The sequence below is a fragment of the Streptomyces sp. NPDC056296 genome (genome assembly GCF_042268605.1).
Classification (GTDB): Bacteria; Actinomycetota; Actinomycetes; order Streptomycetales; family Streptomycetaceae; genus Streptomyces.
Window position 1 is genome coordinate 1 of sequence record NZ_JBHJRX010000028.1, and the last position, 57,671, is coordinate 57,671.

Here is a 57,671-nt window from a genome sequence, read left to right on the forward strand (position 1 = left end):
CCCCGCGGCCGCCGAGACGCCCGCGCCCGCCGAGGCCGAAGACGCCACTCCGCGCCATGGCCGGCGTCGTGCAACGCGGCGCGTGGCCGCTCCGACCGGCGCGCCCGCCGACGCCGGCGCCGAGGTGAGCGAGCCCGCCACGGCTCCCGAGACGCCGGACAAGAACGAGCAGGCCGAAAAGACCGCCGCGCCCGCCGAGCCCGTCGAGGACGCCGCTCCGCGTCGTGCGCGCCGCCGGTCCACCCGTAAGGCCGCCACCGGTTTCGCCGCGCCGGCGCAGACCGCCGCCTCCGACGAGGGGGACGCTCCCAAGCGCCCGTCGCGTCCCGCCGTCGCGGTGTTCCAGGCGCCCGTGTTCGCCGAGCCCCAGTTCCAGACGCCCGAGCGGGCCGCCGCAGAGGCCGCCGCCGAGGCGGCCGGGACCCAGCCGGAGAAGGCGCCGCAGGAGACCGAGGAGCTCCCGGAGGAGCAGTCCGCCGGGTCGCGTCGCCGCCGCAAGCGCCGGGGCGCCGCCGCCGAGGAGGCCGCCGAGGAGCGGGCCACCGCCACCGTGAAGCAGGACGAGCCGGAGGCCGAGGCCCAGGCCGAGACGGACGCCGACTCCGACGCCGACGAGTCCGGTGAGGACCACGACGACGCCGAGGGCTCCGAGGACTCCGGTTCGCGCCGTCGCCGTCGCCGGGGCGGTCGCCGCCGTCGCCGGGGCGATGCCGCCGAGGGTGACTCCGCGGACGGCGACGAGTACGCCGCCGAGCAGGCCGCCCGGACCGATCAGGACGCTGCGGACACGGCCGAGCAGGCCGAGGAGGACGCCGAGGAGGGCGAGGACGCCTCGGGCGAGGGCGGCGGCTCCAGCAGCAGCCGTCGCCGCCGGCGCCGTCGTCGCCGTGCCGGGGACGGCTCCGGCGACGCCGAGTCGTCGTCCGCCGACGACCCCGAGCGCACCGTCGTCAAGGTCCGCGAGCCCCGTCCCCCGCGGGAGAAGGGCGAGCCGTCCGACGAGGTGCAGTCCATCAAGGGCTCGACCCGTCTGGAGGCCAAGAAGCAGCGCCGCCGGGAAGGCCGTGAGCAGGGACGCCGACGCGTCCCGATCATCACCGAGGCCGAGTTCCTGGCCCGCCGCGAGGCCGTCGAGCGCGTCATGGTCGTCCGCCAGCACGGCGAGCGCACCCAGATCGGCGTCCTGGAGGACGGCGTGCTCGTCGAGCACTACGTCAACAAGGAGCAGGCCACCTCGTACGTCGGCAACGTCTACCTCGGCAAGGTGCAGAACGTGCTGCCGTCGATGGAGGCCGCCTTCATCGACATCGGCAAGGGCCGCAACGCCGTCCTGTACGCCGGTGAGGTCAACTTCGAGGCCCTCGGCATGTCCGGCGGGCCGCGCCGCATCGAGTCCGCCCTCAAGTCCGGCCAGTCGGTCCTCGTGCAGGTCACCAAGGACCCGATCGGTCACAAGGGCGCCCGCCTGACCAGCCAGATCTCGCTGCCCGGCCGCTACCTGGTCTACGTGCCCGAGGGCTCGATGACCGGTATCAGCCGCAAGCTGCCCGACACCGAGCGGTCCCGGCTGAAGACCATCCTCAAGAAGATCGTCCCCGAGGACGCGGGCGTCATCGTGCGCACCGCCGCCGAGGGCGCGAGCGAGGACGAACTGCGCCGCGACGTCGAGCGGCTCCAGGGGCAGTGGGAGGAGATCCAGAAGAAGGCGAAGAGCGGCGGCAGCTCGAACGCGCCCACGCTGCTCTACGGCGAGCCGGACATGACCGTCCGGGTCGTGCGCGACATCTTCAACGAGGACTTCACCAAGGTCGTCGTCAGCGGTGACGACGCCTGGCAGACCATCCACGGCTATGTGTCCCACGTGGCGCCGGACCTCGCCGACCGGCTGTCCAGGTGGACCAGCGAGGTCGACGTCTTCGCCACGTACCGGATCGACGAGCAGCTCGCCAAGGCGCTGGACCGCAAGGTCTGGCTGCCCAGCGGCGGTTCGCTGGTGATCGACCGGACCGAGGCGATGGTCGTCGTCGACGTCAACACCGGCAAGTTCACCGGTCAGGGCGGCAACCTCGAGGAGACGGTCACCAGGAACAACCTGGAGGCGGCCGAGGAGATCGTGCGCCAGCTGCGGCTGCGCGACCTCGGCGGCATCATCGTCATCGACTTCATCGACATGGTGCTGGAGTCCAACCGGGACCTGGTGCTGCGGCGCCTGCTGGAGTGCCTGGGCCGCGACCGTACGAAGCACCAGGTCGCCGAGGTGACCTCGCTGGGGCTCGTACAGATGACGCGGAAGCGGGTCGGGCAGGGCCTCCTTGAGTCGTTCTCCGAGACCTGCGTCCACTGCAACGGCCGTGGCGTCATCGTCCACCTGGACCAGCCGACCGCCGCCGCCGGTGGTGGCGGCGCCGGCAAGCGCCGCAAGCGGGCGCGGGCCGGCGGCGCGGAGCAGCCGCACGAGCACGAGGCCGTGGCCGGCGTCGAGACCGGTGTGACGGCGGAGCAGGAGGCGGACACCGAGTCCGAGTCCGAGGTCGCCGCCGAGGCGGCCGAGCCGGTCGCCCTCCCGGCGCCCGACTTCAGCGCGGACGAGGAGCTGTACAGCAGCGCCGCCGAGGCCGAGGCAGCCGCCACGCGCGGTCGCGGCCGGCGCCGCACGAGCCGGCGGGCGTCGGCCCCGGCGGGCGCCCCGAAGTCGGCCAAGGCCGTGAAGGGCGAGGCCGCGCGCGCCGAGGTCCCGACCGCGCAGGACGTCACGGTCCAGGAGGAGGTCGAGCGTCCGGTACGGCAGGAGCCCGCCGCCGAGGTGCTCGCCGAGCCCGCCGCCGTCGAGGACGCCGTCTCCGGCGCCCCGGCCCCGGTCACCGAGGAAGCCCCGGCCGTCGTCGAGGCGCCGGTTGCCGAGGAGGCCGCGCCCAAGGGCCGTACCCGCCGTCGGGCCACCCGGAAGGTGTCCGCACCGGCCGGTTCGCCCGCGGGTGCCGAGGCCGCCGTGCTGACGGTCCCGGAGACCGCGCAGGCCGAGCAGGCGACGGAGGCACCGGCGGCTGCCGAGGCCCCCGTGGAGTCGGCCGCCGCGGCCGCCGAGAGCGCCGCCCCGGCGCGTCCGAGGCGCCGGGCCGTGCGCAAGCCCACCACGTCCACCGCGTCCGAGGAGGCGGCCGTCATGGTCGTCCCGTCGGCCCCGGCGGAGGAAGCGGGCGAGACCGCGGCCGTGGCGGAACCCGAGGCGGACGCCGCCGAGGAGACCGCCCCGGCCAAGAAGGCGGCGGCGCGCAAGACGGCGAAGAAGGCGACGGCGAAGAAGGCCGCCACCAAGAAGACCGCGACCAAGAAGACGACGACCGCGAAGAAGACCACGGCCAAGAAGGCGGCCAAGACGACGACCGCCAAGAAGGCCACGGCCAAGAAGACGGCGTCGAAGAAGACCGCGGCGGCTGCCCAGCAGACGCCGTCCTCGGTCACGGCCGCCACCGACGAGGGCTGATCCGGCCGTCTGTCGCAGAACGTGTGGTCCTGTCCCGCTCGGCATCCGCTCGGATTCCGTTCGGACAGGACCTCACGTTTCGGACCACACGTTTCGGACCTCACGTTTCCCCGGACGTCCCCGGGCGCATCATCACCGCACAACCGGGCCACCGACCCGTCCCCGCCGACCCGTCCCCGCGAGGAGAGAAGATCACGTGCCGGTACTGACGAGGCTCATCCCCTCGCCGCTCGTAGTGGACATCCGTCCGGGCGCGCTCGACGACCTGGCGAGTGTCCTCGCGGACCAGCGGATCTCCCAGTCCGGAAAGCTCGCCGTGGCGATCAGCGACGGCTCGGGAGCCCGCCTGCGCCGGAGACTGGCGCCGTCCCTGCCCGGCGCCGACTGGTTCGAGGTCGGCGGCGGCACCATCGACGACGCCGTGCGGCTGGCCGACGGCATGAAGGCGAGCCGCTACGACGCGATCGTCGGGCTCGGCGGCGGCAAGGTCATCGACTGCGCCAAGTTCGCCGCGGCCCGCGTCGGCCTGCCCATGGTCGCCGTGGCCACCAACCTCTCCCACGACGGCATCTGTTCACCGGTGTCGATACTCGACAACGACGCGGGCCGCGGCTCGTACGGCGTGCCGACGCCCATCGGGCTCGTCGTCGACCTCGCGGTGATCCGCGAGGCGCCGATCCGCTTCGTGCGCTCCGGGATCGGTGACGCCGTCTCCAACATCTCCGCGGTCGCCGACTGGGAGCTGGCCCACCGGGTCACCGGCGAGAAGGTCGACGGCCTCGCCGCAGCTCTGGCCCGGCAGGCCGGCGAGGCGGTGCTGCGCCACCCCGGCGGCTGCGGCGACGACGGGTTCCTGACCGTGCTGACCGAGGGCCTGGTGCTGTCCGGCATCGCCATGTCGATCGCCGGACACACCCGGCCCTCCTCCGGCGCCTGCCACGAGATCAGCCACGCGCTCGACCTGCTGTATCCGAGGCGTGCCGCGAGCCACGGCGAGCAGGTGGGCATCGGCGCGGCCTTCGCGACGTATCTGCGCGGCGACCACGAGGGCTCCCTGCTGATGGCCGGGACGCTGCGCCGGCACGGGCTGCCCGTGGTGGCCCAGGAGATCGGGTTCGACGACGAGGAGTTCGTACGGGCCGTGGAGTTCGCGCCGCAGACCCGGCCCGGCCGGTACACGGTCCTGGAGCATCTCGACCTGTCGCCCGCGCGGGCCAAGGAGGCGTACGCCGAGTACGTCGCGGCGGTCGCCGGCTGAGGCCCGGGGGCCCGGTTTGACCCTTGTCGTGCGGCCCCGTAATCTTGACCGTCGGCGTGTCGACTGACGCGTCACATCCCCGTAAACCTTTCTTCCTTCCGGGTGCGGGCCCCGACGGGCCCCGGCCGGGAGAGGCCGTTCGCGTGTGTCACCGGACGGCTGGACTGCGGGGGTGCCGTTCCAGAGCGAGAGAGTGAGATCCGCGTGTACGCCATCGTGCGCAGCGGTGGTCGCCAGCACAAGGTTGCTGTCGGCGACATCGTTGAGGTTGACAAGATTTCCACCGCCCAGGTCGGCGACACGGTCGAGCTCTCGACCCTGCTCGTCGTTGACGGCGACGCTGTGACCAGCGACCCGTGGGTGCTGGCCGGCATCAAGGTCCAGGCCGAGATCGTGGACCACCACAAGGGCCAGAAGATCGACATTCTGCGCTACAAGAACAAGACCGGCTACCGCCGTCGTCAGGGCCACCGCCAGCAGTACACGGCGATCAAGGTCACTGAGATCCCCGCGGCTGCGAAGTAAGGGACTGAGAACAGATGGCACACAAGAAGGGCGCATCGTCCACTCGGAACGGTCGCGACTCCAATGCCCAGCGGCTCGGCGTGAAGCGCTTCGGCGGTCAGGCCGTCAACGCGGGTGAGATCCTGGTCCGCCAGCGCGGCACCCACTTCCACCCGGGCGCCGGCGTCGGCCGTGGCGGCGACGACACGCTGTTCGCGCTGCAGGCCGGTGCGGTGCAGTTCGGCACCCACCGTGGCCGCAAGGTCGTGAACATCGTTCCGGTCGCCTGATCGGAAACTTTCGCGAGGCGGACCTCACTTCCCCCAGGGGAAGCGGGTCCGCCTTTCGCGTGTTACCCAAGAGACATCCCCACAGCAGGCAGTAACTGGAGGCACATCCCATGACCACCTTCGTGGACCGCGTCGAGCTGCATGTCGCCGCGGGTAACGGAGGCCACGGCTGTGCCTCCGTCCACCGTGAGAAGTTCAAGCCGCTCGGCGGCCCGGACGGCGGCAACGGCGGCCATGGCGGCGACGTGATCCTCACCGTCGACCAGTCGGTGACCACGCTCCTCGACTACCACCACTCCCCGCATCGCAAGGCCACCAACGGCAAGCCCGGTGAGGGCGGCAACCGCTCCGGCAAGGACGGCCAGGACCTGGTCCTGACCGTGCCCGACGGCACCGTGGTACTCGACAGGGCGGGCAACGTCCTCGCCGACCTGGTCGGCCAGGGCACCTCCTACGTCGCCGCGCAGGGCGGCCGGGGCGGCCTCGGCAACGCGGCGCTGGCCTCCGCGCGGCGCAAGGCGCCCGGCTTCGCGCTGCTCGGCGTGGCCGGGGACGTCCAGGACATCCACCTGGAGCTGAAGACCGTCGCCGACGTGGCGCTGGTCGGCTACCCGAGCGCCGGCAAGTCCTCGCTGATCTCCGTACTGAGCGCGGCCAAGCCGAAGATCGCCGACTACCCCTTCACGACGCTCGTCCCGAACCTGGGCGTGGTGACGGCGGGCTCGACCGTCTACACCGTCGCGGACGTCCCCGGTCTGATCCCCGGTGCCAGCCAGGGCAAGGGCCTCGGTCTGGAGTTCCTGCGCCACGTGGAGCGGTGCAGCGTGCTGGTGCACGTACTGGACACGGCGACGCTGGAGTCCGAGCGCGACCCGGTCTCCGACCTGGACATCATCGAGGCGGAGCTCAGCGAGTACGGCGGGCTGGACAACCGGCCCCGGATCGTCGTCCTCAACAAGATCGACGTGCCCGACGGCAAGGACCTCGCCGAGATGGTCAGGCCGGACCTGGAGGCACGCGGCTACCGCGTCTTCGAGGTGTCCGCGGTGGCCCACATGGGCCTGAAGGAGCTGTCCTTCGCGCTGGCCGAGCTGGTGGGCGGCGCGCGCGCGGCCCGGCCCAAGGACGAGGCCACGCGGATCGTCATCCGGCCCAAGGCCGTGGACGACGCCGGCTTCACCGTCACCCGCGAGGAGGACGGCCTGTTCCGGGTGCGCGGCGAGAAGCCCGAACGCTGGGTGCGCCAGACCGACTTCAACAACGACGAGGCCGTCGGCTACCTCTCCGACCGGCTCAACCGCCTCGGTGTCGAGGACAAGTTGATGAAGGCGGGCGCCCGCAACGGCGACGGCGTGGCCATCGGCCCCGAGGACAACGCGGTCGTCTTCGACTGGGAGCCGTCCGTGACGGCCGGCGCCGAGATGCTCGGCCGCCGCGGCGAGGACCACCGCTTCGAGGCACCCCGCCCGGCCGCCCAGCGCCGCCGGGAACGCGACGCCGAACGCGACGAGGCGGACCGGGAGTTCGACGGTTTCGAGCCGTTCTGAGCGTCCCCCCAAGTCCTGACCGACTGGCCTCAGCAGCGACTGTGCCCACATGAGTGCACCGCGTCAGCATGGGACGCGGAGGTCGGCCACGACGGTACCGGACTGGTCCCGCCAGCTTTTCGGGCATGGCGGGGCCAGGATCAGCCGACAGTGCCTGGCATGAGGTGCTGTCGTAGTACTCGATCTCGGGCGAACGGTGGCGACATGACCGCGGCCCTCGTGGAGTGATCGTGCCCTCGCTGACCAAGTGACTGGCCGCCTTCGACGAACAACGCCGAGCCCTGGAGGTTCGGAACGAAACCCATCCTCTCGCCGAGGCCCTGACCGCCGCAGTCCTCCCGACCGCCGTCGGCGACGGCAGCTCGCGGTCCCTACCGCCGCCAGCCCTGCCTCATAAAGGCCTCGCCCCGGCGACCAGGCGGTTGGGTACCTGGATCCACGGCGAACACACCTCCAGAGCCGGGTACCGGCAGCTGAACGCGTGGTGTTCACCCAAGCCCTCCTCCGCCACCGCATCAGCGTAGTGATCGCGATGCTCCGCGACGGCCGCTTCTTCCGCACCGTCTCCAGATGGATGCGCAAGCTCTCGGCGACGCCCGTGAGGGCGCGGTCGTTCGAATACCACACTGTCCACTGCATCCGGTTCTTTGGGCACTCCAGATCCTGTCGTCCTGCCCGTCCTCGACAGATGAGGTGTGCGCGGCCGCCACCAGGAATCGCCCGTCAAATGCCAGTAGTCGCAGGCGTGTTAGCATCTCGTGGCCCGTTTGTGATCCAATCTGCCAGTAGTAAAGGTGATTTGATGGACCGTCGTTCTCTACTCAGGAGTGTTGTATCCATGGGGGGTGCTTCGCTGGTCTCGATGTCGGCATCCCCCAGTGCGCAGGCAGCTGACACCTTTCATGTGGCGGTCTGCGAGCAGAACAGGAATCAGATTCTCATCCATCCGGCAGGTGAAGGTTGGACCCCAGCGAATCAGGTTTGGTCCTGGACGCCGCCCAGTGCAATCGTCGATGGAGTCAACACTTGGAACGGGCTGTCAGACGTCAAGTTCCGCGACACTGATGCCTTCGGGTGGGTTGCTCTAGTCACGGCATCACAAGGCAAGGTCGGTATCGTGAACTTTGGCGACGATGACGCACTTCTGTGGTCTGCGAGGCCGTACGGGAATCCGCATGCGGTGGAACGCATACCGGGGATCGGAGCGATCGTGGTCGCTTCATCGCATGCGTCGGATCGGGTTGACTACCCTGGGTTCCTCACTGTCTACGCGCCGACCGACCCCAATGACCCGAGTACCCTGAGGAGGGTCCAGGAGATCAGATTCCAGGGCGCGCATGGAATCTGGTACGACGGAAGTCACCTTTGGGCCCTGGGAACTTGGACCCTTGCCAAATATCGAGTGAATGGCGACGCGCTGTCCACTCGCCTTGAGGCAGCTTGGGTGCACACTTTCTCCTCGCCCTTCAACGGGCACAGCCTTGACACCGACTACAGTGACTCCGGCTACCTGCTCATCACAGGTGGTGGGTCGGTGAAACGCGTACATAAGGCAACGGGGGTCATCAGTTCCATGACACCGTCCGATGCCGGAGTCAAGTCGTATTCCCGTGTGCGTTCCGGCGTATCGTTTTGGCAGCAGGCCATCGCTGTGACGTCTCCTCCAAGCAATGGCTGGTGGAATACCTACATCCAATTCTTCAACAGCTCCGGCGAGCGGACCTACAGGCGCAATTTGGAGGGCTACGGCTACGAAGGGCATTTCTACAAGGCCCGAGTCTCCAGCACCTCGTTTTCCTGAATGGCCCGCAGGTCGTAACTGCGGAATCACCCCGCAGTGAACGTACTTCACTGTGCCCTTCTCATCCCGATCGTCAGGCGAAGTCGATGGCGTGAACGGCGGCGACGGTCCGGCTGATCCGGGTCGGTCCGCAGTGGGCCTGGCGGGAGCTCCGCCATTGCTTCAGGCGGGCGAGGGCTCGCTCGCCGGGCACCGCAGATGGGAAAAGGGTCCCGGTAGGACCGGGCGTGCTTATCGGGTAGCTCTCGGCCGTAGTAGGGGCTCAGATCGTGCGCGCGAGCCGCGGTCAGGTCGTGCGTGCCGAACTGCCGCCACGCCCAACTTCCCTTTGATGTCAACCGTCCGACGGCGGAGACTCTGAACGACGCTGCGGCTCGTAACGAGGAGGGCATGCCCCGCCTTCCGAGCCTGCTTCAAACAGCCGCCTATGCGCGCCAAATCATCACCGTTCACGACGTTCCGCACGCCGGAAGAGATCGCTGCACTGGCTGAGGCGAGACTTGCGCGTCAACCCGTGCTGACGTGCTCCGGCTCACCGCTCGGACTCTGGGCGATCACCCACGAGGCCACTTCACCAGCACTTCGCCATGCGCCCGTCCGCCATGCGTGAACTTCGACGGCTGCTCGACATCGCCAAAACGCCGAGCGTTACCGTCCGGCTCGTGCCACTCGACTGCGCGGTCCATCCGGGGTGCTCGGCCGTTCCAATCTCGGGAGCTCCCCGCCGCTCATGCCGAGTGTGGTCGTGTCGGAAAACTCAGGCGTGCGTCGAGTGCGAGGACAGGCGCCCGCCCTTCGCCACAGCCTTCGCCCAGTGAAGCTGAGCAACTACCGCGTTTCGAACTCACCGGCGGGGCGCGGGCGGTGCGATTCGAGAATCCCGCTCGGGAACCGCCCGGTTGCACTGCTCCGGAGTGGGCCGCCTTCCGGGCTGGTGTACTGGCCGGGGAGCTCTGAGCCCGAGGCCAACCGTCCCACGACTCAGCTTCGTCGTGGGTTCTCAGCTCACCCTTCGCGCCGTTCCAGTGCCGCCGTCACCCGTCAGGCGCTGACGTCCGTCAGCTCTTGGTTGGCGTAACTACGAAGCCAGGTCCGGAAGTCCGGGCCCAGGTCTTCACGTTCGCACGCGAGTCTGACAATGGCACGCAGATAGTCGCCGCGGTCACCGGTGTCATAGCGGCGGCCCTTGAAGACGACGCCGTGCACCGGGCCGCCGGCCTTTCCCTCGGCGGTAGCCGCTGTTGTATGCGTCTCGGCGAGCTGCTGGAGGGCGTCGGTCAGCTGGATCTCGCCGCCGCGGCCGGGTTCGGTCTTGCGGAGTATGTCGAAGATGTGCGGGTCGAGCACGTAGCGGCCGATGATGGCGTAGTTGGAGGGCGCGTCGGCCGCGTCGGGCTTCTCGACCAGTCCGCCGACCTTGACGACGTCGCCGTCCTCGGTGCCCTCCACGGCCGCGCAGCCGTAGAGGTGGATCTGCTCGGGCGCGACCTCCATGAGGGCGATGACGCTGCCGCCGTACTGCTCCTGGACCTCGATCATGCGCTGGAGCAGCGGGTCGCGCGGGTCGATCAGGTCGTCGCCGAGCAGGACCGCGAAGGGCTCGTTGCCGACGTGCGGGGCGGCGCACAGCACGGCGTGGCCGAGGCCCTTGGGGTCGCCCTGGCGGACGTAGTGGATCATGGCGAGGTCGCTGGACTCCTGGACCTTGGCCAGCCGGCTCGCGTCGCCCTTCTTCTGGAGGGCGGACTCCAGTTCGTAATTGCGGTCGAAGTGGTCCTCCAGAGGGCGCTTGTTGCGGCCCGTGACCATGAGGACGTCGCCGAGGCCCGCGGTCACGGCCTCTTCGACCACGTACTGGATCGCCGGCTTGTCGACGACCGGCAGCATCTCCTTGGGAGTGGCTTTGGTGGCCGGCAGGAACCGGGTACCGAGCCCGGCTGCGGGGATGACAGCCTTGCTGATGTGAGAGGCCATGTGTTGCCTGGTGTCCTTCGTCGTTTGAGTTACGGGCGTGCGTTCATGTCCACATCGGAGAACGGCCGGTAAGGCGCAGACGTGTCCGCGTTCGAGTTTGTCCGCTGCCGTAGGACATGGGCCTGGATGCGGCCGACGCTGGGGCTGGAGCGATCGCGTCCATGGACAGCACCGGGAGACTCGGCTCCTCGCTGAGGAGCAGGCTGCGTGCTAGCCGCGCCGTCGCGCGCCCGTCGGCGTACTGCACGAACCACCTACGGAACGCGGCCCGCAGCTCGGTTGCCCGGGCAGTTTATCAGGCACCGGATCAGGGATTCGTTGAGGTCGTCCTCGCCGGCTGCTCGGACAGGTCGTCGAAGTACGCGCATCTGCCGAGCTTTGCCGCAGCGGTATCGGTGGACATTCCGCAGGTCTGTCGCAGCCTGAACCGGATCAGCCCGAGTGTCGCGAGCCCGGGTCGGACGTCACGGCCGTCGGCGTGAGGTCGGCGTCTTCAGGCCGAACTCGGCACTGCTCAGCAGCCGCCGCATGGCAAGCGCTATCGGGCGCTCGACAAAGCGCTGGACGAAGTACGACAGCACGACGAGGCCGCCGACCGTCACGCCCACCAGAGTCCAGGGGCTCATGCGGTCACTGAAATGGTGCAGCAGCGAAACGCCGATGACGTCGTGCAGGAGGTACAGGGGGAAGGTCAGCGATCCCGCGACGGTCAGCCAGCGCCCGCGAATCCAGGTGGTCCAGCCGAGCGCGATCGCCGCGATCAGCAGGAAGAACACCGTGGTCGAGAGGATCAGCCAGCCACGCCAAGGCGACCAGGTCTCCCAGTTGTTGCGTCCTCCGTGTGGAGCCAGCAGGAAGTGCAGCGCCAACAACCACGACATGGCGACGATGCCCCACAGCAGCGGCGTCGGCCGGTAGCGGTACATCAGGTAGAAGGCCATGCCCGCGATGAAGAACGGGGCGGACGTCGGATTGACGAGCAGTGTGAGCAGCGGGATCCCGGCGCTCGGCGCCAGCACCGCGGCGACCGTCCAGAGACCGCAGAAGACCACCACGCGCTGGTAGGTCAGGCCCTTCCAGACCACCACCGAGAAGGTGAGGTAGAAACAAAGCTCGGGCCAGAGCGTCCAGTAGACGGAGTCGAGGTTGTCAACGCCGAGCGGGGTCTGAAGCATCGTGAGGTTGGCGAAGAGAACCCGCGGGTTCGGGTGCCCGAACGGCGTGTCGAAAAGGTAGATCGCACAGGCCGACACCACGATCGCCACCCAGTACATCGGGTACAGCCGGGTGACCCGTGAGATGAAGAAGTCACGAGGGGAGCGCCCCCACGCGCTCATGCAGATGACGAAGCCGCTGATGAGGAAGAACAGGTCGACACCGAGCCGGCCGAAGGCGAAGTAGCGGTGCGCCTCCGGGAACAGGGTGTCGACCGGGCGGCCCCACACGAACTCCATCGCCCCGGGTGTCTGCCCGACGAAGTGGAAGAGGACCACCGACAGCGCCGCCAGGAACCGCAGCCCGTCCAGTGCGGCGAGCCGGTTCTTGCGGACCACCGGCCCCGCGTCGGCCAAGGGCGCCTCGGTACCAGGCCGGAGCGACGACGCTCGCGCGGCAACCGTGGGCTCGCCCGTCTGTGCGGTGGGACCGTCCGCCGGTACGTGCTGGTCCGTTTGGCTCATGCATCTTCCTTCCCGGTCACATGTCGTGCTGCGTAAGGCTTCTTGACGATCGCGACTCATGACCGACAAGCGGAGGGAATGGTTGTAGGGCCTTTCCAGTACGCGCGGCGGCTGAAGGGGCGGGCGTGGGCCCGGCCCCCCCCGACCGGGCCCACGCCGTCACCAGCGTCGGACTTCGGGACTAGCGTTCCAGGAAGGTGAACAGCTCTTCCCACTGGTCCGTGATGGCCGAGGGAGAGTAACGCTGCACGTTCTCACGTGCCTTCTCACCCATCGTGTCCCGGAGTTCGGCGTTCTCCATGAGTCGACCCAGCTGACGCGCGAGTTCCATGGTGTTGCCCGGGCGGGCGAGGAGACCGTCCTCCTCGTCCTGGACGATCTGGCGCACGCCCGGCGCGCAGTCGAAGGCCGCGCAGGGCACGGCGCAGGCCATGGCCTCGAGCAGAGCCAGTGGGAAGCCCTCACCGCGGGACGACTGGACGAACACCGAAGCACCGTGCAGCGCGCCCACGACGTCGTCGGTCTGCCCGGCCCACTCCACCGAATCGTCCAGCCCGAGCTGGGCGCACTGCTGCTTGAGGGCGCTCTCGTCGGGACCGGAACCGTAGATGCGAAGGCGCCACCCGGGGTGCTTGGGCGCAGCATCGGCCCAGGTGTCGAGCAGCATGTCGATGCCCTTCTGATGGCCGAGGCGGCCGACGCTCACCACGACCTTCTCGGTGCGCGACGAAGGGACCTCCGGCATCATCGGCAGGGGGTTCGGCATGAACCCCACGTTGTTGAGCCCGCGGCCGACCCAGAGGTCGGCGTCCTCCTGGGTCAGCAGGAGGAGCCGGTCGACGTCCTTGTAGTACCGCCGGACGCGTTGGAAACGCGAGGAGCCCTTCGAGTACTCGTAGGACTCGTGGCTCATGCCGAGGACCGGATGACCGGCAGTGTCGGCGGCGGCCACCCACTCCATGGCCCAGACCTGGGTCACGATGATCATGGCGCCAGGGCCGGCGGCCCGGAAGAGACCCGACAACCGCTCCGCGGTCTCCCGCGTGCCCGCCTCCCGCGCGGCCTCGCGCCGCCGGGCCGCGAGGTTGGCCCGGTCGCGGAGGTTGCGGGCCTGCCAGGGCCCGGGCGGCCGCTGATCGTAGAGCGTCACGGTGGTGAAGGGCGGGTCGTCACCGAGGTCCATCGGTACTTCGGGCGGTGCGATGCCCACGATGGTCACGCGGTGGCCGCGCTCGGCGAACAAACGGGCCATCAGCGCCTGCCAGCGGGCGACGCCGCCGAGTTCGTTGACCTCGTTCGCCACGAAAATGATGTCGCGCTGTGTCATCGGGCTTCTCCCTCGGAGCCGAAGAAGCGATCGACGATCCGGGCGGCCGCGTCACCGCGGTCGTACTCACCGTACTGCGTCATGAATTCCTTGATCCGTCCCTCGCAGCCGGACGCGAGGGTGTCCAGGTCCGACAACACATCGAAGAGCTCCTCCGCCGTACCGGTCACCGGACCGGGGGCCTGCTCCGACAGGTCGAAATAGGTTCCGCGGCTGTTCTGCGCGTACTCGTCCCAGTCGTAGGTGAAGAAGACCATGGGCCGCTGGAGCAGGGCGTAGTCGAACATGACGGAGGAGTAGTCGGTGACCAGCACGTCCGAGAGCAGCAGCACCGGAGTGATGTCGGGTTCCTCACTGACGTTGACCACGCGGCCGGCGACCGACGGAGGCAGCGTGACGTTGTTGAGGTAGTGCGTTCGGATCAGCAGCGTGAAACGGTCGCCGAAGCGGTCCGCGAATTCCTCGACGTCGAAGGGAAACTCGAACTTGCGTACCTTGCCGTTCTCCTGCGCCCGGAACGTCGGGGCGTACAGGACGACGGGGCGGTCTCGCCGGATGCCCAGCCGCTCGGCCAGCTCCTGCGCGGCCGGGTCGGTGGCCGCCGAGTCGCGCGCCCCTACCAGGGCGTCGTTGCGCGGGTAGCCCGTGCGCAGCAGCTTCTCCTCCGGTACTCGGTAGGCCCGGGCCAGTGTCTTCTCGTCGTGCTCGCCGCGTACCACGAAGTGGTCGAAGCGGTCGATGGCCCGTTGATAGGCCTGTTGCTCGTGCTCCGGCATGATCCGGTAATGCGGCTCGTCGAAGCCCATGCGCTTGAGCGCGGAGCCGTGCCAGGTCTGGATGTAGGTGGTCTCCGGACGCTTGGGCAGCTTCAGCGGGAACCCCTGGTTGTCGATCCAGAACTCGGCCTGTGCCAGCGCCCTGAGGTAGGGCCAGGACCAGCGGCGCACCAGCTCCACGTCCTCGGGGAACCCGGTGGGGCGGTTGCCGGCGTACGACCAGAAGACCTTGACCGGCACATCGCGCCGGCGCAGCTCCTCGTAGATGGCGCGGGGGCTGTCGCTGTACTGCTTGCCGAGGTGGCTCTCGAAGACGACGGTGCCCTTGCGTACGGGCAGCAGCCGGATCATGCGCTCGAACGTCTCGATCTTGCGCGGACCGGAGTGCAGGTCCTTGCGCACCGAGGCGACCTTGCGCACCATCTTCTTCGCCATGCGGGCGGGCGGGCTCTGGATGTTGCGTTGGACGAGCGTCGACGTGCGCTGCGCCAGCCGGCCGTGCTGGGTCAGCCGGAAGGCGAGGTGCCCGTTGGCCGAGGCGTGCGGCAGGATCCGGTCGGCCATCATCCGGCCGAGCCGCGGGCGGATGCGGATCTCGCCTGCGCCCTCCAGATCGGTGCGCCCGACCGTGAGCCGGCTCGTGGTGCGCTCGCCGTCGACCGTGAGGTGCATGCGTACGTCCCACACGTCGTCGATGAGACCCACTGGGCGTAGCTTGCCGGCCAGCGGGACCGTGGCCTGCCAGGTCACGGACTCCCCCTCGTGCCGGAATGCCGACACCGGGAATCGGAACGACTGCAGGCTCTTGCGGCGGGCGCGGAACTCCAGTTCGCCCTCCAGCCGGGCGCCGGGGGAGATCACGCCCAGCGGGTTGACCAGGGCACCGGCGAGGGCCACCCCCGCAGGCTGCTCCGCGTACCGAGTCACCGCGTTGCGCAGGCTGAGACGCTGGACCGGCCTGGCGTGGTAACCGAGGCCGGTCACGTCGAGCACGGTGCGGCCCATCGGGTCGTCCAGGTGCTCCGCGCACCAGTAGACCCGGCCGTCCCGCTCCAGCAGCGGGCTGGAGACCTTGTTCTTGTTGATGAGCGTGTCGATGGCCGGCATGAGGTGGTCCCAGTCCTCACGCAGCAGCAGGTAGGCGCAGAGCCGGTGGATCGGGGACAGCTCCGCGTAGGCCTCGTCGGGGAAGTCCTGGATGTAGCTGCGGGCCATCTCCGCGAAGTGGTGCCGGTACTCGTCGTCCAGGAAAGGCAACTCCCGGAGGTAGAGGACGAGGTCGTGCTTCAGGAACTTCGTGTCCTTGTGCAGCTTCAGGTCGTCGTGGCCCTCATCGGCGAGGATGCGGTCGATCCTGCGGTGGATCTCGAGCCGGTCGGCGAAGTTGTTGATCTCGTGCCGGCGGTTACTGATCGACTTCTCTTCGGTCTTCTCGACGACGTTCCAGTGGTAGACCGTGTTCGGGATCAGCGTGATCCGGGACGCGGCCAGGTACGCCTGGGCGGAGAAGAGCAGGTCCTCGTAGTGGATGCCGCGCGGGAAGGTCAGGCCGCTGTCGACGAGGAACTCGCGCCGGTAGCACTTGTTCGTCGACAGGGTGTCGAAGACCAGTAGGTCGGGTATCTCGGCGACCGAGTCGAAGGTGCGGGTCTGCCGGTAGAGCCATTGGTACCACTTGGCAGTCTTACCCGACCGGCTGTCGGTGTGGACACGCAGGCAGAGCCCGGAAACGAGGTCGGCCCCGGTGCGCTCGGCGGCCTCCAGCATGTTGCGGCAGGCGTTGACCTCGAGGGTGTCGTCACTGTCGAGGAACATCACGTAGCGGCCGCGGGCGATGGCTATGCCCTGGTTGCGCGGCTCGCCGCAGCCGCCGCTGTTCTCGGCCAGCTGGATGGCCCGCACCCGGTCGGAAGTGGCCGCCAGCCGCTGCGCGACCTCGAAGGAGCCATCGGTGGAGTGGTCGTCGGCGACGATGACCTCGACATTGTGCAGGGTCTGGTCGAGGACCGACTGCACCGCCGTCGGAAGACGATCGGCGTCGTTGTAAACGATGACGACGACGCTGATGTCGGGCGTTCTGTCGTGGTGCTGGGACACAGCTGCGGCTACCTCTGGCTCAAAGGACGGATATCGGGTCGGACGTGGCGTTGCCCGGGCTGGGGGGCGGAGCAGGCACCCGCTGGTCCAACGGCACGATCGGCGGCAGCTCCGCGAGCGGCTCACCCAGGAAGACGTGTCGAACGACGCGTTCGGATGCGTGTCCGTCGTCGAATTCGCAGAAACGCCGGCGGAAGGTGTCCCGGCGCTCGGTCGTGTCCCGGCTGTCGTACTCGCCCGAGGCGAGCAGCCGCAGCAGCTCCGCCTGGGTGGTGGCCACCGCGCCGGGCGGTTCCTGGAGCAGGTCGAAGTAGGTGCCGCGCACCGCCGAGTAGACGTCCCAGTCGGGGACGTAGCTGATGATCGGGCGGTCCAGTACGGCGTAGTCGAACATCGCCGAGGAGTAGTCCGTGATCAGGGCGTCCGCGGCGAGGTACAGCTCCTCCACCCGGGCGTGCCCGGAGACGTCGATGATGCGGCCCGTGCGGCGCAGTTCGGCGACGTGCGGGGAGCTGCCGTAGAAGTAGTGGCCGCGCACCAGCAGGGTCACGTCCGGCCCGAGTTCGTCGGCGATCCGCGCCAGGTCCAGCGGCGGGGTGAAGCCCGGCTGGTACTCGCGGTGCGTCGGCATGTAGAGGAACGCCTTGGCGCCGTCGGCCAGCCCCAGTGCCGCACGCGCCGCGCGCACGTCCTCGGCGGTGGCGTTCACGAGGGCGTCGTTGCGTGGGTAGCCGGTCTCCAGCGTGGTGTAGGAGCAGGGGTAGACCCGCTCCCAGATCACGGTCGAGAACTGGTTGGCGCTGACGCTGAAGTCCCAGCGGTCGCACCGCTCCAGGAGCTTCTCGAAGTCCATGTCGGTGGAGGCCGGGAACTTCTGCTGGTCCAGGCCCATGGTCTTCAGCGGGGTGCCGTGGTGGGTCTGCACATGGACCTGGCCCTCCCGCTTCACCACGGAGTCCGCAAAGTTCACGTTGTTCACGAGGTACTTGGCGCGGGCGAGGGCCGCCCAGTACTCGCGCGAGCCCACCCGCACGACCCGCACGCCCGTGGGCACCTGGGCCGCGTTCTCCGCGCGGACCGCCCACACGCGGCGCATGTGCGGGGCCAGCCGGGCCAGTTCGGCGTCGATGGCGGCGGGGTTGCAGGAGACGCTGCGGCTCCAGTAGGCGGAGAACAGCACCAGGTTGTCGTCCAGCGGCAGCCTGAGCTGGGACTGGTAGAACGCGCCCATCGCGCTGCGCTTGGACCGGTTGAGCGCGGTACGGGTGCGGGTCTTGACCCGCTGGCGGAACTTCACCGCCGCCAGCGCGCTCACCATGGTCGTGTACGCGTCGCGCTCCAGCATCCCGTACTTGTGACCGCGACCGCCGGCCGGCCGCGTGAAGCCCTTGGGCAGCCGGGCGCGGTAGTCGGCCGAGGCGCGGTGGAAGAACTCCGCCCGCGCGTCCTGCGGCAGGCGGCCCGGGCGCTCCAGGACGGTCAGGTAGTGGTCGGCCATCTTGCGGAACAACGGGCCGCGCCACTCGGCGAGTTCCTCGTGCGCGTCGAGGTAGTCGAAGACCCGCTGGTACTGGTCGAAGACGTCGAAGTGCTTGCGGCTGACCGTCTTGAGGATGTTGCCGCCCTCGCGGCGCTGCCGGTAGCGCACGCAGACGCGGTCCAGCACGGCGACCCGCTCGGCGCTGATCAGGGAGCAGAACGTCCAGGGGGCGTCCTCGTAGTACCCGGGCGGGAAGGTGAGCCCGGTCCGGGTGACGAAGTCGCGCCGATAGGCCTTGTTCCAGACGATCTGCAGCAGGTCGAGCAGCTTGGGGCGCTCGGCGAGGGAGAAGACGTCCGGACCGTCCTGCTTGAGGAGATCGGCCCGCAGGTTCGGGCGGACCGTGCCGTCCCAGTAGGTGCGGGCGTAGTCGAAGACCAGAATCTCGGGATTGTCCGTGGCGTCGAGCCGGTCGCAAATGGCCGACAAGGCACCGTCGGACAACGTGTCGTCACTGTCCAGGAACAACACGTAATCGCCCGTGGCCTTTTCCAGCCCCGCGTTGCGCGCACGCCCCAGGCCCACGTTTTCCGTGAGGTGAATCACACGAATCCGGGAGTCCCGTTTCGCGTATTCGTCGAGGATGGCCCCTGACCCGTCCGGCGAACAGTCGTCGACCGCGATGATCTCGAAGTCCGTGCAGTCCTGTCCGAGTACGGAGTCGAGGCACTCGGGCAGATAGCCCTGCACCTTGTACACGGGGACGACGAGAGAGAGCTTGGGCATCCTTACAACCTGTTCCGAGAACTGACCACGGGACCGCGAGCTGGGGCCGGATCGCGCCCCGGCGCCGTCGGGGCCGGGAGTGCGCCGCCGCATCAGCGTAAAGGATTCACGCGAAGTTTCCGCGGGCACGGTAGTCGGACGGCCTGTGCTCCGCCGCAGCGGGAAACGTCCCGTACGTGGCCGCCGGAAGGGTCACTCCGAAGTGGCTGGAGAACTTCCTCACATTCGGCCCCCCTGTCCTCTATGTGTACGTCTGTCGACTTTCATCCCCATGTGCCCGACTCGATTTTCGGTGGCGCACGGACGAGTCTGCACCCAATGACGAACACCTGGGAGGCATGAGGATGAGCTGGCTGGTCACGGGCGGAGCCGGGTACATCGGAGCGCATGTGGTGCGCGCCCTGGCCGACGGCGGTGAACGCGTGGTCGTGTACGACGACCTGTCCACCGGCAGCACCGACCGCGTGCCCGACGGGGTGCCGCTGGTCGTCGGCAGCGTGCTGGACCGGACGGCGCTTGAGGACGCGATTCGTGACCATGCTGTGACAGGGGTGGTGCACATCGCGGCCAAGAAACAGGTCGGGGAGTCGGTGGAGCTGCCGCTCCACTACTACCGGGAGAACGTGACGGGCCTGGCGACCCTCCTGGAGGCCATGACGTCGACCGGCGTCGGCCGCCTCGTCTTCTCCTCCTCCGCCGCCGTCTACGGCATGCCCGATGTGGACCTCGTCACGGAGGACACCCCCTGCCTGCCGATGAGCCCCTACGGCGAGACCAAGCTGATCGGCGAGTGGCTGATCAACGCCGCCGCCCGGGCCCACGGCATCCGCGCCGCGTCCCTGCGCTACTTCAACGTCGCAGGTGCGGCCGCTCCCGAGCTGGCCGACTCCGGCGTCTTCAACCTCATCCCCATGGTCTTCGAGCGCCTGGAGGCGGGCGACGCCCCGCGCGTCTTCGGCGACGACTATGCGACGCCGGACGGCACCTGTGTACGGGACTACATCCACGTGAAGGACGTCGCCTCCGCCCACCTCGCGGCGGCCCGGCGCCTGACGGACGCCCCCGAGGGCACGTCGCTCGTCCTCAACATCGGGCGCGGTGAGGGCAGTTCGGTCCGGGAGATGGTGGACCGCGTGCTCAAGGCCACCGGCAGGCAGGACGTCGCCCCGCACGTGACCGAGCGCCGCCCCGGCGACCCGGCCCGCGTCGTCGCCTCCGCCGACCGAGCCCACGAGGAACTCGGCTGGTCGGCACGCCACGACCTGGACGACATGATCGACTCCGCCTGGCAGGGCTGGCGCCACCACCACGGCTGACGTCCGTCGGACGGTGAACTGGGCAGGGTGCGAGGCGCGCCCTGCGTATCCCTTCCGGCGCAGGCGGGCGGACGGCTCCTACGGGTGCCCGCGCCTCGCCCCTCCAGGAGCCTGATCCGGCGGATCACGCCGGATCAGCCCCTGCGGATCAGGCCCCGGCGCGGGGCCCGCCGCCACTGCCGGCGGACAGCGGCGCAGGCTGCTGTCGTGGTCCGGGGAGCGCGAGTTCCGTGGCGAGGCGCTCCGCCCTCCGCGTCCGGTGGTGCCCCGCCGCCGCGCACAGCGCCCCCACCGCCCCGGCGAAGCGTTCCTGGGAGGGCGGCTCGGCCGGGCCCAGCAGGCGCAGGGCCAACGCGGCCCGGGCCTCGGCCAGTTCGTCGCGTTCCGGGTGCCGGACCGCGTCCAGCAGTTCCGGCACCCCGGCCGCGTCCGGCGTCAGCACGGTCGCCGCCGCCACCGTCGGGAACGACTTGCGGAACCCGTCCTCGGCCAGCCCGCTGGTGTTGGCCACCGCGTACGGCTTGCCGCTCGCCAGGAAGTCGCTGATCACGCTCGACACGTCACTGATCAGCAGGTCGGCCCGGTTGAAGCAGGCGTACAGCGGAGGCCGGGCGTCCGTGACGACCCGGTGCTCCCACTCCGGCAGCGAGGCCCAGTACGCCTCCTCCCAGGCGGCCGTCGCCCGCGTCACCTCCCCGGCCCGTCCGGGCTCCGGCGCGGACCGACGCAGCATCCGCTCCGCCTGGTCGGCGCCCGACCGGAAACCGGCGGCGGTGAGCCGGTCCAGCTCCGCCGTCCGCCGTACCAGCTCACCGGCCGCCGACGTCCCCGGCCGGGGCCCGCTCCGCTCCCGGTTCGCCGCCCGTACCAGCTCCCGGATCCGCAGATCGGCGGCCCCGGCCCGCGGATCCACCGACCCCGTCAGCGGATGCGGCTTGTACAGCAGCCGCACCCCCGGGTCCGCGAGCAGCGTCCGTACGAGGTTCTCGCCGGCCTCGATCACCGACGTGTTGCCGGGGTTGCCGTCCCAGCCCTCCCACGTCGGCGCGTACAGGACGGTCGTGAACGCCCCCGGGGCGGGCGGCCCCGCGTACGGCCGTACGGCGTCCAGCTGCGGGCGGCCGATCTCCACCACGTCCTTGTCCTCGACGCCGACCTCCGCCAGCGCGTACCGCTCGCGCGCCGCAGGGCCGGCCACCCACACCTCGTCGTACGCCTTCGCGTACGGGTTGCACGAGGACAGCTTGTCGCTCTCCCCGTGGTTGACGAAGGCGTGCTTGATCGTGGGGATGCGCAGGACCTGCGAGGTCTTCCCGGAGTTGGAGGGGTGCAGGAGGACGCGGAGCGTGGAGTGCTCCAGGCGCATCAGCGTGGACACCTTCGGCAGGCACACGACGGGGATGTCGGTCGCCGCGATCCGCTGCACCATGAACCGCTCCCGCAGCACGATCACCGGCCGCCCCTCCAGCCGCGCGAGGGGTTCCAGCCACATGTTGGCCTGGTAGGCCGAGGACGCCCCGCCCGAGAAGTACAGGCCGACGGTGGGCCGGTACTCCGCGAGCCACGCCTCGAACCAGTCGAGCACCTCCTGCTCGCCCGCCGGCCGGCGCCCCGGCAGCAGCCGCAGGAGCAGCGCGCCGAGGCCGCCCAGCGCCACCGACAGGGACAGCGCGAGGCCCGCCGCGCCGTACACCGGCGCGTCGGTGGCCGCCGTCGCCAGCAGCCCGGCCGTCGCCGGCAGCCCGAACGCCGCCAGCCGGTGCCCGGGGCGGCGCAGCAGCAGCGGAGGCGCGGGGGTCAGCCGCAGCGCCGAGGCGTCGATGTTCCGGGTCACCACGGGCAGCGTCCGGGTGCGGCGGACCAGGACGGACACCGCCTGGATCGCCCAGTGCAGCCCGTAGAAGGCGAGCAGCCCGGCGACGAGGGGGGCGTACACCGTCTCCCGGTGCTGCTCGCCGAGCCGCAGCAGGCCCACCACGAGCAGGAGGTCGCGCAGTACGTGCCGCACCGTGACGTCGGCGTGCGACTTGGCGAACAGCGACACCATGCCCCGCTGCCAGCGGTACAGCACCGCCTCGGCGGCCAGCGAACCGGCGGTCGCCGCCAGCAGCAGCGGCACGTGCGGCAGCAGCGCCCCCACGGCCTGCGCGGCGAAGGCGGCCGCCAGCACACCGAGGACGAGCAGCTTCACGGCGGTCCGCGGGCGGGGGAGCGCGAGCCGGCGGAGACGCGGGAAGGTGAACCGGACGGGGCCCCGGCGGGGGGCAGGGCGGCGGGGAAGACTGCGGCGGGGCAGGGATAGGGGCACTGCGGTCGCTCCAGGCTTGCTCGTCGCGCATCGGACATCCGGGTTAACGGCGGCCGACCTCCGGACGACACGCGCGTGTTGACGACCCCCTTGACGCGGTCCCGCGCCGCAGCCCCGTCCGCAGCCTGGACCGCGGCGCGGGAGGTGGCCCCGTTCGCGTAGATTGCCTGGCGAGCGCCCGGATCGGCGCGCGTCGACGGGAGAGGGCGGGCGGCAACAGTGGCTGGGGCAAGGCAGGCCGTGGGCGAGGCCCGCAGGATCGTCGTCAAGGTCGGTTCCTCCTCGCTGACCACCGCGGCGGGCGGCCTGGACGCCGACCGGGTCGACGCGCTCGTCGACGTCCTGGCCAAGGTGCGGGGCGCGGACAAGGAGGTCGTCCTCGTCTCCTCCGGCGCCATCGCCGCCGGGCTCGCCCCGCTGGGCCTGCGCCGCCGCCCCAGGGACCTGGCCCGCCAGCAGGCCGCCGCCAGCGTCGGCCAGGGCCTGCTGGTCGCCCGCTACACCGCGTCCTTCGCCCGCTACGGCGTCCGCGTCGGCCAGGTGCTGCTGACCAGCGACGACATGAGCCGCCGCGCCCACCACCGCAACGCCTCCCGCACCCTCGACAAGCTGCTGGCGATGGGCGCGTTCCCCATCGTCAACGAGAACGACACCGTCGCCACCGACGAGATCCGCTTCGGCGACAACGACCGGCTCGCCGCCCTCGTCGCCCACCTGGTCCGCGCCGACCTGCTGGTGCTGCTGTCCGACGTGGACGGCGTGTACGACGGCGACCCGAGCAGGCCGGGCACCTCGCGGCTGGCGGAGGTGCGGGAGGCCGCCGACCTCGCGGGCGTCGACATGGGCAGCGCGGGCAAGGCCGGCGTCGGCACCGGCGGCATGGTCACCAAGGTCGAGGCGGCCCGGATCGCCGCCGCCGCCGGCATCTCCGTGGTGCTGACCAGCGCGGTCCACGCGGCCGACGCCCTGGCCGGCAAGGACACCGGCACCTACTTTCATACCACCGGAAAGCGCTCCGGCGACCGGCTGCTGTGGCTCCAGCACGCCTCCACCCCGCAGGGGGCGCTCGTCCTCGACGAGGGTGCGGTGCGCGCGGTCGTCGAGGGCCGCAAGTCGCTGCTGCCGGCCGGGATCGCCGGCGTCGAGGGCGAGTTCGCCGCGGGTGATCCGGTCGAGTTGCGGGACGGCGCGGGGCGCGCGGTGGCCCGGGGGCTCGTCAGCTTCGACGCCAAGGAGCTTCCCCGGCTGCTCGGCCGCTCCACCCGGGAACTGGCGCGTGAACTCGGACCGGCGTACGAACGCGAGGTCGTACACAGGGACGATCTGGTGATCCTGCACCCGTAATGGGTCGAAACGTCCCCGAATCGGCGGTGGACGTTCCGCAAAACCGCCCCGCGATCTTGTACGGCCTGCTCAACTTTCCTCAGGGACAAGCCCGGCCGACCACCGGGCCGAGCCGTGTGCGTGAAGGAGGCCGTCGTGAGCGGAGTGCGCCCTGGAACGGCGGCGTCCCGCGGCCGCCCCGGCAGCGGCACCCGCAACGCGTCCCGCGCGGCCGGCGAGGAGCGCGCCCTGACCAGCGTCGCGGCCGGCGACCGGTTCCGGGGCGAGGAGCCCGAGCACACCCCCCGCCTGTGGCACGTCACCCTCAGCGTCTCCGGCGCCCGGGCCCCGCTCACCGAGGTCCGACGCGCCCTGGAGCAGCTCGCCCACGACCACCCCTTCCTGCTGACCAGCCGGTACGCCGACGACCACGCGGAGATCCGGTACTGGGAGGAGGCCCGCGACCTGCACGACGCCGCCGCCGTCGCCCTGCGCCTGTGGGGCGAGCACCGGCAGACGGCGGGACTGCCGCCCTGGGAGATCGTCGGCCTGGAGGTCATCGACCGGGCGACCTACCACCAGCGCATCGCCGCCGGGTACGGACCGGCCCCGGCGACGCCGGTCGGAGTCCACCCCTTCTAGTCACCTTTTGGTCCGCAGTTGGCCCCCTTTGTTGCCGTCCGGGCCGTGTCTCGGGGTTTGGGACGACCGGTGGAGGGCGCCGCGCCGCCTACTACGCTTCCCCCATGACCACGCTCTCGCCGTACGACTCGATGTCCCCGGTCGCCCGGGCCGCCTACCGGGCCAAGTCCGCCGCGGCCGACCTCGCGCCGCTGCCGCGGGCCGCGAAGGACGACGCGCTGCTCGCCGTAGCGGACGCGCTGGAGGTCCGTACCAGCGAGATCGTCGAGGCCAACGCCCAGGACGTGGCCAAGGCCCGCGCCGCCGGGACCAGCGAGGCCATCGTCGACCGGCTGACGCTGACCCCGGAGCGGGTCCGTGCCATCGCCTCCGACGTGCGCGGCGTCGTCGCCCTGCCCGACCCGGTCGGCGAGGTCGTGCGCGGCAACACCCTCCCCAACGGCATCGACCTGCGCCAGGTCCGCGTGCCGCTCGGCGTGGTCGGCATCATCTACGAGGGCCGGCCCAACGTCACCGTCGACGCCGCGGCCCTGTGCCTGAAGTCCGGCAACGCGGTGCTCCTGCGTGGCTCCTCCTCCGCCTACCAGTCCAACACCGCCCTCGTCCGGGTCGTCCGCGACGCCGTGGGCGGGGCCGGGCTGCCCGCCGACGCCGTGCAGCTGGTGCCCGGCGAGAGCCGTGAGAGCGTGCGCGAGCTGATGCGGGCCCGCGGCCTGGTCGACGTGCTCATCCCGCGCGGTGGCGCCTCGCTGATCAACACGGTCGTCCAGGAGTCCACCGTCCCCGTCATCGAGACCGGCACCGGCAACTGCCACGTCTACGTCGACGCGCAGGCCGACCTCGACATGGCCGTCGACATCCTGATCAACTCCAAGGCACAGCGCGTGAGCGTCTGCAACGCCGCCGAGACCCTCCTGGTCCACCAGGACATCGCCGCCGACTTCCTGCCCCGCGCGCTGGACGCCCTCGCGGAGGCCGGGGTCACCGTGCACGCCGACGAGCGGGTGATGGCGTACGTCGAGGACTCCAAGGTGACGGCCGTCGAGGCCACGCCGGAGGACTGGGAGACGGAGTACCTGTCGTACGACATCGCCGCGGCGGTCGTCGACTCGCTCGACAAGGCCGTCGAGCACATCCGGCTGTGGACCTCCGGCCACACCGAGGCCATCGTGACGACCTCGCAGCAGGCCGCCCGCCGCTTCACCCAGCTGGTCGACTCCACGACGGTGGCGGTGAACACGTCCACCCGTTTCACCGACGGCGGTCAGTTCGGTTTCGGCGCCGAGATCGGCATCTCCACGCAGAAGCTGCACGCCCGCGGCCCGATGGGGCTGCCGGAGCTGACCAGCACCAAGTACATCGTCACCGGTGACGGGCACGTACGGCGCTGACGGGCACGTACGGCGCTGACGGGCACGTACGGCGCTGACGGGCACGACGGCGCTGACGGGCACGTACGGCGCTGACGGGCACGTACGGCGCTGACGTGCGGGTCGCGCGTCGACGGGCGGTCCGCGCGCCGCGGTGCACGCCGGGGGCATATGTGAACGGCACGCGCCCCCGGCCGCGCCCATGAACCGATCGGGGCATCTCGCCCACCGGATGAATTTCCCCGCCGTCTGCCCAAAACGACCCACCAGGTCTACTCTGGACCCGTGCCGGAGGACGTGGGGGGTAGGCCGTTCCCTGACGGCTGGGAGCCCGACGACGACCACGACCGCGGGGTGTCGGACGAAGAGTTCGCCTCCGTGGTCTTCGACGAGGCCTTCGTGCAGGCGGCCGCGGTGCACGAGCCGACTGCCGTCGAACGCCTCCTGGCCGCCGCCCAGGCCAGAGCCGAGGCCACCGAGGCGGAAGCGGCCCGCCGCGGCCGCGGAAGAGCCGAGCGCTTCGACGACGGGTACGGCGATTTCGGCCATGATCCCGACCTCGACGACCCGGACGACGACCGCGACCCCCTCGACCGCCCGTACGGCGCTCCCGCGGCGTACGGCAAGCAGGTCCGCTGGCACCGGCCCGTCGCCTGGGCGCTCGCCCTGGTGATGGGCGTCGGCATGGTCGCGCTGGCCTTCGTGGCCGTCTACCGGGGCGCGTCCTCGGGCGGCGGCACGCGGCCGGTGCCGCCACCCGCCTCGACCGGCCCCGAGCAGGGCGGCACCGTGACCCCCTCGGCCTCCGCCGACTACTCCCAGCCCGCCGTCCCGGTCATTCCGCGCAGCCCCTGACCTGCCGTCCTGCCGCCGGGAACCTGGCCCAACTTGACCTGCGACGGCGCGTTTACGCGACCTTCCGCAGACCTACCCTGAAGGTATGGCAGGGCTTGGCGATCCGCCCGGAGGAACGCCCGAGGGCGCCCCCGGAGGCGGCGAGGAAGAGTACCGATCCGTCGTCTTCGACGAGTCGTTCGTCCGCGCTGCCCGCCTCCAGGAGTTCTCCGCCCAGGAGCGCCTGACCGACCACGCGCCCGCCGTACGCCGCCGCCCGCCGTTGCGCCGGGCCGGACTGTCCCGTCAGGCGCTGGTCCTCGTCGTGCTGATCGCCGTAGCCTTCGGCACCGCCATCTACATGGGCGTACGGCACCCGTACCAGAGCCCCGACGCGCAGCGGGCCGCGGAGCCGGTGCGGATGACCGTCGTCCCGCTCGCCCCCGAGGGCAGGGTGCCCGGCGCCGACGACGCCGTGCACCTGTACGAACACAGTCCCGCGGCGCACTTCCGGACCGCGGCCGAGGGCGTCCCGCTGCCGGGGGCCCGGCGCACCGCGCACTTCTCGGACGACCAGGTGCTGAACGCGCTGACCACCGCCAAGAACTACATCGTCCGCTCGGCGCTCGACCCGGACGTGCTCGGCGGCGGCGAGGTCCGCTCGGTGCGGGTGCTGCTGGACCCGGACCAGCTCGACCAGTTCGACAAGAGCTTCGAGAAGCCCGTCGCGGACGGCCGGCACGCGCCCACCGGATGGCTGGTGCGCTTCGACCCGGCCCGTGCCGAGCTGGCCGACGACGAGATCAGGGTGAACGGCAGCCTGCGGGCCGTGGAGAGCGACGCGTCCACGCTGGAGGTCACCGCCGACCACACCATGGTGTACCCGCTGCGGTCCGCCGGCGACGAGGGGGCGGAGGCGTCGCTGTTCACCGTCCGGCGCGAGCTGCACTTCCGCTTCGACCGGGACGACCTGCGGCTGCACCAGACGCAGCTCGTCGCCGCCTACGTCCAGGCCGGGCCGCTCTCCTGCGCCGAGGAATCGGCGAACCACTTCCGCCCGCTGCTCGCGGGCCGGACGGCCGGGACCGGCGCCCCCGCCGGCACCGACCCGTACACCACGGACAACGCCACGGCCCTGTGCGGCACCCTCGCGACCGACGCCCAGCCAAAGGTGTGACGGGCGGGGCCGAGGGTGTGACGGGCGGGCCGAGGGTGTGACGGGCGGGGACACCGCCCTGAGCAGCGGGGGCGCCGCCTGCCCGTCCGGCCGGAGGCTCAGGCGCCGTCGCGCGGCGGGCGGTCGTCCGGAGCGCCCGGGCCGCCGGAACCCTCCGGTCCGTCGGCGTCGCCGGCCGGTCCGTCGGCCTCGCCGGGCCCCTCGGTCCCGTCCGCGTCCTTGGGCGGCCTCGGCTGGGAGGCCGTGAAGCCGCCGAAGCCCCGCCGCATCCGGTCGCCGAGGTCACCCGCGCCGCCCGCGATGTCGTTGACCAGCTTCATCAGGGGGTCCTTGGAGCCGCGCACATGCGTGGCGTAGCTGGACGCCGACTCGCGGAAGGAGTCCCGGACCGAGGTGTCCTTGTCCTCGTCGCGCCGCGGGTAGTGACCGTCCATGATCCGCTGGTAGTCCCGGGACGCGGCCCACTTCTTCAGCTCGGCGGCCCGCACCGTCGTGAAGGGGTGGGAGCGGGGCAGCACGTTGAGGATCTTCAGCACGGAGTCGCGCAGGTCGCCCCCGGCCTCGTACTCGTCGGCCTGCTCCAGGAAGGCGTCCACGTTCATCTCGTGCAGGTGGTTGCCGCCCGCGATCTTCATCAGGCCCCGCATGGAGGCCTGCAGGTCCTGGCCGACCAGCAGACCCGCGCGGTCCGCGGACAGCTCCGACTTGCGGAACCACTCGCGCAGCGCCGTCACGATCGCCATGATCGCGAGGTTGCCCAGCGGGATCCAGGCGACCCGGACCGCGAGGGACGTGAGGAAGAGCAGGATCGTCCGGTAGACCGAGTGTCCGGACAGCGCGTGCCCGACCTCGTGCCCGACGACCGCCCGCATCTCCTCCTCGTCCAGCAGCTCGACGAGGCCCGTGGTGACGACGATGATCGGCTCGTCCAGGCCGATGCACATCGCGTTCGGGGTGGGGTCCTGGTTGACGTACATCGGGGGGACCTTCTCCAGGTCCAGGATGTAGCAGGCGTCGCGCAGCATCACGTTCAGATGGGCGAACTGCCGGTCCGAGACCCGCACCGAGTCGGAAAGGAACAGCAGCCTCAGACTCCGCTCGGGCAACAGGCCGCTCAGCGCCTTGAAGACCGTGTCGAAGCCGCTCAGCCTGCGCAGCGCCACCAGGGCGGAACGGTCGGCCGGATGCTCGTACGCACGTGAGGAGATTCCGGGGAAGCGCCTGCGCTGCCTGCTCGGCACGTTCTCGTGCCCGTTGTGCTGGTGGCCTTCGGACATGTCTTCCCCCATGTGCGTGTGTGTGGCCTGTGCGTGTGTCTGGCCCTTTGTGAACCCTTGTGCGGCCCTTTGCGCCCCCGAAGCCGAGCCCAGCCTAGGCGGAGATACCGTGGACGGGCAGTGCAACGAAGGAGTCCACGTCATGGCGCACACCCCCCACACCGACTGGCTCGCCACCGCGGCGACGGCGGCCGAGCAGCAAGGGGCGGGGAATCTGCTCCGGGTCGTGCTGATCGTGATGGTGGTGGGCTGTGTGCTGACCGCGTGGTTCCTGCTGCGGGGGTACAAGCGGAAGGACGACTGAGAAGATCCGAAGGTTCCCCGGACCCCTCCGACCGGTCATCGCCGGTCACCAACGGCGGAGTCGGCGTGATCGCCCGTGAGGCGCCCGCATACGATGAGCGGACGTCTTTATCCCGCCCACACCGGATAGGTCCTGCCGAAGATGAGCTTCCACAGCACCGCTGCCCAGTTTGTCACCCTCGCCTCCGAGGGCGGCGAGGAGCACAGCGGCAACCACGAGAGCCTCAGCCCCTACGTCACCGGCATCGGCGCGTTCGTCATCCTGATGCTCCTGCTGTGGATCACCACCCGGTTCAACCGCGACCGCTGAGCGCGGGGGTCGTGGGCCCGGCAGGAGCCCTCGGGCCGGGCCGGTAGGGTCTGCACGCATGGGAGAGCAGGACATGCCTACCGGTCCGGCGCACGACACGGCGCACGCGCCGGTGCGTGGCACGCAGAACCGCGCGGTGCCCGCCCGCGCCACCGGCCGGGGCAACGGGCCGTCGTCGGGCAAGCGCCGTCTCGGCGTCATGGGCGGCACCTTCGACCCGATCCACCACGGGCACCTCGTGGCGGCCAGTGAGGTCGCCGCGCAGTTCCACCTGGACGAAGTGGTGTTCGTGCCCACCGGGCAGCCGTGGCAGAAGAGCCACCGCACGGTCTCCGCGGCCGAGGACCGCTATCTGATGACGGTCGTGGCGACCGTCGAGAACCCGCAGTTCTCCGTGAGCCGCATCGACATCGACCGCGGCGGTCCCACCTACACCGTGGACACCCTGCGCGACCTGAGCGAGCTCAACCCGGACGCCGACCTGTTCTTCATCACCGGCGCCGACGCCCTCGCCCAGATCCTCACCTGGCGCGACAGCGAGGAACTGTTCTCCCTGGCGCACTTCATCGGCGTCACCCGGCCCGGCCACACGCTGACGGACGCCGGACTCCCCAAGGGCGGCGTCTCGCTCGTCGAGGTCCCCGCCCTCGCCATCTCCTCCACGGACTGCCGTGCGAGAGTCGCCAAGGGCGATCCCGTCTGGTATCTGGTGCCGGACGGGGTCGTGCGCTATATCGACAAGCGCCAGCTGTACCGCGGCGAGTGAGCCGAGAGGGGCACCGGTGAACGACGGATACGACGCGGGGTACGGCGGCGACGGCGGCGACCAGTACGAACTCGTGGGCTACGACGAGTACGGCCGGCCGGTGTACCGCCAGGCCCAGGGCCGGGCCCCGGCCCAGCCCGGCGGGCAGCAGGCATACGACCCGTACGCGCAGCAGGGTCAGCAGTACGGGCAGCAGGGCTATGGCTACGACCCGTACGCCACGGGCGGACAGCAGCCCGCTCCGCAGCCGTACGAGACCTATGACGGCTACGGCTCCCAGACCGGCTCCCAGGCCGGCTACGACACCGGCCGGCAGCCGCCCGCACCCGGCTACGACGCCTACGACGGCTACGCCTCCGGCACGCAACCGCAGCCCTCGTACGACCCGTACGGACAGGCGGCCACCAGCGGCCGGCAGCCCCGGGTCGCCGAGCAGACCGCCCACATCCCGCAGCAGGCGGGCCCGCCAGGGGAACCGGAAGCTCCCGTAGAGACGCCGGAACCCGACCGGGACTACCGCACCGAGCAGTTCGCCTTCGTCGAGGAGCCCGCCGACGACTCCGAGGACGTCATCGACTGGATGAAGTTCACGGAGAACCGCACCGAGCGCCGCGAGGAGGCCCGGCGGCGTGCACGCGCGCGTGTCGTCGCCCTGGTGGTCGTCCTGGCGCTGGTCGCGGTCGGCGGCGTCGGCTACCTCTGGTACGCCGGAAAGCTGCCCGGGCTGTCCTCCTCGGACGACAGGGCGGGCGGCACGACGGCGGCGGGCGCCCAGAAGCGCGACGTGATCGCCGTCCACCTGCACGACACCAAGGGCGGCGGCACCTCCACCGCGCTGCTGGTCGACAACACCACCACCAAGCAGGGCACCGCCGTGCTGGTGCCCAACTCCCTCTCCCTGACCGGCGACGACGGCAGCACCACCACGCTCGCCAAGTCCGTCGACGACGCCGGCCCCGACGCCACCCGGACCGCGCTCGACTCGGCCCTCGGCACCGACATCGAGGGCACCTGGCGCCTGGACACGCCCTACCTCCAGATCCTCGTCGACCTGGTCGGCAACATCGAGGTGGACACCGACGCCGACGTCCCCGACCCGGAGGCCAAGGACAAGGGCGCCGCACCCCTCGTACGCAAGGGCGAGGGCCAGACCCTCAGCGGCAAGATGGCCGTCGCCTACGCCACCCACCGCGGCTCCGGCGAGGAGGCGGGCGCCCAGCTGCAGCGTTTCGGGCAGGTCATGCAGGGAGTACTGCGCAAGCTGTCCTCGGACCCCGCGGGCGCGACGACCACCGTCCAGACCCTCGGGCTGATCCTCGACCCGCCGCTGACCGAGAAGGACCTCGGCACCTTCCTCGCCGGTCTCTCGGACCGCGCCAAGGGCGGCGACTTCAAGACCGCGCTGCTGCCCGTGCAGGACGACGGCAGGCTCAGCGCCGAGGCCGGTGACAGCATGGTCAAGGAGGTCCTCGGCGGCACCGCCAAGAGCCCCGACAAGGACGCGGCCGTCAGCGTCTCCGTCCGCAACGCCACTGGCGTCGAGGACCGCACCGGCAAGGCCCGCGTCGTCCTCCTCAACGGCGGCTTCACCTTCCTGGAGGGCGGCACCGCGTCCGGCACCGAGGCGACGTCGAAGGTCGTCTACGCCGAGGCCGCCGACAAGGAGAACGCCGTCCAGGTCGCCAAGACCCTGGGCCTGCCCACCGGCTCCGTCACCCAGGGCAAGGTCTCCGCGAACGCGAGAGTCTCGGTGGTGCTCGGCCAGGACTACGAACCGGCCTCCTAGAGATACGAACCGGCCTCCTGGAGATACGACCGGTCTCCTGGAGATACGACCGGTCTCCTGGAGATACGACCGGTCTCCTGGAGATACGACCGGTTCCCTGGAGACCGGCCTCCTGGCGGGCGGGTGATTATCACGTGGGCCGCCGTCGGCGGTCGTGAGACCCTTGAGGTCAACCGACCGCCGACCCGAAAGCCAGGCAGTGACCGCGACCGACCGTTCCATCGAACTCATCAACACCGCCGCGCAGGCGGCGGCCGACAAGCTCGCCCACGACATCATCGCCTACGACGTCAGCGACGTGCTGTCGATCACGGACGCCTTCCTGCTGGCCTCCGCCCCCAACGACCGCCAGGTCAAGTCGATCGTCGACGAGATCGAGGAACGGCTCAGCAAGGAACTCGGCGCCAAGCCGGTACGCCGCGAGGGCGACCGCGAGGCCCGCTGGGTCCTGCTCGACTACGTCGACATCGTCGTCCACGTCCAGCACAGCGAGGAGCGCGTCTTCTACGCCCTGGAGCGGCTGTGGAAGGACTGCCCCGAGCTGGAGCTGCCCGCCGACGCCAAGGAGACCCGCGGCAAGGCGGAGGAGCACGCCAGGCTCCGGGCCGCCGAGGAGGCGACGGAGACCGACGGGGACTGGCGATGAGCGCCACCGGCGAGGTGACGGCCGGGCAGCCCGGCCGCGGCCGGCGGGTCATCCTCTGGCGGCACGGCCAGACCTCGTGGAACGTGGAGCGCCGCTTCCAGGGCACCACGGACGTCGAGCTGACCGGGACCGGCGTCGCCCAGGCCCGCCGCGCCGCCCAGCTGCTGGTGCACCTGCGGCCCGACGCCATCGTCGCCTCCGACCTGGCGCGCGCCGCGAACACGGCCGCCGAGCTGGCCGCGCTCACCGGCCTCGACGTGACCCTGGAGGAGGGCCTGCGCGAGACCTACGCGGGGGTCTGGCAGGGGCTGACCCACGACGAGATCATCGCCCGGCACGGCGAGGAGTACGCCGCGTGGAAGCGCGGTGAACCGGTCCGCCGCGGCGGCGGCGAGCTGGAGACCGAGGTGGCCGACCGCGCCGCCCCCGTGGTGCTCCGGCACGCCGAGAAGCTCGCCGAGGACGGCACCCTCGTCGTGGTCAGCCACGGCGGCACGATCCGCACCACCATCGGCCGGCTGCTCGGGCTGGAACCGCACAGCTGGGAGAGCCTCGGCGGCCTCACCAACTGCTGCTGGTCCGTCCTGGGCGAAGGCGCCCGCGGCTGGCGTCTGCTGGAGCACAACGCCGGCACGCTGCCGGAACCGGTGCTCGGCGACGACGACTGAGGCGCGGCCTTCGGGCTCGGTCCCCGGATTTCACTTTCCGGCAGGTCGCAGGCTAAAGTTCTTCTTGTTCGCCCCGCCGAGCGGAGCGAAAGACCATGCGGCTCGGCCGCGTGGCACCAGGGGCTATAGCTCAGTTGGTAGAGCGCCTGCATGGCATGCAGGAGGTCAGGAGTTCAATTCTCCTTAGCTCCACAGCCCACGGACGAATCCCGTCCCCCTCGGGGGGCGGGATTTTTCGCATCCGCCCGCTTGAGCAACAGGCGTCCCACAGGCGTATACCCCTGTGGGACTCCGTGTCCGGACTGGTACTGAGGCGTCGCTGACCGTATTGGCCCGGTCGTGGCAGAATCAAACGGCCGGAAGGGGACCGCGACCCGACGGGAGGGAGTGGCGATGCCTGCGAGCATCCTCGAGGAGGTCGGTCACCTCCTCGGCGGAGCGGTGACACGGAACACGGTCACCCGTCTCAGCTGCCCTTCCTGCGGTTCCGGGCACGTGGCCCAAGTCCTCGGCGACAACGGCGGAATCTCGTACGTGTGCACGGCCTGCGGCCACAGCTGGAGCTGATCGATGGGTGCACACAGGCGAAAGTGCGACTGGTGCGGCAGCGGCACCCCGATCGTGCGGGACATGGAGCCGGTCAATCCGGACTACCAGTACTGGTGCGAGGAGTGCGCGCGGGCGCTGATCATAAAGGGCGACCCGATCGAGACGTACCGCGAACTCGAGGGCGAGCCGATCTACGGCCGGCTCCTTGAGGAGCACTGCACGCTCAAGCGGTTCTATTCGTTCGTCACGGCCTGACAGCTTACGCAAGGGGCAAAATGGGCAAACTGGAAACGATTTGGTGTTGTGCCCGGTCGACCGTGTAATGTTGGCGTCGCCGCCGGGGAAACCGGGCGGCAGACAGCAAGGGGCTATAGCTCAGTTGGTAGAGCGCCTGCATGGCATGCAGGAGGTCAGGAGTTCAATTCTCCTTAGCTCCACAGGAACACGGAAACCCCCGGATCATCGATCCGGGGGTTTCCTCGTGCTCGGCGGCCGATCGCTCGGCGGCCGTGTGCTCAGCGGCCGAGCGCGCGGCGGCCGCGCCCCTGGGACAGCACCGGCAGGTTGGTGCGCGAGGACGGGGCCTGGCCGCGGGTGTCCTCCTCGATGCGCAGGGCGAGCGCCGGACAGCGGCGCACCGCGCGGACCGCCTTGGCCTCCGCGAAGCGCGGTACGTCGGCCTGCGCGACGGTCGGGAAGCCGTCGGCGCCGAGCTGGAAGACCTCCGGGAGGATGTCCGCGCACAGGCCGTGGCCCCGGCACAGCGTCCAGTCGACGTAGATCTTCTGGCGGCTGGGCCCGTTCTCCTCCCCGCCGCCCGGGATGCCCGTAGGGGTCCCGCCACCCTCCAGGAGCGGCAGCACGCCCTCCACGGGCCGTCCGCAGCCGTTGCCGAGGACATGGGCGGCGAGGTCGTCCGTGAACGCCTTGACGGTCGACTCCAGGAACATCGCCGAGCCGTCCGGGTGCGAGCAGGCGCCGCGCCGCTTCACGTTCCGCGCGACCTGCTTGACGGCCTCCAGGGCGGCCGGGCCGCCGCCGTTCAGGATGTCCTCCAGCCCGCGCGCGGCGGCCGGCAGGCCCAGGTAGCAGGGGCCGCACTGGCCCGCGCTCTCCTCCGCCAGCCACTGCGCCACCCGCAGCGACTCGCCCAGCGGGCAGGTGTCCTGACTGATCGGCAGGATCGCGCCCGCGCCCAGCGAGCCGCCCACCTGCTGCAGGGAGTTGCGGGAGATGATCGCCTCGTCGACCGCCGCCGCGTCGATCCACTTGCCGTGGTAGCCGCCGGTCAGCACGCCCTGCGGCACCGGCGGGGCGCCGGCGAGCTGGAGGACGTAGCGCAGCGGCACGCCCGTCGGCACCTCGATGACCATGGGGCGGGCCACCGCGCCGGAGACGGTGAGCATGACGGTGCCCGGCTCGTCGTACAGGCCGGTGTTGCCGTAGCGCTCCGGGCCGATGCGGGCGGCGATCGCCAGTTGGGCGAACGTCTCGGCGTTGGACAGCAGGGTCGGCGCGCCGCCGACGCCGCTCCTGGACGCGCTGACCTTGCGGCCGGGCGGGATCGCCGGGCCGCCGTCGATGGAGCGGACCAGCGAGGCCGCCGCGCCGGTGACCATACGGACCGGATTGCGCTGCACGCGCGCGCGGAGGGCGGAGCGGCGTCCGTTGCTCAGTCCGCGTTCGGCGAGGGCGGCCTCCATGGAGCGCTGTGTGGACTCACGGGTGACCCCGATGACGAGCGTGCGGGCGCCCATGGCCTCGGCGCACAGCAGCGCGCCGTCCAGGATCAGGTGCGGGGCGCGGTTGATGAGCACCGTGTCCTTGCGGCAGGCCGGCTCGTCCTCGCTGCCGTTGACGACCACGACCGGCCGTACGCCGCGCTTGATCGCCGCTTCGGCGACCGAGCGCAGCTTCTTGTGGAAGGGGAAGCCCGCGCCGCCGCGGCCCTTCAGGCCGATGCGTTCGGAGAGCTGCGCGAGCTGCTCACCGCCCAACGGTTCGAGCGGACCGTGCACCTTGAGGTGCATCGGCAGATCCAGGCGCTCGACAAGGTCGAAGCCCGACGTGAGCTGGGGAAGACCGACCACGCGGACTTCGGGGACGTCGGGCAGGGCCTCGTTCACTTAAAAGCCTCCGGAAGGCGTGTTCCAAGGTTCGCCCGAACCCGGTGCGTCGAAGTCGTAGGACGCGTCGTAGGGCGACGAGCCGGGGGACGCACCGGGGGTTGTTTCAGTGGCGGGACCGCTGTTGTACGTGTCGTTGGGGTAGTACGTGTCGTAGACGGTGTTCGTCTCATTGGTGTCGTACACGTCACTCGAGCCGTAGCCCGACGCGTCCGTATTGCCATAGACCGGGATGGTGTGTCCGGTGTCGTTGAGCGGGTCGTAGGCCGACGGGGGTGCCTCGCCGACCGGTGGCGGCGACGGGATGGGCCAGCTGCCCGAGGTGCTGCCGCCGCCGTCCACGAGGGGCATCGCCTCGGTGGGACGCATGTCCGGCGGCAGTTGGGTGGACGCGGTCGCCTCGGCCGTCAGCGGCCTCCGGCGCGCACCGGAGGAGCCGGACACGGCACGGTAGGCCGCCGCGAAGCCGCCCGCGGGCTCCGGGGGCGTCAGGCGCTCCGCGGGCTCGTACAGGGGCGCGGACGGGGACGCCGCGCGCGGTGGCGACGCCCCGGCGCTCTCGTAGCCCGGCAGCGCGGACGTCGCCCTCGTGCGGGTCCGGCTCTCCTCCAGCTCCTCGCGGGCCATCCGCTCCCCGGTCCCGAGGAACCCGGCGATCTTGTCGGCGACCCTGCGCTTGACCGGGCGGGGCGCCGCGCGCAGCGCCAGGGCCGCCATGACGCCGAGCACGGACAGGCCGTACAGGATCAGGAAGACCGGCTTCGCCGCGCGACCCGCGTAGAGCCCGTGCAGCAGGGCCAGACACCACGCCGGGTAGGCCAGCATGTGCATGGCCCGCCAGCGGGACGCCACGGGGGACGCGGACGCGAAGCGGTTGCGCAGGGCGCCGGTGACGCCCACGAAGATCATGAGCATGCTGGCCAGGGTGCCGAAGCCGATGAGGACGCTCCGGCCGCCGAACGACTCGTCGTCCGTGGCCAGGAGCCCGAACGGGACCACCGCGGCCACCCAGGTGGTGTGGTCCAGGGCCAGCTTGACCCCGATGTGCACCAGCAGGAACACGACCGCGGCGACCGCGGTCAGCCGGTGCACCGCCTGGGCCAGGATGCGCTGGCGGGTGTCGAGGACGATCCGGTCCTGGGCGACGAGTCCCCAGATCACCGAGCAGCTGAGGAGGACGAGCGAGAGGACGCCGGCACCGAAGTTGAGGAACTCCGCGAAGGTGTCGTCCGCCGTGCTGTCGTTCGTCACCACGGCAGACCTCCCCGTGTCGCGGACGCGAGGGGAGAGGGCGAGCTGTTGCTGCGGGGGTGGATCGAGGGAGGGTTTGAGGGGTTCATGGGGCAACTCCGGAGCGGTTCGGGGTAGCGGTCCCGGTGCCGCACTCTAAGTGGCGCCATACCCGTGGGTACGAGGTTTGAGTTATTGCGTTGTTATCAAACGACAATGCGTTCGTGCTGATGTCCCTTAGCGGTCGTTACGCGAAGTAACCTTTGACCTTGGTTCAGCTTTACGGACCGTGAGCGTAGTGCGGGAGGCGCGGTGGGGAGGTGCGGTGGGGAGGTGCGGGGCGGGTGGCCGGAAGGCCGTATGCCCGTCGCGGCCCGCTCGACGACTGCGGTACCCTGACGCCATGCGTGCCGTACGCCTTCTGCTTAGCGAGCCGCGCTGATCAGTCCCGACCCCGGTCGTAGTCCGGTGGCCGGAATCGGCGCGGCGTCCCCTCCTGTGCGAGGGGATTTTTCATTTCCCGGCATTCGCAGCCGCTGGTCATGAATGTCGCAGCCGCTGGCAGAGACGATCGATGGAGCTTTGAGGATCATGAGCGAGACGAACCCCGCGGCGACCGCCCCTGTGTCGGCGGACGCCGCGCCGCACCGCTACACGGCTGCCATGGCCGCCGAGATCGAGGCACGCTGGCAGGACTTCTGGGACGCCGAGGGGACGTACGCCGCGCCGAATCCCAAGGGTGACCTGGCGGGCGACCCGGAGCTGGTCGCCAGGCCCAAGAAGTTCATCATGGACATGTTCCCGTACCCCTCCGGTGCGGGCCTGCACGTCGGCCACCCCCTGGGCTACATCGCCACCGACGTCTTCGCCCGCTTCCAGCGGATGACCGGCCACAACGTCCTGCACACCCTGGGCTTCGACGCCTTCGGCCTGCCCGCGGAGCAGTACGCCGTGCAGACCGGCACGCACCCGCGCGTGTCCACCGAGGCCAACATGAAGAACATGCAGAGCCAGTTGCGCCGGCTGGGCCTGGGCCACGACAAGCGCCGGTCGTTCGCCACGATCGACCCGGAGTACTACAAGTGGACCCAGTGGATCTTCCTGCAGATCTTCAACTCCTGGTACGACGAGGAGGCGCGCAAGGCCCGCCCGATCGCCGAGCTGGTCGCCCTGTTCGAGTCCGGTGAGCGTGCCGTCCCCGGCCACCCCGGACGCGCGTGGAGCGCCCTGAGCGACGCCGAGCGCGCCGACGTGCTGGGCGGGTTCCGCCTGGCCTACGCTTCCGACGCGCCCGTCAACTGGTGCCCCGGCCTGGGCACCGTGCTGGCCAACGAGGAGGTCACCGCCGACGGCCGTTCCGAGCGCGGCAACTTCCCCGTCTTCAAGTCCAAGCTGCGCCAGTGGAACATGCGCATCACCGCCTACGCCGACCGGCTGCTGGACGACCTGGACGAGCTGGACTGGCCCGAGGCCATCAAGCTGCAGCAGCGCAACTGGATCGGCCGCTCCGAGGGCGCCCGCGTCGACTTCCCCGTCGACGGCGAGAACATCACCGTCTTCACCACCCGCCAGGACACCCTGTTCGGCGCCACCTACATGGTGCTGGCGCCCGAGCACCCGCTGGTCGAGAAGTTCACCCCGGCCGCCTGGCCCGAGGGCACGCACGACGTGTGGACCGGCTCTCACGCGACCCCGACCGAGGCCGTGGCGGCGTACCGCGCGCAGGCCGCGTCCAAGTCCGACGTCGAGCGGCAGGCCGAGGCCAAGGACAAGACCGGCGTCTTCATCGGCGCGTACGCGACCAACCCGGTCAACGGCGAGCAGGTCCCGGTCTTCATCGCCGACTACGTGCTGATGGGCTACGGCACCGGCGCGATCATGGCCGTCCCGGCGGGCGACCAGCGCGACTTCGAGTTCGCGCGCGCCTTCGAGCTGCCGATCCGCTGCATCGTCGAGCCCACCGACGGCCGGGGCACCGACCCGGCCACGTGGGAGGACGCCTTCGGGTCGTACGACGCGAAGATCATGAACTCGTCGAACGACGAGATCAGCCTGGACGGCCTGGGCGTCGTCGAGGCCAAGGAGCGCATCACCGAGTGGCTGGAGCGGACCGGCGCCGGAGAGGGCACCGTCAACTTCCGCCTGCGCGACTGGCTGTTCAGCCGCCAGCGCTACTGGGGCGAGCCCTTCCCGATCGTCTACGACGAGGACGGCATCGCCCACGCTCTGCCCGAGTCGATGCTGCCCCTGGAGCTGCCCGAGGTCGAGGACTACTCCCCGCGCACCTTCGATCCGGACGACGCCGACACCCGGCCCGAGACGCCGCTGTCGCGCAACGAGGACTGGGTGAACGTCACCCTGGACCTGGGCGACGGCCGCGGCCCGCGCACGTACCGCCGCGAGACCAACACCATGCCCAACTGGGCCGGCTCCTGCTGGTACGAGCTGCGCTACCTGGACCCGCACAACAGCGAGCGGCTGGTCGACCCGGAGATCGAGCAGTACTGGATGGGCCCGCGCGAGGGCCTGCCGCACGGCGGCGTCGACCTGTACGTCGGCGGCGCCGAGCACGCCGTGCTGCACCTGCTGTACGCGCGCTTCTGGTCCAAGGTCCTGTTCGACCTGGGGCACGTCTCCTCGGCCGAGCCGTTCCACAAGCTGTTCAACCAGGGCATGATCCAGGCCTACGTCTACCGCGACGCGCGCGGCATCGCCGTACCCGCCGCGGAGGTCGAGGAGCGCGACGGCGCGTACTACTACCAGGGCGAGCAGGTCTCCCGGCTGCTGGGCAAGATGGGCAAGTCCCTGAAGAACGCGGTCACTCCCGACGAGATCTGCGCCGAGTACGGTGCCGACACCCTGCGCCTGTACGAGATGGCGATGGGCCCGCTGGACGTCTCCCGGCCGTGGGACACGCGCGCGGTGGTCGGCCAGTTCCGGCTGCTGCAGCGGCTGTGGCGCAACGTCGTCGACGAGAACACCGGCGAGGTGACGGTGGCGGACGCCGCGGACGCCGACATCGACGCGGACACCCTGCGCGCCCTGCACAAGGCCATCGACGGCGTACGGCAGGACCTGGAGGGCATGCGGTTCAACACCGCCATCGCCAAGGTCACCGAGCTGAACAACCACCTGACGAAGGTGGGCGGCGTGGTCCCGCGCCCGGTCGCCGAGCGCCTGGTGCTGCTGGTCGCGCCGCTGGCCCCGCACGTCGCCGAGGAACTGTGGCGCAAGCTGGGGCACCCGGACTCGGTCGTCCACCAGGACTTCCCGGTCGCCGACCCGGCCTACGTCGTCGACGAGACCGTGACCTGCGTCGTGCAGATCAAGGGCAAGGTCAAGGCGCGGCTGGAGGTCGCCCCCGCCATCTCCGAGGGCGATCTGGAGAAGGCGGCGCTGGCCGACGAGAAGGTGGTGGCCGCGCTGGGCGGGGCCGGGATCCGCAAGGTGATCGTGCGGGCGCCGAAGCTGGTGAACATCGTCCCGGCGTAGGGCCGCGACGCCGGGGTACCGCTGAGCTGGCTCGGGGTCGTCCCCTACGGGGAGGCTCCGGGTCCGGTACGGGCAGGTTCGGGGTCGCGTAGGGGCAGGTTCGGGGTTGTGTTGGAACCCTGGGCCTGCCCGTTGCGTTTACCGTGGAAGAGCGGCGCGGCGGGTGCCGTGCCGCGACCCTGCCGGTCCGCGGGCCGGACGCTCGGAGGAGGAGCTTTGTGGAAGCATTGATCGCAGTCCTCGGTCTGCTTTTCGTGCTCGCCCTCGTGCTGGGCGCCTACGCCACGGTGAAAGCCGTCGGCGCGGCCAAACGCAGCGTGGACCGCGGCATCACCCAGGCCCGCCGCACGGTCGAGGACCACACACTGCGGGCCAAGTCCTTCGTCCAGGTGGGTCCGGCGGGCGAGCTCGCCCAGCTGCGGCTGACGCTGCGCACGTCGATGCGGGCCACGCAGGACGCGCTGCACGCGGGCGTGGCCGAGGACGAGTCCCTGAAGGAGTCCCTCGCCCTCTTCGAGCGGCTCAGCGCGCACGGGTTCGAACTGGACGGCGAGCTCAGGCGGCTGGAGTCCGAGCCGGACCGCGCCACGCTCGGCGGGCGCCTTCCCGCGCTGCGCGAGCGCACCGAGCGCATCGTTCATTCGGCGGAGTCCCTGCGCTGGGCGGCCCGTGACCGGGCCCACCGTTTCGCCGGCGACGACCTGGACTCACTGAGCGCGCAGATCGACGTCGAGGCCGGTGCCCTGCGGCACTGGACGGAGACGGAGCCCGTCGCCGCGCCGCCGTCCTGGCCCGAGGCGCCGACCACCGACGCCCCGGCCGCTCGGCAGAGTTGGCCGGAGACCCCGGAGTCGTCAGCGCAGCCCCCGCAGTCCGCGCAGGCCTCGCAGACCCCGCAGTCCCCGCAGTCCCCGCAGTCCTCGCGGCAGGAGACGGCGGAGGAACCCGTGCGGCCCGCCATCACACCGCCCGGCCCGAGCCCCGTGTACCCCTGGCAGAAGAAGGCCCGTCCGGAGAACACCACCTGACCCCGGCCCCGTGAACGCCCGGTCGTCGGGGCCGGGCTGCCGTATGGGCGCTACGGCAGGTAACCTCCAGCTCATGTCCCGCCATGTCGCGATCGTCACCGATTCAACGGCCTACCTCCCGGCCCGGACGATGGAGCGGCACGGCATCACCGCGGTACCCCTGACCGTCGTCCTGGGCGACCGGGCGCTGGAGGAGGGCACCGAGATCTCGACCCGCTCGCTGGCCCAGGCCCTGCAGAAACGGCGACCGGTCACCACCTCCCGCCCCAGCCCCGAGCTCTTCGCCGAGACCTACCGCAGGATCGCCGAGACCGGCGCGGAGGGCATCGTCTCCCTCCACCTCTCCGCCGAACTCTCCGGTACACACGACGCGGCCGTGGTCGCCGCGCGGGAGGCGGCGGTTCCGGTGCGTGTAGTGGACACCGGGATGATCGCGATGGCCCTCGGATTCTGCGCGCTCTCCGCGGCGGAGGCGGCGGAGGCGGGCGGCACGGTGGACGAAGCGGTCACGGCCGCGGAGAAGCGGGCCGCGGGGACGTCCGCCTACTTCTACGTCGACACCCTCGACTATCTGCGGCGCGGCGGCCGGATCGGGGCGGCCCAGGCACTGTTCGGTTCCGCTCTCGCGGTGAAGCCTCTGCTGCGGCTGGACGGCGGCCGCATCGAGCCCCTGGAGAAGGTCCGGACGGCGTCCAAGGCCATCGCCCGGCTGGAGGAGATCGTCGCCGACCGGGCGGGCAGCGCACCCGTCGACATCGCCGTCCACCATCTCGCCGCCCCCGAACGGGCGTCGGCCCTGGCAGACCGCCTGCGGGACCGGGTGCCCGGGCTGGCCGACCTGCATGTGAGCGAGGTCGGCGCGGTGATCGGGGCGCACACGGGGCCCGGGCTGCTGGGGGTCGTGGTCTCGTCGCGGTGAGGTGAGGGGCGGTTGCTCGTCACTCGTACGAGGGTCGGAGTTATCCACAACTTGGGGGTAGTCCCCGGGAATTGAGCATGATCGTCGCGGGTGTGACGAGGTGCTCGATCCTCGTCGCATGGCTCTTCGATCACGCTCACGTACAGCTACCGCGACCAGCGGCCCGGGCCGCGGCCCGGCCTCCGACGGCCGGCTCCGCCACCACCGCTCGCCCCACCCCCTCGGCCGAGCACGACACAGGCGCCGTCCCGCGCCGACGGAGGAACTCCGCCGACGGGCGGAGGCGCTCTTCGCCGGGCACGTTGGATCCGCCGGATCCGCCGGGCATACCGAACACGTCAGCCCCGTCAGCCCCGTCGGACAGGGGAGCGAGTCGGGGAAGGGGCCGCCGCCGACTCGCAGTGCCGGGCGCCCGCAGGGACCCGGAGACGGTGGCACGGCACGGAGCGACGTAGCGGGTGCGCGAGGAGGCGGTGCGCGAGGAGGGGGCGCGCAGGGAGGAGGTGCGCGAGGAGGGGCCGCGCACGAGGGGCGTGCGCAGGAAGGGGGAGCGCCACCGGAGGCCGTCGATGGTGCTGCGACGACCTGGCGAGAACGGGCCGGGCAGGCGCTGCGGGAGCGGATGCCAGTGTGGCTCCAGACGCGGTGCGGGCTGGAGCGGCGGAGCGTGGCCGCGCTCACGGTGCTGCTGGTCGTCGCGGCGGTCTTCGCCGCGCAGCACTTCTGGACCGGCCGTACCCAGCCCGTGTCGGCACCCGAGATGGTGCGGGAGGCGGCGGCATACGGCGCGGGGGGAGAGGGCGACGCGGCAGGAGAGGGCCCGGGCCCCACGGCCGACGCGCCCGGGGGCACGGCCAAGGGCACAGCCACGGCCACGGTCGGGGCCGAGATCGTGGTGGACGTCGGCGGCAAGGTCCGCAAGCCCGGAATCCACCGCCTTCCGGCAGGGTCACGCGTCGCGGACGCCCTGCGTGCCGCGGGAGGCGTGCGATCCGGTACCAAGACCGACGGACTGAACCGGGCGCGCTTCCTGGTGGACGGCGAGCAGGTGATCGTCGGCGCTTCCGCGCCGGTCGCGGCGGCCGGCCCGGGCGGCACCGCCCCCGGCGGGCCAGGCGCCCCGGCAGCGGGGGCCGCACCCGCGGCACCGGTCCCCCTCAACACGGCGACCGCCGACCAGCTCGACACCCTGCCGGGCGTCGGCCCCGTGCTGGCTCAGCACATCATCGACTACCGCACCCAGCACGGCGGTTTCCGCTCGGTGGACGAGCTGCGCGAGGTGACCGGCATCGGCGAGCGCCGCTTCGCCGACCTGCGCAACCTCGTGCGGCCATGAGTACGGACGCGAGCGCGGCCGTGGGCACGGATCCGGGCGCGGCTATGAGTACGGACGCGAGCGCGGCCGTGGGCACGGATCCGGGCGCGGCCATGAGTACGGACGCGAGCGCGGCCGTGGGCACGGATCCGGGCGCGGCCGTGGGCACGGATCCGAGTACGGCCGTGGGCACGGATCCGGGCGCGGCCGTGGGCACGGATCCGGGCGCGGCCGTGGGCACGGATCCGAGCGCGGCCATGGGCACGGACGCGGACGCGAGCCCGGTCATGAACGCGCGGACGAGGCCGCCGAGCGGGCCGGCGGAGCCCACCGACGACCTGACCGCGCCCCCGCGCGCGGCCGTGCACGCCGCCTCCGGGCATCGGCTCGGTGCGGCCCATCCCCGGCAGGACGGGCCCACGGACCTGCGGCTGGTGCCGCCCGCGCTCGCGGCCTGGGCGACGGCGGCGCTGATGCCGGACGTGCCGGCTGGGTGGGCCGTGGGCCCCCTGATCGGCGTTCTGGCCCTGGCCGGCGTGCTGCTGCTGGGGGCGCGGAGACGGCGTACGACGCGCGGACGGCCCTACGCGACGGTCGCCGCCCTGCTCCTCTGCGTCGCCGCGGCCGCCACCTCGGCCGCACTGCACGGCGCGGACCTGCGCCGGGGGCCCGTGCCGGCGCTGGCACGGCAGTACGCCACCGTCACCGCCGAGTTGGAGATCACCGCCGACCCCCGCCTCACCCGACCCCGCGTCCGCGGAAACCGGGCCGTGCCGCCCACCGTGCTGATCGAAGCCGACGCACGACGGGTGACGGAGGCGGGCGGAAGGAAGGTGCTGACACGGACGCCGGTGCTGGTGCTCGTGGATGTGGCCGAGGGCGGGGGCGGGAGCGGGGCCGAGGACGAGAGCGAGAGGGCATCGGGCAAGGGCGAGAGTGAGCGGGCATCGGGCCGGGCCTCCGCGGGGGACGCGGACGATGCGCGGCTCACCCGTGCCGGGCCCGGCGCCTCGCGCTGGCTGGGACTGCTGCCGACGACGCGGCTCCTCGTCACCGCCCGGGCGGCGCCCCCGAGGGCGAGCGGGGACCGGATCGCCGCCGTGCTGCGGGTACGGGGCGGTCGGGAGGCGCCGGAGGTGGTGGCCGGACCGTCGGGGGCACAGCGGCTGGCGGGACGACTGCGGGCCGGGCTGCGGGAGGCCACCGAGGGGCTGCCGGCGGACGCGCGGGCGCTGCTGCCGGGTCTGGTCGTCGGGGACACATCGCGTATCACGCCGGAACTGGAGGAGGCGTTCAAGGAGACCGACCTCGCGCACACGCTGGCCGTGTCCGGAGCCAACTTCACGATCGTGCTCGCCCTGCTGCTGGGGCCGCCCGGACTGGCCCAGCGCAGCGAGCGCCGGGGCCTGGCGCCCCGTCTCGGCATCTCCCTGCGGACGACCGCGCTGCTCGGCGCGGTGCTCGCCCTCGGTTTCGTCGTCGTGTGCCGGCCCGACCCGAGCGTGCTGCGGGCCGCCGCCTGCGGGGCCGTCGCCCTGCTCGCCCTGGCCACCGGTCGCCGCAGATCGCTGCTCCCGGCGCTGGCGACGGCCGTACTGCTCCTGGTGCTGTACGACCCGGGGCTGGCCCGCAGTTACGGCTTCCTGCTCTCCGTGCTGGCCACCGGGGCGCTGCTCACGCTGGCCCCGCGTTGGAGCGTGGCGTTGCGCCGGCGCCGGGTTCCTCCCCGGCTTGCCGAGGCGCTGGCCGCCGCGGGCGCGGCCCAGGCCCTGTGCGCGCCGGTCGTCGCCGTGCTGTCGGCGCGGGTGAGCCTGGTGGGGGTGCCGTGCAACCTGCTCGTGGAGTTCGCGGTCGCGCCGGCCACGGTGCTGGGTTTCGCGGCGCTGGCGACGGCACCGGTGGCGATGCCGGTGGCCGAGGGGCTGGCCTGGTGCGGAGGTTGGCCGGCCGAGTGGATCGCGGGGATCGCCCGCACCGGGGCCGCGCTGCCCGGCGCGGGAGTGGACTGGCCGGGCAGCTGGGCCGGAGCGGCGCTGCTCGCCCTGGTCACGGTGGGCGTACTGCTCGTCGGCCGACGGTTGCTGAGGCGTCCCTGGTGGTGCGGTGTGTGCGCGGTGCTGCTGGTGCTGGCGGTGGTGCGGCCACCGCCACTGGCCCGGGTGATCACGGGGTGGCCGCCGCCGGGCTGGCGGATGGTGATGTGCGACGTGGGACAGGGCGACGCCATGGTGCTCGCGGCGGGTGAGGGCGCGGGTGTCGTGGTGGACACCGGGCCCGACCCGGCGCTGGTCGACCACTGTCTGCGCTCCCTCGGCATCACCCGCGTCCCGCTCGTGGTGCTGACCCATTTCCACGCCGACCATGTGGCGGGCCTGCCGGGGGTGTTGCGGGGGCGTTCGGTGGGCGCGATCGAGACGACCGCCCTCGAAGAGCCCGCGGACCAGGCCGAGTCCGTCCGCAGACAGGCGGCGGCACGGCGGATTCCGCTACGGCACGCCTCCGCCGGGGAACAGCGGCGGTCCGGCCCGCTGTCCTGGCAGGTGGTGTGGCCACCACCGAGCCCACCACCGAGCCCAGGGACGAGCACGGCCCCGACCGTGGAAGGCCCCAACGACGCCAGCGTCACCCTCCTGGTGCGGACGGCGGGCCTGCGTCTGTTGCTGCTCGGGGACCTGGAACCGCCGGCCCAGCAGCGGCTGGCGAGATCACCGGCGGCAGCGGCACTGGAAGGGATCGACGTGCTGAAGGTGGCCCATCACGGCTCCGCTCACCAGGATCCCGGCCTCGTACGGAAGGTGGCCCCACGGCTGGCGCTCATCAGCTGCGGAGAGAACAACACGTACGGGCACCCGGCCCCCGGCACCGTCGAGGCGCTGCGCGCCCAGGGCGCGACGGTGCTGCGGACGGACCGGGACGGGGCGCTGGCGGTCACCGGCACGGGCAGGGCGTTGCGGGTGGCGCGAGACTGAGGGCATGGATGCAACACAGGTCGACGCCTACCTCCGCCGTCTGGGAGCCGAGTACCCGGCGTGGCCCACCGCCGACGCCCTGCGCGAACTGCACCTGCGTCATCTGCGGACGGTGCCGTTCGAGAACCTGTCCGTCCATCTGGGCGAGGCGATCGTGCTGGAGGAGGGGCGGCTGCTGGACAAGGTGGTGGGCGCGCGACGGGGCGGGTTCTGCTACGAACTCAACGGTCTCTTCGGCGCGTTGCTCGCGGCGCTCGGGTACGAGGTCACGCTGCTCGCGGCGCGGGTGTACGGGGACGGGGGCCGGCTCGGGATCCCGTTCGACCATCTGGCGCTGCGGGTGCGGACGGTGGACGGGGGCGACTTGCTGGCGGACGTCGGGTTCGGGGCGCACAGCCACGGTCCGCTGGCGTTCGCGGAGCGGGGTGAGCAGAAGGATCCGGGGGGCACGTTCCAGGTCGTGGAGGCGGGTCCGGACGCGGCCGGGGTGCGCGGCGGGCACGACTCGGCCCGGGCGGCCGACCTGGACGTGCTGCGGGACGGGGAGCCCGTGTACCGGGTGGAACCGCGCTCGCGGGTGCTCGGCGACTTCGAGTCCGGCGCGTGGTGGCACAGCACCTCGCCCCAGTCGCACTTCCTCCAGTCGCCGGTCTGCTCGCGGGTCACGGAGGACGGAGGGAGGATCACGCTCAGCGGCCGCAGGCTCGTGTCGACGGCCCCCGACGGCCGCCGGGATGAGCGTGAGCCGGCCACGGACGAAGAGGTACTCGCGGCCTACCGGGAGCACTTCGGTATCCACCTCGACGAGGTGCCGTCCGTGCCCCGGCTGTGAGGATTCGCGGCGTCCGGTGGTGCGGCGATATCGGGCCACACAGGGCTACTCATGCCACTCATGCGCACTCCCAGCACATGTGCTGGTTTCGCGTGATGTGGCCCCGTGTTGCCTCTAAACCCCCATCAGTGATCGAATGTTTCTTCGTCAACTAGTTTTCTCACGTCGTGCAGAGGGTGTCGCAGATGATCGGCCGCTGGCTGGGAAGCCGAACGAAGCGGATGCAACGGACGGGTCCCCTGGCGGCGGTGCGGACTCCGCCCAACGCGGGAGTGCTGAGCTGCCGGGTCCTCGACCCCGTCAACGAGGCGATTCCGCACGCGGAGTTCACGGTCAGCGACACCATGGGGCGCAAGGTGGTCAGCGGCGGGACGGACCCCTTCGGGTCGTTCGTGGCGACGGTGCCCACGGGGGAGTACAGACTCGCGGTGTCCGCCGAGGGTTACACGCCGTACCGGGCGTCCGCGACCGTCACCGAGGACGCGCTGGCCTCGCTCGGCGACGTGACCCTCCAGGTGGCCCAGCCTCCGGAGCTGCCCGCGCCGGGCGACTGGGAGATCGAGCCGGCGCACTCGTCGATCGCCTTCACCGCACGGCACATCGGGCTGGCCCGGATCCACGGCCGGTTCAACTCCTTCGCGGGCGCGGTGCGGATCGGCGAGGACATGGAGCAGTCGGCGATGCACGTGGTCATCGACGCGGCGTCCATCGACACCAACGTGAAGATGCGCGACGACCACCTGCGGTCGGGGGACTTCCTGGACGTGCGGCGGTTCCCGACCCTGGAGTTCTACAGCGACCGGTTCACGCACCGGGGCGGCAACCGGTGGGCCGTCACGGGAGCGCTGTCCCTGCACGGCGTGACGCGCACGGTCACCCTGGACGCCGAGTATCTCGGCCTGGGCAACGGCATGGAGGGCGAAGCGCGGGCGGCCTGCCGCGCCACCACCGAACTGCACCGCGACGACTTCACGGTGAGCTGGCAGACGATGCTGGCGCGCGGCATCGCCGTGGTCGGGCCCAGCATCAAGATCGGCCTGGACATCCAGATCGTCCCCAAGGGCTGACCCGGCGCCGGCCTGACGCTCCGCCTGCCGCGCGGTGTCCGCGCGCCGGCCTGACGCTCCGCCCGCCGCGCGGTGTCCGACAATGGCACCCGTGAGTGATGTGAGACATGTGCTGGTGCTGCCCGACCGCGACGCCGCCGAGGAGGTGGCCCAGGCGCTCGGGGAGCGCTTCGGGCTCGACGAGGAACCCCGACTGCTCCGGGACGCCCTGGCCGGCGAGGACGACGCCGAGGACGCCCAGTGGCTCGTCGTCCTGCGTGACGAGAGGGAGCGGCTGGACCCCGGCGAGCTCGACGAGTTCGCGGGGGAGTGGGAGGGCTGGCGCGAGGAACCGTAGGGGCCCGTGGGTCCCGGCGGCGAAGTCCGTTGTCAGTGGTGCGTGCGATGCTTGTCGCGATGGCCAGGAAGACTGCGAATGACGACCCTCTCGCCCCGGTGACCCTTGCCGTGGGCCAGGAGGACCTCCTGCTCGACCGTGCCGTGCGGGAGGTGGTGGCCGCCGCGAAGGCCGCCGACGCCGACACGGACGTACGCGACCTGACCCCCGACCAGCTGCAGCCCGGCACACTCGCCGAGCTCACCAGCCCCTCGCTCTTCGCCGAGCGCAAGGTCGTGGTCGTACGCAATGCGCAGGACCTGTCCGCCGACACGGTCAAGGACGTGAAGGCCTACCTCGGCGCGCCCGCCGAGGAGATCACCCTCGTCCTGCTGCACGCGGGCGGCGCGAAGGGCAAGGGCCTGCTGGACGCCGCCCGAAAGGCGGGGGCGCGCGAGGTGGCGTGCCCGAAGATGACCAAGCCCGCCGACCGGCTGGCCTTCGTACGGGCGGAGTTCCGTACCGCCGGGCGGTCGGCCACCCCCGAGGCGTGCCAGGCGCTGGTCGACGCCATCGGCAGCGACCTGCGGGAGCTGGCCTCGGCGGTGTCCCAGCTGACCGCGGACGTCGAGGGCACGATCGACGAGGCGGTCGTCGGGCGGTACTACACGGGACGGGCCGAGGCCTCCAGCTTCACGGTCGCCGACCGGGCGGTCGAGGGACGGGCCGCGGAGGCACTGGAGGCGCTGCGCTGGTCCCTGGCGACCGGAGTGGCACCCGTGCTGATCACCAGCGCCCTGGCCCAGGGCGTGCGGGCGATCGGCAAGCTGTCCTCCGCCCGCGGCGGACGCCCCGCCGACCTCGCCCGTGAGCTGGGGATGCCGCCGTGGAAGATCGACCGCGTCCGGCAGCAGATGCGCGGCTGGACCCCGGACGGGGTCTCCGTCGCCCTGCGCGCGGTGGCCGAGGCGGACGCGGGGGTGAAGGGCGGCGGGGACGACCCCGAGTACGCCCTGGAGAAGGCCGTGGTGACGATCGCGCGCGCGGCGCGTTCGCGGGGACGGGCGTAGCCCGCCTCTCCGGGAAAGGCAGACCGGAGAAGGCAGACCGAAGGCCCCGGCGTCCGTCCTGGGGAAGGACAGCCACCGGGGCCTTCGGATCAAGCTCGTGGATCCATGCCCGCGTGGCGAACGCAGGCCGCGCACGGATCCTGGGTGCCGGACGGGAGCGGATGAGAGAGGGCCCGCTCTGGGTCCTTCCGGCGATCAGACCAGATGAGGGGTTCAGCCCTTGAGGGCGCCGACCTTCTGCGACAGCGCCGACTTCTTGTTGGCGGCCTGGTTCTTGTGGATGACGCCCTTGGAGACGGCCTTGTCGAGCTGGCGCGAAGCGACGCGCTGGTACTCGGTGGCCTTCTCGGCGTCACCCGCGGCAGCGGCCTCACGGGCCTTGCGGATCGCGGTCTTCAGAGAGGACTTGACGGCCTTGTTGCGCAGCCGGGCCTTCTCGTTGGTCTTGTTCCGCTTGATCTGGGACTTGATGTTCGCCACGAATGAGCCTTTGCAGGTTCAGGCACGAGGCCGCGAGGGTCCCGTGCCGATGATTTCTTGAAGGAGTGCCTCGCGCTGAGAGGGCAAGAGACACAGCCCCCCACACTACCAGCGGCCCACCGAGCCACCCAAACCAGGCCTCTCCCCGCCCCCGGTCCGGCCCTGGCCCGCCCCCGATCCCGCCCCGCCCCCGCCCTCGACCCGTCCCAAACCCATCCCAGCTCCCCACCCGTGGGACGATGGAAGCTACGTATCGATCCGACCCGAGACCGCAGACACTGCGGACGCCTCAAGAATCAGGACCCTGCGTGCCCGCGACCCCCAGCCATGTGCCCGAGCCGAGCCGTACCGACCCGGCGCTGATCCGCAACTTCTGCATCATCGCGCACATCGACCACGGCAAGTCCACGCTCGCCGACCGGATGCTCCAGCTGACCGGTGTGGTGGAGCAGCGGCAGATGCGCGCCCAGTACCTCGACCGCATGGACATCGAGCGCGAGCGCGGCATCACGATCAAGTCCCAGGCGGTGCGATTGCCGTGGGCCCCCACCCACGACAAGAGCAGTACGCACATCCTCAACATGATCGACACGCCGGGGCACGTCGACTTCACCTACGAGGTCTCGCGGTCGTTGGCCGCGTGCGAGGGCACCATCCTCCTCGTCGACGCCGCCCAGGGCATCGAGGCCCAGACCCTCGCCAACCTCTACCTGGCGATGGAGAACGACCTCACGATCATCCCCGTGCTGAACAAGATCGACCTGCCGGCCGCGCAGCCCGAGAAGTTCGCCGAGGAACTCGCCAACCTGATCGGCTGCGACCCCGCCGACGTGCTCAAGGTCTCCGCCAAGACCGGCCTCGGGGTCGAGGCGCTGCTGGACAAGGTCGTCGCCGAGGTCCCGCCTCCGGTCGGCGTCAAGGACGCCCCCGCCCGCGCGATGATCTTCGACTCCGTCTACGACTCCTACCGCGGTGTCGTGACGTACGTCCGTGTCATCGACGGCCAGCTCAACAGGCGCGAGCGGATCCGGATGATGTCCACCGGCGCCACGCACGAGCTGCTGGAGATCGGCACCAACTCGCCGGAGATGCTCTCCGCCGACGGCCTCGGCGTCGGCGAGGTGGGTTACCTGATCACCGGCGTGAAGGACGTCCGCCAGTCCAAGGTCGGTGACACCGTCACCAGCATGCACAAGGGTGCCGAGGAGGCGCTCGGCGGCTACAAGGACCCCAGGCCCATGGTCTTCTCCGGCCTGTATCCGCTGGACGGCTCGGACTACCCCCTGCTGCGCGAGGCCCTGGACAAGCTCCTGCTCAACGACGCCGCCCTGGTCTACGAGCCGGAGACCTCCGCGGCCCTCGGTTTCGGCTTCCGCGTCGGCTTCCTGGGCCTGCTGCACCTCGACGTGATCCGCGAGCGGCTGGAGCGCGAGTTCGGCCTCGACCTGATCGCCACCGCGCCCAACGTGGTCTACCGCGTGATCATGGAGGACGGCGTCGAGCACACCGTCACCAACCCGAGCGAGTTCCCCGAGGGGAAGATCAACGAGGTGTACGAGCCGGTCGTGCGCGCCACGATCCTCGCACCGACCGAGTTCATCGGCGCGATCATGGAGCTGTGCCAGACCCGGCGCGGCACCCTGCTCGGCATGGACTACCTCTCCGAGGACCGGGTGGAGATCCGCTACACCCTCCCGCTCGCGGAGATCGTCTTCGACTTCTTCGACCAGCTGAAGTCGAAGACGCGTGGTTACGCGTCGCTGGACTACGAGCCCACCGGCGAGCAGACCTCCAGCCTGGTCAAGGTCGACATCCTCCTGCACGGCGACAAGGTCGACGCCTTCTCGGCGATCACCCACAAGGACGCGGCGTACGCGTACGGCGTGCGGCTCGTGGCCAAGCTGCGCGAGCTGATCCCGCGCCAGGCCTTCGAGGTGCCCATCCAGGCCGCCATCGGCTCCCGGGTGATCGCCCGCGAGACCATCCGCGCCATCCGCAAGGACGTCCTCGCCAAGTGCTACGGCGGTGACATCTCGCGTAAGCGGAAGCTGCTGGAGAAGCAGAAGGAAGGCAAGAAGCGGATGAAGATGGTGGGTTCCGTGGAGGTTCCGCAAGAGGCCTTCATCGCGGTCCTGTCCAGCGATGACAACGCGGGGTCGGGCAAGGGCAAGAAGTAACCGGGACCGTCCTCGCGGCGCGTCCCGCCCAGCCCGGCAAAACGGACACGAAGGGGCCCGCCGTGCGAAAGCGCGGCGGGCCCCTTCGCATGTCACGGGTGGGCCTCTGTACGAAGTGACAGGGCGCGGAGACTTACGCACGGGCCACTCGCCCTTTACTCTGATGCCTGCTCGCTAGTTACTCGCGAGTTAAACAACGCCTGAACAGGCCTGAACAACCGCCCGAGAGTGAACCAGCCGCACCTGAACCAGCCGCACCTGAGTCGGCCGCACCGACCCGGCCGCACCGTCGCGGGCCCACGGAGGATGTCGTGAGCGACACACAGACACTGATCGAGAACCGTCCGCCCTCCGTGGCGGGACTCTTCCTGGAGCGGGTGGCGGCCACGCCGGACGCCGAGGCCTACCGCTACCCGGTCCCGTCGGCCTCCGGCGAGGGGCCGGACGACTGGAAGTCGCTGACCTGGGCACAGGCGGCCGAACGGGTCTACGCGATCGCGGCCGGCCTGATCGAGCTGGGCATCCAGCCGCAGCAGCGCGTGGCACTGGCCTCCGCCACACGGCTGGAGTGGATCCTGGCCGACCTCGGCATCATGTGCGCGGGCGCGGCGACGACCACGGTCTATCCGCAGACCAACGCCGACGAGTCGGCGTACATCCTCTCCGACTCCGAGAGCAAGGTGCTGATCGCGGAGGACGCCGCGCAGCTGGCCAAGGCGAAGGAGAAGCGCGGCGAGCTGCCCGAGCTGACGCACGTCGTGGTGATCGACGCGACCGGCGCGGACACCACCGAGGACTGGGTCCTCACCCTCGGCGAACTGGAGGCCCTCGGCGCGGCCCGCCTGGAGAAGGACCCGGAGCTGGTCACGAAGCGGGTCGGCGCCCTCACCAAGGATCATCTCGCCACCCTCATCTACACCTCCGGCACCACCGGCCGGCCCAAGGGCGTCCGCCTCCCGCACGACAACTGGTCGTACATGGCGAAGGCGATCGCGGCGACCGGCCTGTGCACCGGCGACGACGTGCAGTACCTGTGGCTGCCGCTCGCGCACGTCTTCGGCAAGGTGCTGACCTCCGGCCAGATCGAGGTCGGTCACGTCACCGCCGTCGACGGCCGCGTCGACAAGATCATCGAGAATCTGCCGGTCGTCCAGCCGACCTACATGGCGGCCGTGCCGCGCATCTTCGAGAAGGTCTACAACGGCGTCGCCGCCAAGGCCCGGGCGGGCGGCGGAGCCAAGTACAAGATCTTCCAGTGGGCCGCGGGCGTCGCCCGCGAGTACGCCAAGGTCACCCAGGACAACTTCAAGCGCACCGGCACCGCGAGCGCGCCCGCCGGACTGCGCACCAAGCACGCCGTCGCCGACAAGCTCGTCTACGCCAAGATCCGCGAGGCCTTCGGCGGCCGCCTGCGCGCCTGCGTCTCCGGCTCGGCCGCCCTCGCCCCCGACATCGGCTACTTCTTCGCCGGCGCCGGCATCCACATCCTGGAGGGCTACGGCCTCACCGAGTCCTCCGCCGCGTCCTTCGTCAACCCCGGCGAGGCCTACCGCACCGGCACGGTCGGCAAGCCGCTGCCCGGCACCGAGGTGCGCGTCGCGGACGACGGCGAGATCCTGCTGCGCGGCCCCGGCATCATGGAGGGCTACCACAAGCTGCCCGAGAAGACCGCCGAGGTGCTGGAGGCCGACGGCTGGTTCCACACCGGCGACATCGGCGAGCTCTCGCCCGACGGCTACCTGCGCATCACCGACCGCAAGAAGGACCTCATCAAGACCTCGGGCGGCAAGTACATCGCGCCCGCCGAGGTGGAGGGCCAGTTCAAGGCGGTCTGCCCCTACGTCTCCAACATCCTGGTGCACGGCGCCGACCGGAACTTCTGCACCGCGCTCATCGCCCTCGACGAGATCGCGATCACCCAGTGGGCCGAGGAGAACGGCCTGGGGGGCAAGCCGTACGCGGAGATCGTCGCGGCGCCGGCGACCGTAGAGATGGTCGACGGCTACGTCAGGCAGCTCAACGAGGGCCTCCAGCGCTGGCAGACCATCAAGAAGTTCCGCCTGCTGCCCCGCGACCTCGACGTCGAGCACGGAGAGATCACGCCGAGCCTGAAGCTGAAGCGGCCGGTGGTGGAGCGGGAGTACAAGCACCTGATCGAGGAGATGTACGACGGCTCGCGCGAGGCGTAGTGCGGGCCGGCGCCGTGGTCCGGTCCGCACGGCTGGTGCCCGAAACTGTCCGTCTTCCGGCTGTCTTCGAACGTTCGCCTAGCACGGTTCTCACTCATGGCGGCCCACTTCGGTAACTCCGCGCTTATGGACGGGGTCGGTCTGTCACTCTGTCGGCATCGACTGCGAAGTATTCGCACGAACTGCCCGGGGAGCCGTCCATGGGGGCCATTCCGACGCAACGGGAGACCGCCTCCCGCGCCAGTGGAGCGCCCGCGCTCGCTGCTGAGGCATACGCCCAGGAGTGCGCGCGGGCGCACGTGACCCTGCTCGGAAGCTCCCTGGCGCCCGGCGCGGCCCGGGAGATGGTGCGGGCCGCGCTCGCCGACTGGGCCGAGCTCGGCCTGCCCGGCACGGAACAACTGACCGAGCATCTCGCCGCCGACGCCCTGGTCGTCGTCAGCGAGCTGGTCACCAACGCCGTCGTGCACGCCGGCACCGACGTCGAGGTGGGCTGCCGGCTGGAGGAGACGGGCACCCTCGTCGTCGAGGCCACGGACCACCACCCCTCCCGCGCCCCGAGGAGCGGGGACCACGAGACGCCGCACGAGATCCCCGAGTACGGGCGCGGCCTGCGGCTCGTCGCCGCGCTCTCGGAGGCCTGGGGCATCACCTACCGCCCGGGCACCAAGACGGTGTGGGCGCGCCTCCCGGCCGCGGGCGCCGAGACCGCCGAGCAGATCGAGGCGTACGCCGGGGGCCGTGGGGCCGCTCGGCGCCCCGAGCCGGCGGGCACGGAGCCGGCGGGGGAGGGGGGCGGAGGTTCGACGGGTCTGGGCGGCCCGGGGGCTCCGGCGGGCCCGGGTGTCTCGGGGGGCCTGGGTGCCCCGGGTGGTGAGATGACTCTCGACGGGCAGATGGCCCTGGAGGGCCCGCCGGTCCTGGAGGGGCAGCCGGTCCCGGAGGGCCCGCCGGTCCTGGAGGGCCTGCCGGTCCTGGAGGGCCTGCCGGTCCTGGAGGGGCAGCCGGTCCCGGAGGGGCAGCCGGTCCTGGAGGGCCCGCCGGTCCCGGAGGGGCAGCCGGTCCTGGAGAGGCCAGTGGTCTTGGAGGGGCCGACGGTCCGGTACGGCTCGGAGAGCCAGAGTGGCGGTGACTGGCGGGACGGAACGGCCAGGACCGTTCGGCGTGGTGTTCGGGACCGGGAGTGGCTGGGCCGCGGCGCCCTGTCCTTCCTCGCCGAGGCGTCCGACCTTCTGGCCGGGCAGCTCGACGAGGACCTGGTCGCCTCCCTCACCGGGCAGCTGATCGTGCCGCGGCTTGCCGACTGGTGCGCCGTGTGGCTGGAGGACGAGTCCCTGGGCCGGGGAGCGTGGAGCGACGACCCCGGGGCGGCCGTGGGAGCGCGGCTGGCCCGCGTCTGGCACGGCAGCGAGAGCCACATCGAGGAACTGCGCCGGGCCCTGGAGAAGGACCCGCCCCGCCCGCGTGACCTGTGGCGATCCGGCCCCGTCGCCCACCCCTGGCCCGGCGAGGCGCTCGGCCCGGACGGCACGCACGGTGCCGCGCTCGCCTACCGCCTGGTCGCCGGCGGCCGGCCCCTGGGCACCCTGGTCATCGGGCGGGCCGGTGCCCCCGGCTTCCCCGGTTTCCCCGACGAGATCACCGGCCTGGTCGAGGACCTCAGCCGCCGGGTGGCGCTCGCCATCGGCGCCGCCCGTCAGTACGCCCGGCAGGCCACCATCAGCGCCGTCCTCCAGCGCGGCCTGCTGCCCGGCGCGGTCGCCGAGATCCCCGGCGTGCGCAGCGCCCTCGTCTACGAACCGTGCGACAAGGGCGGCCCCAGCGGCGACTTCTACGACCTCTTCCCGGCCGGTGACGGCCGCTGGTGCTTCGCCGTCGGCGACGTCCAGGGCAAGGGCCCCGAGGCCGCCGTCGTCATCGGCCTCGCCCGGCCCTGGCTGCGGCTGCTGGCCCGCGAGGAGTACGGCGTCCCCGACGTCCTCGACCGCCTCAACCAGCTCCTCCTCGACGACGCCACCGAGGCCGCGGACGCCGCCGCCCGCGCCCTGGTCGCCGTAGGCCCTCCGGTTGCCCCGGGCGACGGACCGCAGACCCGTTTCCTGTCCCTGCTCTACGGCGAACTCGTCCCGTTCGACGGCGGCGTCCGCTGCACTCTCGCCTCAGCCGGGCACCCACTGCCGCTG

General features: G+C 71.2%; 42 protein-coding genes and 2 tRNA genes (1 of these 44 running past the window's edge). 34 read left to right on the top strand and 10 right to left on the bottom strand.

Annotation, left to right across the window (positions count from 1 at the left end; translation table 11 throughout):
* From ACFCZF_RS21205 to ACFCZF_RS21230, 6 genes are all read left to right on the top strand, one after another.
* Positions 1 to 3,484: Rne/Rng family ribonuclease (locus tag ACFCZF_RS21205; protein WP_376672965.1), on the top strand; the 3,484-nt coding region annotated here is incomplete at its 5' end.
* A 196-nt stretch (positions 3,485 to 3,680) separates the two neighbouring features.
* Positions 3,681 to 4,742, top strand: a complete 1,062-nt coding sequence (locus ACFCZF_RS21210; protein WP_376672966.1) for an iron-containing alcohol dehydrogenase family protein — start codon at positions 3,681 to 3,683, stop codon at positions 4,740 to 4,742.
* A 204-nt stretch (positions 4,743 to 4,946) separates the two neighbouring features.
* Entirely contained in the window at positions 4,947 to 5,267 is a 321-nt protein-coding gene (gene rplU / locus ACFCZF_RS21215; RefSeq protein WP_031040408.1) for a 50S ribosomal protein L21, read from the top strand.
* A gap of 14 nt (positions 5,268 to 5,281) precedes the next feature.
* Positions 5,282 to 5,536, top strand: coding sequence for a 50S ribosomal protein L27 (rpmA, locus tag ACFCZF_RS21220; protein WP_003976205.1), 255 nt, complete (start codon positions 5,282 to 5,284; stop codon positions 5,534 to 5,536).
* 110 nt (positions 5,537 to 5,646) lie between these two features.
* Entirely contained in the window at positions 5,647 to 7,083 is a 1,437-nt protein-coding gene (obgE, locus tag ACFCZF_RS21225) for a GTPase ObgE (protein ID WP_376672967.1), read from the top strand.
* A gap of 802 nt (positions 7,084 to 7,885) precedes the next feature.
* Positions 7,886 to 8,884: a hypothetical protein gene (locus ACFCZF_RS21230; protein ID WP_376672968.1), complete on the top strand. Its 999-nt coding sequence runs from the start codon at positions 7,886 to 7,888 to the stop codon at positions 8,882 to 8,884.
* Between the two features lie 1,041 nt (positions 8,885 to 9,925).
* Here ACFCZF_RS21230 and galU read toward each other — a convergent pair.
* From galU to ACFCZF_RS21255, 5 genes are all read right to left on the bottom strand, one after another.
* The gene (galU, locus tag ACFCZF_RS21235; RefSeq protein ID WP_376672969.1) at positions 9,926 to 10,858 is read right to left on the bottom strand and encodes a UTP--glucose-1-phosphate uridylyltransferase GalU; all 933 of its coding nucleotides are present in this window, start codon (positions 10,856 to 10,858) and stop codon (positions 9,926 to 9,928) included.
* A gap of 464 nt (positions 10,859 to 11,322) precedes the next feature.
* Complete coding sequence (locus ACFCZF_RS21240; protein ID WP_376672970.1) at positions 11,323 to 12,537, bottom strand: acyltransferase family protein; 1,215 nt, start codon at positions 12,535 to 12,537, stop codon at positions 11,323 to 11,325.
* A gap of 181 nt (positions 12,538 to 12,718) precedes the next feature.
* Positions 12,719 to 13,864 carry a glycosyltransferase family 4 protein gene (locus ACFCZF_RS21245; protein ID WP_376672971.1) on the bottom strand — a complete coding sequence of 382 codons (1,146 nt, stop codon included), beginning with the start codon at positions 13,862 to 13,864 and terminating at the stop codon, positions 12,719 to 12,721.
* On the bottom strand, positions 13,861 to 16,737 hold the full coding sequence (locus ACFCZF_RS21250) for a CDP-glycerol glycerophosphotransferase family protein (RefSeq protein ID WP_376672972.1): 2,877 nt from the start codon (positions 16,735 to 16,737) through the stop codon (positions 13,861 to 13,863). Before ACFCZF_RS21250 ends, ACFCZF_RS21245 begins: the two co-directional genes overlap by 4 nt.
* A gap of 19 nt (positions 16,738 to 16,756) precedes the next feature.
* Positions 16,757 to 19,003 (bottom strand): CDP-glycerol glycerophosphotransferase family protein, encoded by a 2,247-nt coding sequence (locus tag ACFCZF_RS21255; RefSeq protein ID WP_376672973.1) that lies wholly within the window; start codon positions 19,001 to 19,003, stop codon positions 16,757 to 16,759.
* A 344-nt stretch (positions 19,004 to 19,347) separates the two neighbouring features.
* Between ACFCZF_RS21255 and galE the strand changes: the two genes are divergently transcribed.
* Positions 19,348 to 20,319, top strand: coding sequence for a UDP-glucose 4-epimerase GalE (gene galE / locus ACFCZF_RS21260; protein WP_376672974.1), 972 nt, complete (start codon positions 19,348 to 19,350; stop codon positions 20,317 to 20,319).
* Positions 20,320 to 20,467: 148 nt separating this feature from the next.
* Here galE and ACFCZF_RS21265 read toward each other — a convergent pair whose 3' ends face one another.
* Positions 20,468 to 22,510 (bottom strand): hypothetical protein, encoded by a 2,043-nt coding sequence (locus tag ACFCZF_RS21265; protein WP_376672975.1) that lies wholly within the window; start codon positions 22,508 to 22,510, stop codon positions 20,468 to 20,470.
* 336 nt (positions 22,511 to 22,846) lie between these two features.
* Here ACFCZF_RS21265 and proB point away from each other — a divergent pair, with 336 nt between their 5' ends.
* The 5 genes from proB to ACFCZF_RS21290 all read left to right on the top strand — a co-directional run bounded on the left by proB (position 22,847) and on the right by ACFCZF_RS21290 (position 27,973).
* Positions 22,847 to 23,971 carry a glutamate 5-kinase gene (gene proB / locus ACFCZF_RS21270; protein WP_375915179.1) on the top strand — a complete coding sequence of 375 codons (1,125 nt, stop codon included), beginning with the start codon at positions 22,847 to 22,849 and terminating at the stop codon, positions 23,969 to 23,971.
* A 144-nt stretch (positions 23,972 to 24,115) separates the two neighbouring features.
* On the top strand, positions 24,116 to 24,592 hold the full coding sequence (locus ACFCZF_RS21275; RefSeq protein ID WP_376673032.1) for a hypothetical protein: 477 nt from the start codon (positions 24,116 to 24,118) through the stop codon (positions 24,590 to 24,592).
* A 104-nt stretch (positions 24,593 to 24,696) separates the two neighbouring features.
* The gene (locus ACFCZF_RS21280; protein ID WP_376672976.1) at positions 24,697 to 25,983 is read left to right on the top strand and encodes a glutamate-5-semialdehyde dehydrogenase; all 1,287 of its coding nucleotides are present in this window, start codon (positions 24,697 to 24,699) and stop codon (positions 25,981 to 25,983) included.
* A 264-nt stretch (positions 25,984 to 26,247) separates the two neighbouring features.
* Positions 26,248 to 26,817 carry a hypothetical protein gene (locus tag ACFCZF_RS21285; RefSeq protein WP_375915185.1) on the top strand — a complete coding sequence of 190 codons (570 nt, stop codon included), beginning with the start codon at positions 26,248 to 26,250 and terminating at the stop codon, positions 26,815 to 26,817.
* Positions 26,818 to 26,902: 85 nt separating this feature from the next.
* Positions 26,903 to 27,973: a hypothetical protein gene (locus tag ACFCZF_RS21290; RefSeq protein ID WP_376672977.1), complete on the top strand. Its 1,071-nt coding sequence runs from the start codon at positions 26,903 to 26,905 to the stop codon at positions 27,971 to 27,973.
* Between the two features lie 98 nt (positions 27,974 to 28,071).
* On the opposite strand, the gene ACFCZF_RS21295 is transcribed toward ACFCZF_RS21290, so the two are convergent.
* The gene (locus ACFCZF_RS21295) at positions 28,072 to 29,250 is read right to left on the bottom strand and encodes a M48 family metalloprotease (RefSeq protein ID WP_376672978.1); all 1,179 of its coding nucleotides are present in this window, start codon (positions 29,248 to 29,250) and stop codon (positions 28,072 to 28,074) included.
* Positions 29,251 to 29,392: 142 nt separating this feature from the next.
* On the opposite strand from ACFCZF_RS21295, the gene ACFCZF_RS21300 reads away from it, so the two are divergent.
* From ACFCZF_RS21300 to ACFCZF_RS21345, 10 genes are all read left to right on the top strand, one after another.
* Positions 29,393 to 29,554 carry a hypothetical protein gene (locus ACFCZF_RS21300; protein WP_167355229.1) on the top strand — a complete coding sequence of 54 codons (162 nt, stop codon included), beginning with the start codon at positions 29,393 to 29,395 and terminating at the stop codon, positions 29,552 to 29,554.
* Between the two features lie 141 nt (positions 29,555 to 29,695).
* Positions 29,696 to 29,863, top strand: a complete 168-nt coding sequence (locus tag ACFCZF_RS21305) for a hypothetical protein (RefSeq protein ID WP_121746983.1) — start codon at positions 29,696 to 29,698, stop codon at positions 29,861 to 29,863.
* Positions 29,864 to 29,921: 58 nt separating this feature from the next.
* Positions 29,922 to 30,629: a nicotinate-nucleotide adenylyltransferase gene (nadD, locus tag ACFCZF_RS21310; protein ID WP_375915193.1), complete on the top strand. Its 708-nt coding sequence runs from the start codon at positions 29,922 to 29,924 to the stop codon at positions 30,627 to 30,629.
* Positions 30,630 to 30,645: 16 nt separating this feature from the next.
* Entirely contained in the window at positions 30,646 to 32,415 is a 1,770-nt protein-coding gene (locus tag ACFCZF_RS21315) for a LytR C-terminal domain-containing protein (RefSeq protein WP_376672979.1), read from the top strand.
* 199 nt (positions 32,416 to 32,614) lie between these two features.
* On the top strand, positions 32,615 to 33,061 hold the full coding sequence (rsfS, locus tag ACFCZF_RS21320) for a ribosome silencing factor (protein WP_121746980.1): 447 nt from the start codon (positions 32,615 to 32,617) through the stop codon (positions 33,059 to 33,061).
* Positions 33,058 to 33,729 (top strand): histidine phosphatase family protein, encoded by a 672-nt coding sequence (locus ACFCZF_RS21325; RefSeq protein WP_375915197.1) that lies wholly within the window; start codon positions 33,058 to 33,060, stop codon positions 33,727 to 33,729. The genes rsfS and ACFCZF_RS21325 overlap by 4 nt, the downstream gene beginning before the upstream one ends.
* 119 nt (positions 33,730 to 33,848) lie before the next feature.
* Positions 33,849 to 33,921, top strand: a tRNA-Ala gene (locus ACFCZF_RS21330).
* Between the two features lie 201 nt (positions 33,922 to 34,122).
* The gene (locus ACFCZF_RS21335) at positions 34,123 to 34,296 is read left to right on the top strand and encodes a hypothetical protein (RefSeq protein WP_107095222.1); all 174 of its coding nucleotides are present in this window, start codon (positions 34,123 to 34,125) and stop codon (positions 34,294 to 34,296) included.
* 3 nt (positions 34,297 to 34,299) lie between these two features.
* Positions 34,300 to 34,533 carry a hypothetical protein gene (locus ACFCZF_RS21340; protein ID WP_003976229.1) on the top strand — a complete coding sequence of 78 codons (234 nt, stop codon included), beginning with the start codon at positions 34,300 to 34,302 and terminating at the stop codon, positions 34,531 to 34,533.
* A gap of 109 nt (positions 34,534 to 34,642) precedes the next feature.
* Positions 34,643 to 34,715: transfer RNA gene (locus ACFCZF_RS21345), tRNA-Ala, on the top strand.
* Positions 34,716 to 34,793: 78 nt separating this feature from the next.
* Here ACFCZF_RS21345 and ACFCZF_RS21350 read toward each other — a convergent pair.
* Entirely contained in the window at positions 34,794 to 36,404 is a 1,611-nt protein-coding gene (locus tag ACFCZF_RS21350; RefSeq protein WP_376672980.1) for an NADH-ubiquinone oxidoreductase-F iron-sulfur binding region domain-containing protein, read from the bottom strand.
* Positions 36,405 to 37,658 carry a cytochrome b/b6 domain-containing protein gene (locus ACFCZF_RS21355; protein ID WP_376672981.1) on the bottom strand — a complete coding sequence of 418 codons (1,254 nt, stop codon included), beginning with the start codon at positions 37,656 to 37,658 and terminating at the stop codon, positions 36,405 to 36,407. It lies immediately after the preceding gene.
* Positions 37,659 to 38,225: 567 nt separating this feature from the next.
* Between ACFCZF_RS21355 and leuS the strand changes: the two genes are divergently transcribed.
* The 9 genes from leuS to holA all read left to right on the top strand — a co-directional run bounded on the left by leuS (position 38,226) and on the right by holA (position 50,642).
* Positions 38,226 to 41,126: a leucine--tRNA ligase gene (gene leuS, locus ACFCZF_RS21360; RefSeq protein WP_376672982.1), complete on the top strand. Its 2,901-nt coding sequence runs from the start codon at positions 38,226 to 38,228 to the stop codon at positions 41,124 to 41,126.
* Positions 41,127 to 41,344: 218 nt separating this feature from the next.
* Positions 41,345 to 42,154 carry a hypothetical protein gene (locus ACFCZF_RS21365; protein ID WP_376672983.1) on the top strand — a complete coding sequence of 270 codons (810 nt, stop codon included), beginning with the start codon at positions 41,345 to 41,347 and terminating at the stop codon, positions 42,152 to 42,154.
* Between the two features lie 73 nt (positions 42,155 to 42,227).
* Entirely contained in the window at positions 42,228 to 43,073 is an 846-nt protein-coding gene (locus ACFCZF_RS21370) for a DegV family protein (RefSeq protein WP_376672984.1), read from the top strand.
* A gap of 118 nt (positions 43,074 to 43,191) precedes the next feature.
* Positions 43,192 to 44,409: a helix-hairpin-helix domain-containing protein gene (locus ACFCZF_RS21375; RefSeq protein WP_376672985.1), complete on the top strand. Its 1,218-nt coding sequence runs from the start codon at positions 43,192 to 43,194 to the stop codon at positions 44,407 to 44,409.
* A gap of 266 nt (positions 44,410 to 44,675) precedes the next feature.
* Positions 44,676 to 47,357, top strand: coding sequence for a ComEC/Rec2 family competence protein (locus ACFCZF_RS21380; protein ID WP_376673033.1), 2,682 nt, complete (start codon positions 44,676 to 44,678; stop codon positions 47,355 to 47,357).
* A 4-nt stretch (positions 47,358 to 47,361) separates the two neighbouring features.
* The gene (locus ACFCZF_RS21385; protein WP_376672986.1) at positions 47,362 to 48,189 is read left to right on the top strand and encodes an arylamine N-acetyltransferase; all 828 of its coding nucleotides are present in this window, start codon (positions 47,362 to 47,364) and stop codon (positions 48,187 to 48,189) included.
* 185 nt (positions 48,190 to 48,374) lie between these two features.
* Positions 48,375 to 49,256, top strand: coding sequence for a YceI family protein (locus ACFCZF_RS21390; protein ID WP_376673034.1), 882 nt, complete (start codon positions 48,375 to 48,377; stop codon positions 49,254 to 49,256).
* A gap of 91 nt (positions 49,257 to 49,347) precedes the next feature.
* Positions 49,348 to 49,593, top strand: coding sequence for a hypothetical protein (locus ACFCZF_RS21395; protein ID WP_193776246.1), 246 nt, complete (start codon positions 49,348 to 49,350; stop codon positions 49,591 to 49,593).
* A 59-nt stretch (positions 49,594 to 49,652) separates the two neighbouring features.
* Complete coding sequence (gene holA, locus ACFCZF_RS21400; protein ID WP_375915230.1) at positions 49,653 to 50,642, top strand: DNA polymerase III subunit delta; 990 nt, start codon at positions 49,653 to 49,655, stop codon at positions 50,640 to 50,642.
* Between the two features lie 213 nt (positions 50,643 to 50,855).
* Here the strand turns inward: holA and rpsT are convergent, their stop codons facing one another.
* The gene (rpsT, locus tag ACFCZF_RS21405; protein ID WP_375915233.1) at positions 50,856 to 51,122 is read right to left on the bottom strand and encodes a 30S ribosomal protein S20; all 267 of its coding nucleotides are present in this window, start codon (positions 51,120 to 51,122) and stop codon (positions 50,856 to 50,858) included.
* Positions 51,123 to 51,430: 308 nt separating this feature from the next.
* Between rpsT and lepA the strand changes: the two genes are divergently transcribed.
* From lepA to ACFCZF_RS21420, 3 genes are all read left to right on the top strand, one after another.
* Entirely contained in the window at positions 51,431 to 53,299 is a 1,869-nt protein-coding gene (lepA, locus tag ACFCZF_RS21410) for a translation elongation factor 4 (protein ID WP_376672987.1), read from the top strand.
* Between the two features lie 311 nt (positions 53,300 to 53,610).
* Complete coding sequence (locus ACFCZF_RS21415) at positions 53,611 to 55,488, top strand: AMP-dependent synthetase/ligase (RefSeq protein ID WP_376672988.1); 1,878 nt, start codon at positions 53,611 to 53,613, stop codon at positions 55,486 to 55,488.
* A 200-nt stretch (positions 55,489 to 55,688) separates the two neighbouring features.
* Positions 55,689 to 57,671, top strand: partial view of a SpoIIE family protein phosphatase gene (locus tag ACFCZF_RS21420; RefSeq protein WP_376672989.1) — the 5' portion only. It continues 318 nt past the right edge of the window; only the first 1,983 of its 2,301 coding nucleotides appear in the window; the start codon lies at positions 55,689 to 55,691; its stop codon lies beyond the right edge, outside the window.

What these genes read in the sequence shown, in the direction of transcription:
- galE (WP_376672974.1), top strand. Translation starts at nt 19,348, where the DNA reads ATGAGCTGGCTGGTCACGGGCGGAGCCGGGTACATCGGAGCGCATGTG.
- ACFCZF_RS21245 (WP_376672971.1), bottom strand. Translation starts at nt 13,864, where the DNA reads ATGACACAGCGCGACATCATTTTCGTGGCGAACGAGGTCAACGAACTC.
- ACFCZF_RS21380 (WP_376673033.1), top strand. Translation starts at nt 44,676, where the DNA reads ATGAACGCGCGGACGAGGCCGCCGAGCGGGCCGGCGGAGCCCACCGAC.
- ACFCZF_RS21240 (WP_376672970.1), bottom strand. Translation starts at nt 12,537, where the DNA reads ATGAGCCAAACGGACCAGCACGTACCGGCGGACGGTCCCACCGCACAG.
- leuS (WP_376672982.1), top strand. Translation starts at nt 38,226, where the DNA reads ATGAGCGAGACGAACCCCGCGGCGACCGCCCCTGTGTCGGCGGACGCC.
- ACFCZF_RS21290 (WP_376672977.1), top strand. Translation starts at nt 26,903, where the DNA reads ATGGCAGGGCTTGGCGATCCGCCCGGAGGAACGCCCGAGGGCGCCCCC.
- ACFCZF_RS21370 (WP_376672984.1), top strand. Translation starts at nt 42,228, where the DNA reads ATGTCCCGCCATGTCGCGATCGTCACCGATTCAACGGCCTACCTCCCG.
- ACFCZF_RS21230 (WP_376672968.1), top strand. Translation starts at nt 7,886, where the DNA reads ATGGACCGTCGTTCTCTACTCAGGAGTGTTGTATCCATGGGGGGTGCT.
- nadD (WP_375915193.1), top strand. Translation starts at nt 29,922, where the DNA reads ATGGGAGAGCAGGACATGCCTACCGGTCCGGCGCACGACACGGCGCAC.
- ACFCZF_RS21295 (WP_376672978.1), bottom strand. Translation starts at nt 29,250, where the DNA reads ATGTCCGAAGGCCACCAGCACAACGGGCACGAGAACGTGCCGAGCAGG.
- obgE (WP_376672967.1), top strand. Translation starts at nt 5,647, where the DNA reads ATGACCACCTTCGTGGACCGCGTCGAGCTGCATGTCGCCGCGGGTAAC.
- ACFCZF_RS21305 (WP_121746983.1), top strand. Translation starts at nt 29,696, where the DNA reads ATGAGCTTCCACAGCACCGCTGCCCAGTTTGTCACCCTCGCCTCCGAG.
- ACFCZF_RS21255 (WP_376672973.1), bottom strand. Translation starts at nt 19,003, where the DNA reads ATGCCCAAGCTCTCTCTCGTCGTCCCCGTGTACAAGGTGCAGGGCTAT.
- ACFCZF_RS21385 (WP_376672986.1), top strand. Translation starts at nt 47,362, where the DNA reads ATGGATGCAACACAGGTCGACGCCTACCTCCGCCGTCTGGGAGCCGAG.
- galU (WP_376672969.1), bottom strand. Translation starts at nt 10,858, where the DNA reads ATGGCCTCTCACATCAGCAAGGCTGTCATCCCCGCAGCCGGGCTCGGT.
- ACFCZF_RS21325 (WP_375915197.1), top strand. Translation starts at nt 33,058, where the DNA reads ATGAGCGCCACCGGCGAGGTGACGGCCGGGCAGCCCGGCCGCGGCCGG.
- ACFCZF_RS21280 (WP_376672976.1), top strand. Translation starts at nt 24,697, where the DNA reads ATGACCACGCTCTCGCCGTACGACTCGATGTCCCCGGTCGCCCGGGCC.
- ACFCZF_RS21300 (WP_167355229.1), top strand. Translation starts at nt 29,393, where the DNA reads ATGGCGCACACCCCCCACACCGACTGGCTCGCCACCGCGGCGACGGCG.
- rpmA (WP_003976205.1), top strand. Translation starts at nt 5,282, where the DNA reads ATGGCACACAAGAAGGGCGCATCGTCCACTCGGAACGGTCGCGACTCC.
- holA (WP_375915230.1), top strand. Translation starts at nt 49,653, where the DNA reads ATGGCCAGGAAGACTGCGAATGACGACCCTCTCGCCCCGGTGACCCTT.
- ACFCZF_RS21375 (WP_376672985.1), top strand. Translation starts at nt 43,192, where the DNA reads ATGGCTCTTCGATCACGCTCACGTACAGCTACCGCGACCAGCGGCCCG.
- ACFCZF_RS21335 (WP_107095222.1), top strand. Translation starts at nt 34,123, where the DNA reads ATGCCTGCGAGCATCCTCGAGGAGGTCGGTCACCTCCTCGGCGGAGCG.
- ACFCZF_RS21340 (WP_003976229.1), top strand. Translation starts at nt 34,300, where the DNA reads ATGGGTGCACACAGGCGAAAGTGCGACTGGTGCGGCAGCGGCACCCCG.
- ACFCZF_RS21390 (WP_376673034.1), top strand. Translation starts at nt 48,375, where the DNA reads ATGATCGGCCGCTGGCTGGGAAGCCGAACGAAGCGGATGCAACGGACG.